At 64.8% G+C, this 57671-nt stretch carries 51 protein-coding genes (1 of these 51 running past the window's edge); 26 read left to right on the top strand and 25 right to left on the bottom strand.

Annotated features, from left to right (window positions below):
• Together QH276_RS16385 and QH276_RS16380 are read right to left on the bottom strand one after the other, a co-directional pair.
• A protein-coding gene (locus QH276_RS16385) for a mycofactocin-coupled SDR family oxidoreductase (protein WP_280399791.1) crosses the window boundary here: on the bottom strand, positions 1-543 show its 5' portion. 279 nt of this gene lie to the left of the window's left edge; 543 of the gene's 822 nt are visible here — the first part of the coding sequence; the start codon lies at positions 541-543; its stop codon lies beyond the left edge, outside the window.
• Between the two features lie 8 nt (positions 544-551).
• On the bottom strand, positions 552-1382 hold the full coding sequence (locus QH276_RS16380; RefSeq protein ID WP_280399790.1) for a mycofactocin-coupled SDR family oxidoreductase: 831 nt from the start codon (positions 1380-1382) through the stop codon (positions 552-554).
• A 182-nt stretch (positions 1383-1564) separates the two neighbouring features.
• Here QH276_RS16380 and QH276_RS16375 point away from each other — a divergent pair, with 182 nt between their 5' ends.
• From QH276_RS16375 to QH276_RS16355, 5 genes are all read left to right on the top strand, one after another.
• Positions 1565-2146 (top strand): TetR family transcriptional regulator, encoded by a 582-nt coding sequence (locus tag QH276_RS16375; protein WP_280399824.1) that lies wholly within the window; start codon positions 1565-1567, stop codon positions 2144-2146.
• A 245-nt stretch (positions 2147-2391) separates the two neighbouring features.
• Positions 2392-2532 carry a hypothetical protein gene (locus QH276_RS16370; RefSeq protein ID WP_280399789.1) on the top strand — a complete coding sequence of 47 codons (141 nt, stop codon included), beginning with the start codon at positions 2392-2394 and terminating at the stop codon, positions 2530-2532.
• Positions 2533-2738: 206 nt separating this feature from the next.
• Positions 2739-4013, top strand: coding sequence for a cytochrome P450 (locus tag QH276_RS16365; protein ID WP_280399788.1), 1275 nt, complete (start codon positions 2739-2741; stop codon positions 4011-4013).
• A 161-nt stretch (positions 4014-4174) separates the two neighbouring features.
• Positions 4175-5248 (top strand): phosphotransferase family protein, encoded by a 1074-nt coding sequence (locus QH276_RS16360; RefSeq protein WP_280399787.1) that lies wholly within the window; start codon positions 4175-4177, stop codon positions 5246-5248.
• A gap of 358 nt (positions 5249-5606) precedes the next feature.
• Positions 5607-6311 (top strand): TetR/AcrR family transcriptional regulator, encoded by a 705-nt coding sequence (locus tag QH276_RS16355; protein WP_432278661.1) that lies wholly within the window; start codon positions 5607-5609, stop codon positions 6309-6311.
• A gap of 95 nt (positions 6312-6406) precedes the next feature.
• Here QH276_RS16355 and QH276_RS16350 read toward each other — a convergent pair whose 3' ends face one another.
• Together QH276_RS16350 and QH276_RS16345 are read right to left on the bottom strand one after the other, a co-directional pair.
• A complete protein-coding gene (locus QH276_RS16350; protein ID WP_280399786.1) occupies positions 6407-8023 on the bottom strand; it encodes an MFS transporter in 1617 nt (538 codons plus the stop codon).
• A 438-nt stretch (positions 8024-8461) separates the two neighbouring features.
• Entirely contained in the window at positions 8462-10348 is a 1887-nt protein-coding gene (locus QH276_RS16345) for a hypothetical protein (protein ID WP_280399785.1), read from the bottom strand.
• Between the two features lie 63 nt (positions 10349-10411).
• On the opposite strand from QH276_RS16345, the gene QH276_RS16340 reads away from it, so the two are divergent.
• Positions 10412-10885, top strand: coding sequence for a helix-turn-helix domain-containing protein (locus QH276_RS16340; protein WP_280399784.1), 474 nt, complete (start codon positions 10412-10414; stop codon positions 10883-10885).
• A 132-nt stretch (positions 10886-11017) separates the two neighbouring features.
• Here QH276_RS16340 and QH276_RS16335 read toward each other — a convergent pair whose 3' ends face one another.
• A complete protein-coding gene (locus tag QH276_RS16335; protein ID WP_280399783.1) occupies positions 11018-11398 on the bottom strand; it encodes a hypothetical protein in 381 nt (126 codons plus the stop codon).
• On the bottom strand, positions 11395-11736 hold the full coding sequence (locus QH276_RS16330; RefSeq protein ID WP_280399782.1) for a transposase: 342 nt from the start codon (positions 11734-11736) through the stop codon (positions 11395-11397). Before QH276_RS16330 ends, QH276_RS16335 begins: the two co-directional genes overlap by 4 nt.
• 28 nt (positions 11737-11764) lie before the next feature.
• Between QH276_RS16330 and QH276_RS16325 the strand changes: the two genes are divergently transcribed.
• Complete coding sequence (locus QH276_RS16325; protein WP_432278663.1) at positions 11765-12034, top strand: IS110 family transposase; 270 nt, start codon at positions 11765-11767, stop codon at positions 12032-12034.
• Entirely contained in the window at positions 12031-12951 is a 921-nt protein-coding gene (locus QH276_RS16320; RefSeq protein WP_280399781.1) for an FAD-binding protein, read from the top strand. Before QH276_RS16325 ends, QH276_RS16320 begins: the two co-directional genes overlap by 4 nt.
• Positions 12952-13427: 476 nt before the next feature.
• Here QH276_RS16320 and QH276_RS16315 read toward each other — a convergent pair whose 3' ends face one another.
• The 4 genes from QH276_RS16315 to QH276_RS16300 all read right to left on the bottom strand — a co-directional run bounded on the left by QH276_RS16315 (position 13428) and on the right by QH276_RS16300 (position 20999).
• Positions 13428-14408 carry a LacI family DNA-binding transcriptional regulator gene (locus tag QH276_RS16315; protein WP_280399780.1) on the bottom strand — a complete coding sequence of 327 codons (981 nt, stop codon included), beginning with the start codon at positions 14406-14408 and terminating at the stop codon, positions 13428-13430.
• Positions 14409-14576: 168 nt separating this feature from the next.
• Positions 14577-17078, bottom strand: a complete 2502-nt coding sequence (locus tag QH276_RS16310) for an alpha-L-rhamnosidase (RefSeq protein ID WP_280399779.1) — start codon at positions 17076-17078, stop codon at positions 14577-14579.
• 25 nt (positions 17079-17103) lie between these two features.
• Positions 17104-18519 (bottom strand): MFS transporter, encoded by a 1416-nt coding sequence (locus QH276_RS16305; protein ID WP_280399778.1) that lies wholly within the window; start codon positions 18517-18519, stop codon positions 17104-17106.
• Between the two features lie 83 nt (positions 18520-18602).
• Complete coding sequence (locus tag QH276_RS16300; protein WP_280399777.1) at positions 18603-20999, bottom strand: glycoside hydrolase family 3 C-terminal domain-containing protein; 2397 nt, start codon at positions 20997-20999, stop codon at positions 18603-18605.
• A gap of 373 nt (positions 21000-21372) precedes the next feature.
• On the opposite strand from QH276_RS16300, the gene QH276_RS16295 reads away from it, so the two are divergent.
• The 6 genes from QH276_RS16295 to QH276_RS16270 all read left to right on the top strand — a co-directional run bounded on the left by QH276_RS16295 (position 21373) and on the right by QH276_RS16270 (position 29091).
• A complete protein-coding gene (locus QH276_RS16295; protein ID WP_280399776.1) occupies positions 21373-22095 on the top strand; it encodes a hypothetical protein in 723 nt (240 codons plus the stop codon).
• Entirely contained in the window at positions 22095-22874 is a 780-nt protein-coding gene (locus QH276_RS16290; RefSeq protein WP_280399775.1) for a hypothetical protein, read from the top strand. The genes QH276_RS16295 and QH276_RS16290 overlap by 1 nt, the downstream gene beginning before the upstream one ends.
• Before the next feature lie 147 nt (positions 22875-23021).
• The gene (locus tag QH276_RS16285; RefSeq protein ID WP_280399774.1) at positions 23022-24536 is read left to right on the top strand and encodes an MFS transporter; all 1515 of its coding nucleotides are present in this window, start codon (positions 23022-23024) and stop codon (positions 24534-24536) included.
• A gap of 416 nt (positions 24537-24952) precedes the next feature.
• Positions 24953-26131, top strand: a complete 1179-nt coding sequence (gene xylA, locus QH276_RS16280) for a xylose isomerase (protein WP_280399773.1) — start codon at positions 24953-24955, stop codon at positions 26129-26131.
• Between the two features lie 196 nt (positions 26132-26327).
• On the top strand, positions 26328-26765 hold the full coding sequence (locus tag QH276_RS16275; protein ID WP_432278660.1) for an FGGY-family carbohydrate kinase: 438 nt from the start codon (positions 26328-26330) through the stop codon (positions 26763-26765).
• On the top strand, positions 26758-29091 hold the full coding sequence (locus QH276_RS16270; protein ID WP_280399771.1) for a glycoside hydrolase family 3 protein: 2334 nt from the start codon (positions 26758-26760) through the stop codon (positions 29089-29091). The genes QH276_RS16275 and QH276_RS16270 overlap by 8 nt, the downstream gene beginning before the upstream one ends.
• A 54-nt stretch (positions 29092-29145) precedes the next feature.
• Here QH276_RS16270 and QH276_RS16265 read toward each other — a convergent pair whose 3' ends face one another.
• From QH276_RS16265 to QH276_RS16255, 3 genes are all read right to left on the bottom strand, one after another.
• Positions 29146-29331 carry a hypothetical protein gene (locus QH276_RS16265; RefSeq protein WP_280399770.1) on the bottom strand — a complete coding sequence of 62 codons (186 nt, stop codon included), beginning with the start codon at positions 29329-29331 and terminating at the stop codon, positions 29146-29148.
• Between the two features lie 373 nt (positions 29332-29704).
• Entirely contained in the window at positions 29705-30352 is a 648-nt protein-coding gene (locus QH276_RS16260; protein ID WP_280399769.1) for a cysteine hydrolase family protein, read from the bottom strand.
• A 5-nt stretch (positions 30353-30357) separates the two neighbouring features.
• A complete protein-coding gene (locus tag QH276_RS16255) occupies positions 30358-31473 on the bottom strand; it encodes an alcohol dehydrogenase catalytic domain-containing protein (RefSeq protein WP_280399768.1) in 1116 nt (371 codons plus the stop codon).
• Positions 31474-31606: 133 nt separating this feature from the next.
• On the opposite strand from QH276_RS16255, the gene QH276_RS16250 reads away from it, so the two are divergent.
• Positions 31607-32416 carry an IclR family transcriptional regulator gene (locus QH276_RS16250; RefSeq protein WP_280399767.1) on the top strand — a complete coding sequence of 270 codons (810 nt, stop codon included), beginning with the start codon at positions 31607-31609 and terminating at the stop codon, positions 32414-32416.
• A 35-nt stretch (positions 32417-32451) separates the two neighbouring features.
• On the opposite strand, the gene QH276_RS16245 is transcribed toward QH276_RS16250, so the two are convergent.
• The 7 genes from QH276_RS16245 to QH276_RS16215 form a co-directional block, all read right to left on the bottom strand.
• Positions 32452-34278 carry an acyl-CoA dehydrogenase gene (locus tag QH276_RS16245; protein WP_280399766.1) on the bottom strand — a complete coding sequence of 609 codons (1827 nt, stop codon included), beginning with the start codon at positions 34276-34278 and terminating at the stop codon, positions 32452-32454.
• Between the two features lie 86 nt (positions 34279-34364).
• Entirely contained in the window at positions 34365-35282 is a 918-nt protein-coding gene (locus tag QH276_RS16240) for an intradiol ring-cleavage dioxygenase (protein ID WP_280399765.1), read from the bottom strand.
• Positions 35279-36352, bottom strand: coding sequence for a maleylacetate reductase (locus QH276_RS16235; protein ID WP_280399764.1), 1074 nt, complete (start codon positions 36350-36352; stop codon positions 35279-35281). Before QH276_RS16235 ends, QH276_RS16240 begins: the two co-directional genes overlap by 4 nt.
• Positions 36346-37572 carry an FAD-dependent monooxygenase gene (locus QH276_RS16230; RefSeq protein ID WP_280399763.1) on the bottom strand — a complete coding sequence of 409 codons (1227 nt, stop codon included), beginning with the start codon at positions 37570-37572 and terminating at the stop codon, positions 36346-36348. Before QH276_RS16230 ends, QH276_RS16235 begins: the two co-directional genes overlap by 7 nt.
• 19 nt (positions 37573-37591) lie before the next feature.
• Entirely contained in the window at positions 37592-39142 is a 1551-nt protein-coding gene (locus QH276_RS16225; RefSeq protein WP_280399762.1) for a class I adenylate-forming enzyme family protein, read from the bottom strand.
• Positions 39143-39156: 14 nt separating this feature from the next.
• Positions 39157-40626 (bottom strand): aldehyde dehydrogenase, encoded by a 1470-nt coding sequence (locus tag QH276_RS16220; protein ID WP_280399761.1) that lies wholly within the window; start codon positions 40624-40626, stop codon positions 39157-39159.
• Complete coding sequence (locus QH276_RS16215; RefSeq protein WP_280399760.1) at positions 40623-41483, bottom strand: p-hydroxycinnamoyl CoA hydratase/lyase; 861 nt, start codon at positions 41481-41483, stop codon at positions 40623-40625. Before QH276_RS16215 ends, QH276_RS16220 begins: the two co-directional genes overlap by 4 nt.
• A gap of 117 nt (positions 41484-41600) precedes the next feature.
• Here QH276_RS16215 and QH276_RS16210 point away from each other — a divergent pair, with 117 nt between their 5' ends.
• On the top strand, positions 41601-42065 hold the full coding sequence (locus QH276_RS16210; RefSeq protein WP_280399759.1) for a MarR family winged helix-turn-helix transcriptional regulator: 465 nt from the start codon (positions 41601-41603) through the stop codon (positions 42063-42065).
• A 125-nt stretch (positions 42066-42190) separates the two neighbouring features.
• On the opposite strand, the gene QH276_RS16205 is transcribed toward QH276_RS16210, so the two are convergent.
• From QH276_RS16205 to QH276_RS16190, 4 genes are all read right to left on the bottom strand, one after another.
• On the bottom strand, positions 42191-42979 hold the full coding sequence (locus tag QH276_RS16205) for an ABC transporter permease (RefSeq protein ID WP_280399758.1): 789 nt from the start codon (positions 42977-42979) through the stop codon (positions 42191-42193).
• A complete protein-coding gene (locus QH276_RS16200; RefSeq protein ID WP_280399757.1) occupies positions 42964-43665 on the bottom strand; it encodes an ABC transporter permease in 702 nt (233 codons plus the stop codon). Before QH276_RS16200 ends, QH276_RS16205 begins: the two co-directional genes overlap by 16 nt.
• Positions 43666-43769: 104 nt before the next feature.
• Positions 43770-44618, bottom strand: coding sequence for an ABC transporter ATP-binding protein (locus QH276_RS16195; RefSeq protein WP_280399756.1), 849 nt, complete (start codon positions 44616-44618; stop codon positions 43770-43772).
• A gap of 24 nt (positions 44619-44642) precedes the next feature.
• Positions 44643-45713 carry an ABC transporter substrate-binding protein gene (locus QH276_RS16190; protein ID WP_280399755.1) on the bottom strand — a complete coding sequence of 357 codons (1071 nt, stop codon included), beginning with the start codon at positions 45711-45713 and terminating at the stop codon, positions 44643-44645.
• Between the two features lie 362 nt (positions 45714-46075).
• On the opposite strand from QH276_RS16190, the gene QH276_RS16185 reads away from it, so the two are divergent.
• From QH276_RS16185 to QH276_RS16160, 6 genes are all read left to right on the top strand, one after another.
• Complete coding sequence (locus tag QH276_RS16185) at positions 46076-46993, top strand: PaaX family transcriptional regulator (protein WP_280399754.1); 918 nt, start codon at positions 46076-46078, stop codon at positions 46991-46993.
• 23 nt (positions 46994-47016) lie between these two features.
• Positions 47017-48180, top strand: coding sequence for a CapA family protein (locus QH276_RS16180; RefSeq protein WP_280399753.1), 1164 nt, complete (start codon positions 47017-47019; stop codon positions 48178-48180).
• Positions 48177-49586 carry an MmgE/PrpD family protein gene (locus QH276_RS16175; RefSeq protein WP_280399752.1) on the top strand — a complete coding sequence of 470 codons (1410 nt, stop codon included), beginning with the start codon at positions 48177-48179 and terminating at the stop codon, positions 49584-49586. Before QH276_RS16180 ends, QH276_RS16175 begins: the two co-directional genes overlap by 4 nt.
• A gap of 181 nt (positions 49587-49767) precedes the next feature.
• Positions 49768-50679: a transporter substrate-binding domain-containing protein gene (locus QH276_RS16170; RefSeq protein ID WP_280399751.1), complete on the top strand. Its 912-nt coding sequence runs from the start codon at positions 49768-49770 to the stop codon at positions 50677-50679.
• A gap of 14 nt (positions 50680-50693) precedes the next feature.
• Complete coding sequence (locus tag QH276_RS16165) at positions 50694-51611, top strand: amino acid ABC transporter permease (protein ID WP_280399750.1); 918 nt, start codon at positions 50694-50696, stop codon at positions 51609-51611.
• On the top strand, positions 51608-52465 hold the full coding sequence (locus QH276_RS16160) for an amino acid ABC transporter ATP-binding protein (RefSeq protein WP_280399749.1): 858 nt from the start codon (positions 51608-51610) through the stop codon (positions 52463-52465). The genes QH276_RS16165 and QH276_RS16160 overlap by 4 nt, the downstream gene beginning before the upstream one ends.
• Before the next feature lie 59 nt (positions 52466-52524).
• Here QH276_RS16160 and QH276_RS16155 read toward each other — a convergent pair whose 3' ends face one another.
• Positions 52525-52932 (bottom strand): PaaI family thioesterase, encoded by a 408-nt coding sequence (locus tag QH276_RS16155; RefSeq protein WP_280399748.1) that lies wholly within the window; start codon positions 52930-52932, stop codon positions 52525-52527.
• Between the two features lie 53 nt (positions 52933-52985).
• Between QH276_RS16155 and QH276_RS16150 the strand changes: the two genes are divergently transcribed.
• The 4 genes from QH276_RS16150 to QH276_RS16135 form a co-directional block, all read left to right on the top strand.
• Positions 52986-54191: a 2-hydroxyacyl-CoA dehydratase subunit D gene (locus QH276_RS16150; RefSeq protein WP_280399747.1), complete on the top strand. Its 1206-nt coding sequence runs from the start codon at positions 52986-52988 to the stop codon at positions 54189-54191.
• Positions 54188-55483 carry a 2-hydroxyacyl-CoA dehydratase family protein gene (locus QH276_RS16145; RefSeq protein WP_280399746.1) on the top strand — a complete coding sequence of 432 codons (1296 nt, stop codon included), beginning with the start codon at positions 54188-54190 and terminating at the stop codon, positions 55481-55483. The genes QH276_RS16150 and QH276_RS16145 overlap by 4 nt, the downstream gene beginning before the upstream one ends.
• A 159-nt stretch (positions 55484-55642) precedes the next feature.
• Positions 55643-56911, top strand: a complete 1269-nt coding sequence (locus QH276_RS16140; protein ID WP_280399745.1) for a CaiB/BaiF CoA transferase family protein — start codon at positions 55643-55645, stop codon at positions 56909-56911.
• Between the two features lie 47 nt (positions 56912-56958).
• On the top strand, positions 56959-57671 hold a 713-nt coding region (locus QH276_RS16135), incomplete at its 3' end, for a GntR family transcriptional regulator (RefSeq protein ID WP_280406797.1).

Raw genomic sequence — 57671 nt, 5'->3', positions numbered from 1 at the left:
GACCACACCGTGTTTGGAGGCCGTGTACGGGAGGTGCAACGGCGTGCCCTTCAGCCCCGCCGCGGAACTGATATTGACAATGCTGCCACCGCGATCGACAAGGTGCGGAAGTGCGGCGGCGCAGGTGTTCCACGTGCCGATCAGATTGATATCGACCACTGTCCGCCACTGCTCGGCGGTGGTCGTATCCCATGTCGCGGCCGTCAGGACGCCGGCATTGGAAACCGCCGCATCCAACCCGCCGAGTCGCGCCACCGCATCGTCCACTGCCGCCGACAGCACCTCCGCGTCGCGTATATCGACCACCGCGGTGATAACGCGGCGACCGTGCTTCTCGACCAGCTGTGCGGTTTCGGCGAGATCTTCCGGCGTCGACAGTGGATACTCGAGTTCGGGCAGTGACCGGCAGATATCGATCAGAACGAGGTCGGCGCCTTCCTCCGCCAGGCGCACCGCATGGCTGCGGCCCATCCCGCGGGCGGCACCGGTGATCAGCACACGCTTACCGGCGACCCTGCCGGGCGATTGTGAGCTCTCGGTCATCGCATCCCTCACAGCTTGTTGCAGAAGCCGGCATCGACGGGCATGGCCACGCCGGTGATGTACTTGGCCTCGTCCGAGGCGAGGAATGCAACGGCCGCGCTGATGTCCTGCGGCTCCAACATCGCCACCGGCATCGGGTTCATCAGATGCGGGCCACCATCAGGATTGTTGGCCGCCCATTCCATCATCTGCGGATTGACCGCCATCATGGTATTGACCGCCGTCGGATGCACTGTATTGACGCGAATACTATGTGCCGCAAGATTATTTGCCAGACATCGCATGATCCCCACGATGCCGTGCTTGGAGGCTGCGTACCCGAGCCCACCACCGTCGAGCCCACCCATACCGACCAGGCCCGCCGTGGAACTGGTGAACACGATGCAGCCACCCCGGCCGCCTGAGATCAGATGCGGAACTGCCGCACGGGCGGTGTGGAACGCGCCGGAAAGATTCACACCGACTACATCGGCCCACTGCTCGAGTTCGGTCTCGATGGGAACCTCTTCCAGCGACAGCGGTGCGATACCCGCGTTTGCGCAGACGATGTCCAGGCGGCCGAACTCGGCAACGCCGGCGTCCAGGGCGCCGCGGAGCTGGGGAAAGTCGCGCACATCGGCCACCGACCCGAGCATCCGGCGACCTTTCGCCTCGACGAGCGCAACCGTTTCCTCGAGCTCGTCCCGGCTCGCCATGGGATAACTGTTGGAAGCGATATCGGCGCAGATATCCACGCCGATGATGTCCGCTCCCTCCGCAGCCAGCCGGACGGCGTGACTTCGGCCCTGTCCCCGCGCCACTCCGGTGATGAAGGCGACTTTGCCATCTAACGAACCCATCGATCCTCGCTTCGGTGCCGAGCAGATCCGCGTCACCTCGGCTGACCCACGAGGAGCGCGACAAACTATGAACGAAAACTACTATTGAACTGTGGTAATGTGATTACCACAAGGCGAGAATAGCAGTTCCGCAATGGAGAGGGAAGGAATCGGACGAATTGACCGAACAGCGCGATGTCACCATGGACTCCGCACTCGGGCAGGGCGAGCAACGCATCCGCGAGGCCGTCGTCTCTATGCTCGAGACCGACGGATACGACGCGATTCAGATGCGCGAGGTGGCCCGGCGTGCCCGGGTATCGCTCACCAAGATCTACAAACTGCACGGCACCCGCGACGAACTGATCCTCGCCGCACTGGACTGCTGGATGCGGGAGAACCGCTACGCCGGACTGTCGAGCTACACAGCCCGCCCGGGCGAGCCACTCCATACCGCCCTGATGCGCGTACTCCGCCCGATCTTCGAACCTTGGGAGCACCATCCCGGCCTGCTGATCGCATACTTCCGCGCACGAGCGGCCGCGGGCGGCGAAACGTTGATCAACCACGGACTCGAGGCCGTGGTTCCCGCCGCGATGACAGCGTTGGCCGATATCGACCCGGAATTCATCCAGGACCTGGATGCGATCCTGACCAGCCTGGTATACGGACTACTGGGACGAGTCGCCGGCGGCGAGATCGAAGTGACAGCCATCGTGCCCGCAGTCGACCGCGCCGTGTATTGGATGACTACCGGATACGAGGCCGCCCGCGGGCATCAGTAACCGCTCGAACGCATCGGACAGACTCGGCGCCGGCCCGCGTGGCCGGTTCCTGGAGCCGGCCGTCGCGGTCATCGCACGAAAACGTGCGCGGCCGAAATAGCGCGATCCGCGGTCCTAGAAAGGCCGGGTTTCGATTGCGCTGCTACACAACGAGCTCGCCGGGCAGTGGCTGATGAACTCGAAAGCTCGCGACGACCGCGTTCGCGATACCTCGACCACCTCGGTCACACTCGCGATGTACACCGATGGAGTCAGACATCGGCCGGGTGCACGGCGTCGATACGAAGGGCGTGGCGTCCCAACTCGATTGCGAAACTCCCCATCGGACCGAGCACTGCCCGCCCGACGGCAACACGATGACCGATGTTCTGCCGCGGCCGTTGTGAAGGCGTCTTCGCCTCGGTCCGCTCACCCACGAAGAATGTCACTCGCCACGGATCGAGTACGTCGATGCCCGACGTTTCATCGATCGGCAGTCACGGACCGATTTCGGGGTTCTCGCCCATTGATGAGAGTGTCATTCTACTCTTAGGGAGAGTGTGACTCTCGCCAATTATGGCTCCATCCATCACCAGGAAAGGCTGATGAGCACATGAGCGACCTGGCATCCGCCGACTACTTCTCCGACCCGGCCATAGCGCAGGACCCCTACGAGTACCTGGAACATCTGCGCAGCCGGAACCCGGTATTCCGCGAGCCGCACTACGGAGTCGTGACGGTCACCGGGTACCGGGAGGCCATCGAGGTCTTCCGCAACCAGGACGACTTCTCGGCCGCCGTCTCGGTCAGCGGGCCGTTTCCGCCGCTGCCGTTCCAGCCGGAAGGTGATGATATCGGCGCCCAGATCGAGGCTCACCGGCATCGATTCCGGATCTCCGAGCACATGGTGACCATGGACCCCCCGGATCACACCCGCACCCGGGGGCTACTGAACCGGCTGCTGACACCCAAGAGGCTGAAGGAGAACGAGGAGTTCATGTGGGCCCAGGCCGACCGCCAACTCGACGAATTCCTCGCCGACGGCCGTTGCGAATTCTTGGGCCGGTACGCCAAGCCGTTCGCCACGCTGGTCATCGCCGACCTGCTGGGCGTACCCGATGGTGACCGCGACGAGTTCCGAGCCAGGCTGGCCGGTCAGACGACACCGGGCAGTATCGAGGGGTCGATGTACCAGGATGCACCCGGCACCAATCCGCTGGAGTGGCTCGACGACACATTCAGCGCCTACATCACCGATCGGCGCGCGAATCCACGGAGCGATATTCTCGGCGTTCTGGCCTCCACGATGTACCCCGACGGGTCCGAACCGTCGGTGATCGAACTGGTGCGCCCGGCCACGTTCTTGTTCGCGGCCGGACAGGAAACGGTCACCAAGTTGCTCAGCGCGGCGGTACGGGTACTGGGCGAGAAGCCCGAGTACCAGCAGATCCTCCGCAAGGACCGCAGCCTCATCGGCCCGTTCATCGAGGAATCACTGCGCACCGAGAGCCCGACCAAGGTCGACTTCCGGCTCGCGCGTAGGCGCACCACCCTCGGCGACGTCGACATTCCCGCAGGCACCGTGGTCATGCTGTGCCTCACCGCGGCCAACCGTGACCCGCGCAAGTTCGAGGACCCCGACGAATTCCGGCTCGACCGTCGTAATGCCCGCGAGCACATCGCCTTCGGCCGCGGCATCCACACTTGCGCAGGTGCGCCCCTGGCACGAATCGAGGGGCAGGTCACGCTGAACCGCCTACTCGACCGCGTCACCGATATCGCCATCGACGACACCGCCCACGGCCCCGCGACCGACCGCAACTATTCCTACGAACCCACCTTCCTGCTCCGCGGACTACGAGAACTCAACATCACCTTCAACTCATAGGCAGACGCTCCCACGACAGAAAGAATGGGTGCACTGTCGGCGGCCTGCCGCACCACGCGTTCACGTGGGCATCCGCGGATGCCGACGATGTTGCCGCACAACTGTGGTCATTCCGGCGGGCCGCATTCGGCGGCCCTTCATCGAAAGGTAACGGGACAGCAATGGAGAATGCGCCCCTGTTTTCCAAAGGCCGAGATCTCGACGCTTTGGTAGCCGCGCTGCGACCCTGGCTGGCCGATCGGCTCGGCGTTGCGTCGGTCGACGTCGACCCGCCCGATTACCCTCGCGGCGCGGGCTTTTCGAATGAAACCATCCTGGTCACGGTCCGCGCCGGACAGCGCGTGGACGACCTCGTCGTTCGTATCGCACCGGCGCCGGAACATCAGGTGTTCTTCGAACCGAAGTTCCACATGCAGTACGACGTCCTCATCGCTCTCGCCCGGCATCCGGAAGTGCGAGTGCCGCAGGCATTGTGGTTCGAGGGCGATGCCGCCGTGCTCGGCCGGCCCTTCTACGTCATGCGGCGTATGTACGGTCGCGTACCGGTGAGCATGCCGCCGTACAATTCCTCCGGCTGGCTCGCCGAGGCAACGCCTGCGGAGCGGAGAACACTGTGGGAGAGCGCGATGCGCCAGCTCACCGCAATCCACCGATTACCGATGGAAACCGTGTCGTTCTTCGACCGGCCCGAGCACGGCGCACCCGGTATCGCACAGCACCTTGTGTATTGGACCCGCTACGCCGACTGGGCCTTCGGCAACGAGATTCCCGAAATCGTGCGAACGCTGCTCGATTGGCTGAACGAGCATCGGCCGCCGATGTCCCCGCCAGGGGTGTCCTGGGGCGACGCTCGTATCGGCAATATGATGTTCGACGACGATTTCCGCGTAGTCGGGGTGATGGACTGGGAGCAGGCGTCGCTGGCCGGACCCGTAGCCGACCTCGCCTGGTGGCTACTGTTCGACGAATCACTGTCGGCCGGCCAGGGTGTGCCCCGGCTCGCCGGACTCGGCACCCGCGCGGAGACGATCGCACTGTGGCAGGAGCACACCGGCCACTCGATCGACCACCTGCATTGGCACGAGGTATTCGCGCGGGTGAAGGCCGGCCTGCTGAGCCTGCGCAGCCGACGCACCATGCAACTGCCCGCCGACTCGGGCGGCGCTCGCCACTTCGGCTATCTGCGTCAGGCGTGTGAACTCGCGGAAATCACAGCCGCACAAGATGTTCGATGAGCGCGAAGAATAGCCGCATCCGCTGACGAGGCAGTAGTACCCCGATCCACCGGCACTCCCCACGCTGGGTGGACGGCATCCGAGTGTCGTCGCAACGGGTACCGCGGTCCACTCCCCCCGTTCGTAGCTGATCTCGACCACATGGGGCAATCACGAGTGAGAAACCATCACTACACTGCCCGCGGTCGACGCCGTATTCAACGTCCAGGCGGCACGGCGCGGCATAGGGCCGACGTCGGACTGCCGTGCGCGCCGGCTGGGCAACGGGAGACAGCACGGGCATGAAACGGGTCGGCCGAGTGTGAACCCGCCACAGTACTACCGTCGTCCTAACAGCCCGACGCGAGAGGACACTGCCGTGCCCACACAGAACCATCCTGCCGGTGAGTCCACCGACGACGCCGCGGCCACCGCGTCCTGGGCGGATCGGGCCGCGGAACGCTCCCGCTCGGTGCAGCGGTCGCGGGCCCGCAGCCGGGAGCAGGCCCGATCGATAGTCGCGGCGGCACGGCGACTGTTACAGACCGAAGGGGCAACACTCACCACGCAGGAGTTGTCCAAGGAAGCAGGTATTGCCCTGCAGACCTTCTACCGGCACTTCTCCGGCAAGGACCAGTTACTGCTGGCCGTGTTCGAGGATGTCGTCGGCCAACGGGCAACCGAGGTAGCGGCCGCCGCACGCGAGCTACCCGATCCGGTGGCACGGCTGCGCTTCTACCTCTTGGAGATACTGCGTTCGCTGCGGGGCGAGGGCGGCGGTCTGGTCGGGTCGCGATTCATCACTGCCGAGCACTGGCGGCTGTACCAACTCTTTCCGATGGAAATAGCGCAGGCCAACCGGCCCTTTGTCGACCTTGTCGAGCAGGAGTTGCGGGCCGCCGCGGAAGCCGGTCTGCTGCGTCCCGCCGATCCGGCGACCGATGCCTGGCTGGCGCTGCAACTGGTCACAGCCGTATTCCACCATTACGCGTTCGCTCCCGCACCCGCCGATATCGACGATATCGCCGAGCAGGTGTGGGCATTCTGCCTGACCGCTTTCGGCGGTCCAGTCCCCGAAAAGTAAGCGGGTGTATCGGCCCGGCGGCTCACGACTTCCGGAGCGGCGACACAGGTGGGTGAGGCGCCGCGGAGGACAGCACCCCACCCACCGTGTCCCTCCTACACAGAGGAGTGCGCACCGCCGGTGGCCGGCTTGCGACCGTGCCGCATGAGGACCGCGATGATCAGCGCGATCACGGTGGTCCCGAGGACAACCCAGAAGCTCTGGGTATAGCCGCTGTCGGCGAACACCTGCGGTACCACCTGCGTCGACGACTCCCCCGCGACCTCGATATGTGCGACAACCGGATTGTGGTTCAGCAGCGCGGTGGTGATCGCCATGGCTACCCCGCTACCGAGGGCCAGCGTCACTCCGAGCATGCCGGAGCTGATGCCCTGCTGCTCGGGCGGGACGGCCTCCACGACAAGATTGGGCAGGGCCGCCCAGAGAAACCCGAAGGCAACGCCCGCAATCACATACAGAACGAGGTATGTCACCCAACTGTAGTCCGCGACGACAAATCCGATACCGGAGACCGCCAGCAGGGTGAGGGCGATGATCGCCGGGATGCGGGCACCGACCCGCCGCGTCAGCACCCCGGCGAACGGACCGACGATCATGCCGATCAGGCTGGCCCAGATGCCGATATGCAAGGCATACTCCAGCAGGCCGAACCCGTCCCCGTAGCTGTAGCCCGGATCGAAGGTGACCTCGACCGCTGTGGGCGGCAGATCCGTACCGTTCGCCTGCGCACGATCGATGACACCGTCGACCATGCCCTGCCGCAGTCCTTCTTCATTCGGCGACTGGGTCATGTACCCGAGCGCCATCGGCTGAACAGCCGTGATGCCGATGCTGAATACCGCCATCAACAAGACGAGACCCAGCTTCGGGTCGAGCAGCAGTTTCATATCGATGATCGGTCTCCGGACACGTGTCTCGACGATGAAAAACAACATCAGCAAGGCCAGGCCCGTTATCAGCCACGCCAAACCGCTCGGGCTGGTCCAGCCCCAATGCTGACCGTTGTTCAGGTAGAGCAGGGTGAGTACCGCGCCGGCCGCCAGCAGCACCACACCGTAGGGATCGACTCGGTCGGGCACCCGTACCGGAGATTCCGGAACCACTACCAGCAGCAGCGGCGTCAGGACGAGCACGAAGACCGCCATGAACCAGAACAACGCCCGCCAGCCGAAGCTGTCGACGAAGACTCCACCCACCAGCGGACCCACGACACCGGTGAAACCGACACCGGTGCCGATCAGGGCGAGACCGATCGGCACATATTTGCGCGGCAGCAGGTCACGGACCAATCCGAAGGCAATGACCTGGGTGGCGAGCGCGAACGCCGACAGTCCGCGCCCGATCAGGAATACGGTCCAGTTGCTGGTGAGCGCACAGATCACACTGCCGAGCAGGAACATCATCCCGCACACCAGCATGATCTTCTTCTTGCCCCAGATATCGCTGGCCTTGCCCAGCAACGGGTTCGCGGCCACACCCACCAGTCCGAGGATGATCAGCGCCCAGGTGATATTCCCGCCGACGTCGTCGAACGTGGCGGTCATCGGTTGCAGTGCCGCGACCACCATCGTGTACTGCAGCGGACCGACCTCGGTGTACAGGATGATCACGGCCAGGACGGCACCGATGCGTAGCCGGGACGCGCCGTCCATGCGGCCGGCGTCGGGTCTACCTGTGTCGTCGCGTGCCGGGTCGGATTCGATGGTTGACATGGGAACTCTCCAATAGCCCGATATGGGTGCCCGGCGGATCCGTCGCATCGCTGCACGACGCCGAGCCACCGGGTCAGGACGGGCCACACGCCATAGCGAGAGTCCCGCTCTAGCTAATAGTAGAGTGGGATTCTCGTTTCAGGATAGGTTATTACCAGGTTCGTCGAGCGATACTTTCGGCAGGTGTGCGCGGCCCCTGCCGACGGCCACGGCCGGGACGCATGCCGGGGTCGTAACGATCGGTGAGCGGGAAGACAGTGTTTACCCACGCCGCCCGACACCACTTCTCGGCGAGTTCACCGAAGAGTTCCGGATATTCGGTCGCCGGATTGTGGATCCGCACAGGCCCAGTAGCTTGGGTAGTGAAGCAGGTCTGCGGTCCGCCGAGTTCGAGCGTGGCGCCGGGGTTGGTTCAGAGTCCGGACTGTTGAACGGGAGTCATTCCCCGGTGCGGGGAGAAGTGTAGGTCCGACCGTCGATAACCGTGATCAACTCGCCGGTAAGGGTGGCGCGCTCACCGGATTTGCTCGGCGGTGTCACCACGAAACCATCCCGCCCGGTGGACCTCGATCCGCTGTGCGTTCCGCTGAGCGTCACGTCGGAATGCCAGGTGTAGGGCGCCGAGGTAGCCGACTCCGTACCGTTTACGACGTTGTCTCCGTCGATCGAGTAGTCGTCGTAGTCGACAACGATTCGTGAAATCGCGGTGCCTTCGGCATTTTCGGTGACCACCACCGTGGCTTTGCCGGATACGTCGCCATCGAGCGTATAGGTGCCCGCAGGTAGGTGCGGGCGGGTGGGTAGCGGCTGCCCGGGTTCCGCCCGGGTTGCCCAGGGGAGGTCCATATCGAACGGCTCGACCGGCGGGGGTTCGTGTGGTTGTCGATCGGTCAGTTCGGCGATCATGAGCCGGGTTGCGCGGCCGCCGGGTTCGGCGGACGTCGGACAGCTGGGTGCGGTGGATTGGCCCGGGCCGCATGCCGGCGGCACTGCCATGGCCTGCCAGTAGACGATAGCCGTTCCATCCGGAGACCAGGCCGGATCAGCGCGACCGTTCCACAGCGGGTCGCACACGCTGCCGCTCCCCGGTGTCGGATCGTCGCACGCGTTGAGCTGTCGAGTGTTGCCCGGGTCATCGATTCGTGCGATATACGGCTGAAAGAAGCGGCGGTGGCCGTTGTTGTAGAAGAACTGGACTGCTCCGGTGTTCACCAGATCGACGATCGGCGGTACACCCGGTAGTGCACCGGCAAAGTGCAGGCGATCACTGACACGGCCGTCCATGTACACGATCCAGTCGTCGTCGGGCGAGGTCTTCGACGGGTCGGTGTAGGCGGGATCCAAGGAAACTCGTCGAGAACCAGCGGTTTTCAGGTCGGTGACGAACAGGTCGAAGTTCCACGAGTCATAGGTTCCGATACCCAGCGCCGACTTCCCGTCGTGGGTGAAGCCGCGGAACTCTCCGATCATCGCCGTGGGCTCGTTCCTGCGCAGCCGGGTGGGTTCCCCGGGGACCGGCTCGATCAATCCCTGGGACTCGGACGCGTTCGGGAGGAGATAGGTGACCTCGGTCAGTTCGTAGCGTGCGGCCGCTCGGTTGAAGGTGAGCCCGCTCACCACCGCGAACTGGTCGACGAAAACCCCGTTGATCAGACTCGGTTCACTGAACCCCAGATGCCTGTCGTCCGGATGCAGCCGGAGTTCACGCATGATCGATCCCGGCCGGTGCGGCGCGATGGGGTAGATCGTGGCCTTGTCCGGCGTACACGTATCCACCAAGCGGTGCGTCCCGCAGTCGAAGACGTTGGTACCGATGAGCATGCGCGTTCCGTCACGGAACGCCTGTGGATGGTCGACGAGGATCTCACCGGCGCCGGAAGATCCGGGCTGCTGCCGGTTGGCGCGGGCGGCATCGGTGACGCCGCACGTGAGGCATCGCCACGCTTCGCCGTTGGCGAACGTGGTCCCATCAGTCTTGATCACGATGACCTGGTCCCCGCTGAAGACGTGGCGAGGGTCCGGAGCGGCGGGCGCACCGGAATAGCGAATCGGCAGCAAGACATGCTCGGCATCCCAGGTGTAGCTGGGCCCTTCCGCGATACCGCGGTCTCCGCCATCGATGCAGCCGGTGGGATGCGCACACGAACCGGCTCGGTCCGACGGGGCGGTGGGTGGCAGCGGCAATTCGCGGATCGAGACCGGTTCACCAACCGACGCCTGCCCAGTCGGTGCGGGATCGGTTGTACCGGCAGAGCAGCCGACCAGCAGGGCTACCGTCAGCAGCAACGCACCGATGCCGGCGCCGGCTGTACGCGTCGATCGCATGCCGATGTCCTCCAAAGCCAAATGCATCCCCATAGATACATCTCTAGTGATAGATTAACAGCCGTGGACCGGCAACGATTGCACCGCCTGGGGCGACGATTGGTCGAGCTTTCCCGGCAGGTGCAACTCGAACCAGAGGACGTACGACCGAGTCCCGCAGAGGGATTGATCATCAGTGACGTGATGTTTTACCCGAACAGCACGGTCGGCGATGTTGTTGCCCGCACCGGTTATGCACAGAGCTATGTGTCCAAATGCATCGCGAGCCTGGTCGAGCGGGGTCTGCTCGTGACAAGTACCGATGAATCGGACCGCAGGCGTACGGTCATCGGCCCATCCCCGATGTTGCAGAGCGCCACTCCGCGCCGCATGCCTTCCTTGGCCGGCATTCTCGCCGACGATCTGGGCAGTGACGAAGCGGCACGTCGGACACTGATGCTCCTGGACGATCTTTTCGACGCACTTCTGGACCGGACGCCAGGCGAGAATTCAGGCAATGCGGGCAGCGGCGCCGGTGAGCAGGGACACTCGCCATAGCACGCGGGCACCTTCAGGGGGTCGGTTGATGTGCGTTACGGCACCGCAAGGATTGTGGTGCGGTCCAGCGTCGTAAGCGTCAGCAGCCATGTCGCTGGCTTCTCTCCCTTGATCATCGAGATCCGCCGCTGATCAGACACTCGCCAGATTCGGCGCCTCTGCGATGAACCTCCGTTCGACGAGGTCGTCGTCCGATCGGCGGTCCTTGGTGTCGTGCTTCTTGCCGAAACTGCTCCACCATTTGTTGGCCGAGCAGATCCGCCACGCGGTCCGCGTGGCCATCGGCTGGCTCGCGTCAGCGGCCTCGTCGGCGAGGAACCGGTACCCGAATTCGGGGTCGTCGCGGTACGCATCGAAAAAGGCGTTTGCCCGGTATGCCTGCTCGAGTTCGGCGTCGGTGATCGGGTCGACGAGCCATCGGTAGTACGGTTGGCGCGCGATTTCGAGGACCCTGCACGTCACCGCGACGCGGATCCCGTCGGCGGCCAGCTCACGGACGAGCGGGTAGATCATTTTCCCGGCAGGTTCGCCTGCGACAAATACGCCGCAGCCCGGCGAAGCACCTCGTTCTCCTGCTCGAGCAATCGGATCCGTTTCCGCGTTTCGCGTAGTTCGGCGTTCTCGGTCGTAGTGGTTCCGGATTTGATGCCGTCCTCGACATCGGCCTGCTTGGTCCAGTTGGCCAGGCAGGACTCGCTGATCCCGAAGTCGGCGGCGATCTGCTTGAGCTGTTGGCCGGGTTCTCGGTTGCGAGCGACCCGGACAACGTCGTCGCGGAACTCTTTCGGGGTGAACACTGCGCGTTCGTCCACCGGCGCGGTCCCGCCGCCCTGCGGTCTGGGCGTGAACATCGGCGAACTTCGCTAGCTCGATAGCCGCATCGACCTGGCGACCGAGTCACTCAACGCCGTCGTCACCGAATCACGCATCCACCTCACCACCATCCATGGCGTCGGCACCGTGGTAGCCGCGAAGATCCTCGCACACACCAGCGACATCCGCCGGTTCCTATCCGCCGCCGCGTTCGTCTCCTATGGCGGTGTCGCCCCGATCGAAGTGTCCTCCGGAGACGCTCGCCGCCACCGGCTCTCCCGCGCCGGCGACCGTCAGCTCAACTACGCTCTACATGTCATCCCACGGGTGCGGTGACCGGCGTGGTCACCGCCGCCGGCCGGCGGATCACGGCACGTGGCGGCGTCGTCCTGGCGACCGGTGGTTTCGAAGGGGATCCGGAACTCGTGCGCACCCATCTCGGGTTACACGACGTACCAGTATGGGGCAGCACCGCCGCGACCGGCGACGGATTGCGCATGGCCGAGCAAGTGGGCGCAGACCTGTGGCATATGGACAATATGATGACGGTCAACGGAATCGCCCGGCCGGGATCGAGACACGGATTCTTCGCCATGTTCGTGTACTCCCGCGGATATATCTGGGTCGACGAGAACGGCCGCCGGTTCGTCGACGAATGTGTCCCCAGCGGTCACGGTCAAGCCCTGATCGACGGCCGCTACGAGTTGCACCCCAAGCAGCCGATGCATGTCGTCTTCGACGAGCGGACGAGGGCCGCCGGCCCGATCAGCCCGAACGCGGAGGTCATGGCCGTCGGCTGGCACGTGCTGATGGACGGGTACCAGTGGAGTGCGGACAACAGTGCGGAGATCGCCGCCGGGTGGATTCATCGCGCCGATACCCTCGCGGAACTGGCCGGCCGTATCGGCGTGGACCCGACCACCCTGACCGCCACGGTCGAACAGTACAACCGCGCCTGCTCTGCAGGACGGGACGATCTCTTCGGCCGTACCCCGGCGACTCTCACCCCGGTCACCGCGCCCCCGTTCTACGCCTATCAGAGTGCACCCGTCCTGGCGTGGACCAATGGCGGCCCGCGCCGCGACCAGCACGCGCGAGTGTTGTCCCGGTCGGGCGCAGCGATCGACGGTCTCTATGCGGCCGGCACCGTGAGCTCGACCTACAGCTGGGCAAAAGACGGCGGTTTCCATATCGCTGATGCGATCGTGTTCGGCCGGATCGCGGGTGCCCACGCAGCGAACCGGGGCCGCTGAGCGCCGCCAGCAGTATCGTCTCCACGTGCAGGATCGGAACGATGGCCGACTTCGCGGAGACATTGAACGATGGATGGATCCAGCTCGTGTATCGCTTCGGTTGCGGCGCGAGCAGAGGTACGGGGTACATGGCATCACCGGTTGGCCGCCCTGATCTCCATCGGCGACCCACGCGCATGCATCTTCCCGATCCCCGGTCAAATGAAGCGCAAGAGCATGATATCGACGATTTCGTCGTTGTCGGTGCCGCAGGAGCCGCTAACCAGGTATGGATATCAGCGTCTTCGGTCGGCACTTCCTAGTAAAAGCCGCCGCGCCAACCTGCTATGAGCGTTTTACATCACCTGTAATCGGTGGACGAGGCGATGTCGAGTCACCGCCACCGCCCGACCGGCTGCCGGGTAGCAACGCCCAACACCCGCGATCGCAGTCGGGGTCGACCGCACTTTGAGGATGATTGCCCGCCGCAACGCGACTCAAGTGGATTCGCGGTGGACAACGGTGAACCCCGGCGTAACGGGCTGTGGAGCCGTTGTCCTGTACCCGGCGCCGTGCAGCGCAAGCTCGGCGACATAGCGGGCAAGCCCACCCATTTCCATGCGCACGCTCGACAGCGCGGGGACGAACACCTCACCGAACCGGGTGTCGTCGTGTCCGATCACTGCCAGTGGGGCCGGCACGCCGATCCCCGCGCGAAAGGCGGCTCCAGCGACCAACGCGGCGGTGTAGTCGTTGTACGCGATCACCCCGGTGATTCCGTTGTCCCGCCAGTGTTCGACCGCATGGGCAGCCGAACCCTCACCCGCTTTACCGACCTGCCGGGCATCCGGAAGCTGCAGGCCGAGGTCACGCGCCGTTTCCCGTGCGGCAGCGAGACGGGTCGCCGCCAAGTCGGCCAGGCGCGGGTCGTCCGGAAGCGCGTAGGCCAGCCGACGATGCCCTCGCTCGTGCAGGTGCCTGACCTGGTGACCGGCTCCGGCGGCAGCCACCGCCGCCGATGCTTCGAGCGGCGCGGTGACAACCGTACGCACCCCACTCTCGTATGCCGAGCGCACTTCGGCCTCGTCGAGCTCCCCGAGCCCGATTATCACGTCGGGATGCAGCGCCTCCCACAGCGGCCGCGCCCGGTCACCCACCCGGCGCGTGTAGGGCACGAGCGTATATCCGGCTCGCTCGAGGTGGTAGGAGACCTCCTCGAAGAACTCGGACATGCTGGTCTCGACCGGCCAGTCCGGTTGCAGCAGCATCACCAGCCGGGTGCTGCCTCGCCGCAGCGCCTGGGCCGCCGCGTTCGGCCGGTAACCGAGTCGTTCGGCCTCGGCGAGCACACGCCGGCGGGTGGCCTCCGGAATGGTCTGTCCCGGCGTGTTGTTCAAAACGAAACCGACGGTGGCACGCGAAAGACCCAACGACCGGGCCACATCGGCGGCGGTCACACGTTTTTTGGTCGTCGGCATTCCGAATACCTCCCGAAGCACCGGATGGTCACACGATCCAGCCTTCCGGACACTAGCACGTGCAGATAGCATCGCCCCTCGGCGTGGCCTGCTGTTACGTCGGCAAATCAGGCTTCTGCCGATTAACGCGGGTTCTTCGGGCGAGAGTTAGCTGTCGGTCTGCGGGTATCACTGGCTCCCGCCGGCACCGGGACCGAGCGCCGCCACGAGATCGGCCTGCAGTTCCGCCGAGGCACCCGGGACATACTCGAGCAACGTGTTCAGGGAGATCGCCGCGGCTTCGGGAGCCTTGCCATCGATCGGCACGCCCGGGAAGTGCTTACCGAACACTGTTGTCAGGGCGGCCCACACTTGCGAGTCGTCGGCCAGAGTCCGCAGCGGGGTATCCATCGTGTATCCGGGTGCATCGGGGGCCTGTGGCAGGCTGTATTCCCACCGATGTTCGCCCCCGTCCACGGTCACGACCCGGCCCTCGGGATCATGTGGCAGCACCACTGTCGCATCGACTCCGTCCGGGATGGTTACCGCTACGGACATCACACCGTCGGAGATCCGCCAGGCGACCCGGAAGCGCCCGTGGGCGGTGTCGTGGGTCAGGGTCGCATGCGTAAGGTCACCGCCGGGCAGTGGTGCGATTCGCACCGCGCGGTATCCGGGTGCGACGGCTACGAGCCCGCCCACGGTCCGGTGCATCCAGTCGGCGACGGCGCCGTAGGCGTAGTGGTTGAGCGAGGTCATCCCGGAGGGGTTCAGGCTGCCATCAGGGCGGATGGCATCCCACCGCTCCCAGATCGTCGTGGCGCCCATGGTCACCGGATACAGGAACGACGGCAGTTCGGTCTGCAGGAAGGTGCGATACGCGTCCTCTGCCCGTCCGGCCGTGGTCAGGGCCGGTAGTACGTGTGGTGTACCTGCGAAGCCGGTGGAGATCCGGTATCCGTTCCGCGCGGAGATCTCGGCGAGCCGGTGGCCGGCGCGGCCGAGCTGATCCGCGTCGAGGAGTTCGAAAGCGACAGCCAGCGCGTAGGCAGTCGCTGTCTCGCCGACAACCCTCCCGGACGTGGTGACGTACTCGCGCCGGAAAGCGGCCCGGACTCGGGCGGCGAGCTCCTCGAACTCCGTGGCGTCGGCATCGAAGCCGAGAATCCGGGCGGTGCGCGCCATTTGCCCGGCGGCCCTGCAGAAGTATGCCTGCGCGACAAGGTGCCGGTCGGTTTTCGCTTCGGAAGGGCGATCCTCCGGGGCGTCTGGGTCGAGCCAGTCACCGAACTGGAATCCCGAACTCCACAGGTCGTTCGCATCCAAGCGTCCCGCCACGTCGCGCACGTACATCGTCATCGAGGGGTACGCGCGCCGCAGGATCTCTACCTCGCCGTACTCCCAATACAGTGCCCAGGGCACCCCGACTGCGGCGTCACCCCACAGTGCCGTCTGCGGCGAACGAGTATCGAGCACGTCCGGAACCACGAACGGGACCTCCCCCTGATGCGCTTGCTCGGCTGCCAGATCCGCGAGCCACGATCCGAGCACGCCGCGCACGTCGTACAGGAAGGCGGCCACCGGCGCGAAAGCGTGGATATCACCGGTCCAGCCGAGCCGTTCGTCACGTTGCGGGCAGTCGGTGGGGACCCCGACGAAGTTGCCCCGCATCGACCACACCACGTTGGAGTACAAGCGGTTCACTTGCTCGTCGGAGGTCTCCAGCCAGCCGGTCCGGATCATCTCGCTGTGCACAACGACCGCCACCAGCGATTCCGGCCCGAGCTCACCGGGCCATCCGTCGACCTCGACGTAGCGGAAACCGTGAAAAGTGAAGCGTGGTTCCCACGTCTCCATGCCCTCCCCCCGCAGAACGTAGCGGTCGGTGGCCCGCGCGGTCCGCAATGTGGCGGTGTCGATTTCGCCGTCGCGCAGCACCTCGGCGTGCCGGAGTGTGACCGTTGTTCCCGTCGCACCCTCTACGGTGAGCCGTGTCCAACCGGTGACGATCCGGCCGAAGTCGACGATGTAGCGGTCGCCTGGACGGGCTGTCACCGATACCGGCGCGAGCTGCTGGATCCGGCGGATCGGCGGACCGATGGGGTCGACCAGTGTGTCGGTACTCCAGTCGAAGACGGTCACCGGATGCCAGCCACTGGCGTCGAATCCGGGTGTGCTCCAACCGCTCGGTTCGAGCCGGGCATCGTGGGTCTCGCCGTCGTAGAGGCTATGGGCTGTCACCGCACCGGTGGCGGCTGTGAATTCCGGACCGGTAGCGATGATCTCGCGGTGCCCACCGTGGTCGAGTTCCAGTTCGAGGAATAGGGCCGGCCGGTCGGCGTAGTGGTGGTTCCGTCCGTCGTATCCGACCCGGCCGACCGCCCAGCCCTCGCCGACGACCGCACCGACCACATTCTTTCCGGGCTCGATGAGGTCCGTGACGTCATAGGTGCAGACCTGCACACGATGGCGATAGGCGGTCCATCCGGGAGCCAGCACCTCATCGCCCACCCGAGCGCCGTTGAGATGCGGTTCGACCAGACCGATGGCCGTCACACGAAGGATCGCACGCTCCGGCCGGTGCGCGACGTCGAACTCGCGGCGGAAGTACGGCGCGGGCCCTGCCTCGCCAAGATCGAAATCCGGCGTCACGAAGACACCCGGCCGGCCCACTGAGGACGCGGTCGTCATTTGATCACCTCGATGTTGGACATATCTACTCACTTTCGTTTCGGTCCGGATGCCGGGCGGCGATCTCGGACTGCTTCTCGGGCAGTCCTTTTTCCACGTTCAGCAAAGCCAGCAGGGCGAGCATGATGACACCGGTGACGATGCCGAGTCCGAGGAACGCGAAGGTGATCATGTCTTGGACCTCCGGAGACTGCCGACTGATCAGCTCCCCCGTTTCGCCGACATGAGGTGCGGAGTATCCGACACCGGCCAGCAGCCCGTTGAACAGACCGGTGCTGAGCCCGACCACACCGATACTGATGGTGCTGAACACCGACATGGCCACCCCGTCGGGCCGGAAGCCGTTGCGCCATTCGAGGTCGTCGAGAGTGTCCGCGAACAGGGCTAGCAGTACATAGGCCATCGGCAGACTACCCACATTCTTCACGAACTGTCCGACGAGCACGGTCGCCATATCGTGTGGATCGATCAGGCATATCGCGCTGCCCAGGAGCGTGAGGACGACGCCGGCGCTGGTGATGTTGCGTTTGCCCAGTCGTTTTGCCAACGGCCACACCACGAAGATCCCGATCCCCATGGGCAGTCCGCCGATCACGGCCAATAATGCTTGGGTAGATCCGTCGTTGTAGGTGCCGAGCACGAAGTTGCTGTAGTAGACCAGCGCGATGTTCTGCACGCCGAGGGTGAAGGTGTTCAGGAGCACGACCGCAAACAGGACAACGAGATAGCGGCTGCCTACGATCGCCCGCCACTGCCGCGCGTACCCGATCGGCTCCTCGCCGGAGTCCTGTTCCTCACTGATTCGTTCTTTGGTGAAGTAGTACTGCAGCAGGGTGAGTGGAAGTGCAAGGATCGCGAACACGCTCATCACCGCGATCCACCGGCCCTGGTCGATGCCGATCACCGGCAAGATCACCGCCGGGAAAACGAGCGCCACGAAGATGCCCGAAACCGCGATTGTGGAAATCTGGACGAAGACCGAGAGCTTGCCGCGTTGCTCCATGTTCCTCGTCGACAATGGCACCATTAGGCCATGGCTCATGCTGAACAGCGTGTATGCCAGTGCATAGAACAGGTTGTAGGAGACGAAGATCCAGATCACCTGCACGGTTTCTCCGGCTCGGGGGACCGTGAAAAGCAGGATCGCCGTGAGCATCAGCAGCGGTGCACTCAACAGTAGGTACGGACGCGCTTTGCCCTGCGGCGTGCGAGTCCGGTCGATGAAATAACCCATCGCGAGGTTGGTCAGCACATCGACCACTCGTGCGAGCACCGGAAGGACAACGAGGAATGTGCCACCCCAGACGGAGGTCAACCCCAGCACGTCGGTGTAGTAGACGTTGAGATAGGTGGCCAGCACAGCGTTGAGAAGCAGCGCCCCGGCCGGTCCCAGCAGGTAGCCGATCCACGCCTCGGAGCGCCCCACGTCCCGAGACCGCACCCGCGAATCCCACAGCGGGGACTGCAAGAACCCGCCCATCGCACCGGACGGAGCGGGTGGCCGCGTACCCGCCGATCGGGAACTCACGCCGGGCCGCCCCGCAGCAGGGACCACAATCCGCGCACTGTGTGTCCGTTCGCACTGTCGACAAAGAATTGGGCGAGGCGTGGTGACATCGTCCCCTGACTCATTCGTGCCATGTTGCGCAGGGGCAGCCCTGCGGCGGAGTGCATCTGCATTCTGAAATGCACATCGTCGTAGTCGACACGGCGGCCGGCGCGCCGGGCGACTGTGCGCTCCACCCCACGGAACAGGATGCGGCATGCAAGACTGGCGTCCTTCAGGTCGAAGAGCGAGCTGCCGAGGTCGAAGGCCCCTCTGCGAGGGGAGGAGACCGGCGGAAACGGCTCGTGCACCGTGAGGAAGTCCGTGAGTGTCGGTGCTCCGGCCGGACGTTGATACCACTCGGCCGCTGTCGACGGCCGCGGCTCCACGCCCGATACTTGCACCACCTCGGTGAGCCGGATATCCCGCGAACTGGCCGCGACGCGCAATTCGTACTCGCCCCGCTCCACAACCCAGTCCTGGCCGGTCGGGTCGAAGTGCGCGAATGCGCGCCGGTCCAGGTGCAGGGAAACTTCCCGGGCCGAACCGGCCGCTACCGCAACCTTGGCGAATGCCCGTAGTTCCTGTGCCGGCCGGTGGACACCGCCGGTACGCGGCGACACGTAGAGCTGGACCACTTCGGCCCCCTCTCGGTCACCGGTGTTGGTCACAGTGAATACGACATCTACGCGGTGGTCGCTGTGGGTCGTCACCCTCAGCCCGGAATACTCGAATGCCGTGTAGGACAGCCCGAACCCGAAGGGATACCGAACCGGTACCTTCGCACTGTCGAAGTACCGATATCCGCAGTACATGCTCTCCAGGTACGGCGACTGCTCAGGGCGCACGCCGAAGTATCCGCTGCTGACGACATCGCGGTAGCGGAGTGGATAGCTCTCCGCGAGCTTGCCGGACGGATTCACCGTGCCGAAGAGCAGATCCGCCGCGCCCGCCGCGCCCGCCTGGCCCGCGAGCTGCATATGCAATATTGCCGCGGCGCTCGCTTCCCACGGCATCTCGACGGGACTGCCTCCCATGAGAACTACGACAACGCGGTCCGAAAGATGAGCCAACGCGTCCAGCAGGGCGCGCTGGCCGGCCGGAATACGCATATGTTCGCGATCGAAACCCTCGCTCTCGGAGATCTCGGTGAGTCCGGCGCAGACGATGACGACTTCCGCGGACTCCGCCAGCTGCACGGCCTCGGCCAGCAACGCCGCGTCGTGTTCCTCCGACAACGCCCGGTAGCCTGCCGCGTATACGACTTCGGCGTGTTCGGCGATACTCTCGCGCATCCGGGTTACCCGAGTCGGCGTGACTCGGGAGGAGCCGGCGCCCTGATACCGGGGTTGCTCGGCAAGTTCGCCCAGCAGTGCCACCCGGATGCCCGGAGCCAGTGGAAGCCGATGATTCTCGTTCTTCAGCAGCACGCCGCACTCGGTGGCTGCCCGGCGAGCCAGAGCGTGGTGCCGTTCGTAGAGGTCGCCGGGTGCGGAACGGCTGCGGCCCACGGTGCGGACCGCAAGCTGGCGCATCCGCTCCACCGACTCGTCGATAAGCTGTTCGTTCAACCGTCCCGCGGTAACCGCATCATGCACTTCGGCATCGGAAACGCCACCGATACCGGGCATCTCCAGGTCGACACCCGCTGCATAGGCGGCCACCCGGTCGTTCATCGCACCCCAATCGGTGACGACCGCCCCGCGAAACCCCCACCGACAACGCAGGATCTCGGTGATGAGCCGCTCATTTTCGCTGCAGTACACGCCTTCCACCCGGTTGTAGGCGCTCATGACCGTAGTGGGCTCGGCCTCTTTCACAGCGATCTCGAAGGCAGGCAAGTAGTACTCGTGCAGTGCACGGTCGTCCACCCGCACGTCGGTCGTCATACGGCCGGTTTCCTGATTGTTCAAGGCGAAATGTTTGAGGGAAGTGCCGGGGCCGGACGACTGCACCCCGCGGATCCACGAGGCCGCCAGCTTGCCCGCTAGTAAAGGATCTTCGCTGAAGTATTCGAAGTTGCGGCCACACAACGGGTTTCGCTTCATGTTTACACCGGGGCCGAGCACGACATCGACATTCTGGTCGACCGCCTCGGCACCGATCGCGGCGCCCACTGCGGCAAGCAGATCGACATCCCACGAGGAGCCGAGAGCACCTGCGGTCGGAAAACATGTCGCCGGCCGGCTCGGCCCGATACCCAGATGATCCTCCTGCTCCCCCTGGGCTCGCAATCCGTGGGGACCATCGGCGAGCATCAGCGAACGGACCCCCGGCACCGAGCGGGTCCGCCAAAACGATGCTCCGGAGCCCACCGCGATCTTCTGCGCGAGGGTCAGGGCTGGCGCGGTGGCCGCCTCTTCGGTCTTGTCCATGAAGGTTCGAATCCTCTCGACTAGCTCGTGCTAGTCACCGTAGCAAACCCCCGCGGCCCGACAGGGCTTTCCACCCGACGGCACAAACATCCTGCAGCAGTAGCCCCGAATGATTCGACATCGCCCGTAACGCTCGAACCGAGCGCACGAGCCACGGGGACCGTGGCGAACACCCACCACGAATTCGAGAGGCCGCAGCCCGCGTCGGCGGAAAGTCCCGCCGCAGCGCCCCGGCGGAAGTACACCCACGAGCGAAGGCCGCGACTAGCACGTGACAGCGTCCGCATTGTGCGATACGGTACTGCCTCGTGCTAGTGACGCACATCTCACTGCTGCCAGGCAGTGATGCGTACCACTTCGATGAGGAAGTTCGATGAGAATTTGCCGTTCGACTTTCACCGCCGCACTGGCGGCCACGGCCGTTGTGGTGGGCATGTCCACCGCATCCGCCGACCCGAATCCCACCCCGCCGGCGGCGGTGGCCTACCAGGCCGCTCTGGTCGACAAATCGGTGGTCACCACCCTCGACCAGGGCACCTTCTCTCTGCAGCACGCCGACGCCTCCGTCGCGGTCCGCAACACCGCCGGTGAGGTCGTGGATACCCTCCCACTGGCCTACTCACTGGACGGACAACGGCTTGCGCTCCGGCAAGAGATCTCCGACGACGGCCGTACGCTGACGATTACGCCCGACACCAGCGGACTGAACCGGGCAGCGCTGCGTCCCGTGGCCTCACCGCTCGAGAACCAGCTGGCGATGAATGACCTCATCAATGCCGTCAGTATCAGCACATCCCTCGGCACGCTGGTCGGCACCGCGATCGGCGCGATCGCGGGAATCGGAGTAGGCATAGTGCTTTCCGGCGCCGCGTGTGTGGCCCTTAGCCTCGGTTGTATCGTCGCAGTGCTGCCCATCATGAGCCTCACCGCTGGGGTCGGCGGAATCGCCGGGCTGATCATCGCCGGCGGCCCCACCGCCGCCGCGGCCGCGTTCGAATACGTCACCACGCTCAACGCTCCGCCCGGAACGAGCAAATATGCCGAGCAGACACAGGGCAAGCCAGGGGGCCCTCCGGCACCGGGAACACCGCAGTGATGGCCACCGGACGCGGCCGACCGGTCCGGCGCACGGCGGTAGCCGCTCTGACGGCGATCGGCGCGCTCACCGTCACGGCGCTTCCCGCACAGTCCCAGCCCCCGTTGCCACCAGAGTTTCGCACCACAGTCGCCGGTAGTTCGGTAGTTACCCAGCTCAATGGGGCGACCTTCGCCGCCGGCCCCGACGGCCGCACCGTGCAGATTCTCGGCGCGCGGGGAGAGATGCTCACGGAACTGCCCTTGACGTTCCACGTGAACAACCAACAGTTCCGGAGCGGGCAGCAGATCTCCGCGGACCAGCGCACGCTGACCCTGAGCCCGGATGTCACGGGGGTGCACCGAGCCGGGTTAGCGCCGGTGGCCTCCCCGATGGAAGATCAGCTGGCGCTCAACCAACTATCCGGTGACCTGGGTCGCAATCTCGGCGTCGGCGGGTTCGCGGGCACTGTGATAGGGGCCGGAATCGGGGCAGTAATCGGGTTGGGTTCGTGCCTGCTCGTGGGGCCCGCCTGCCTGGCCACTGCGCCTGCCACCATCGGCGCCTTCGCCGGAGCAGGTGGCGTCGCGGGCCTGCTGATCGGCGGCGGGGCGGCACTGGCCGACGCCGGCTGGAAATACCTGCTCACCATTCAGGCCCCTCCAGGACAAAGTCCGTACGCCGGTCAGGACGGACTACTCGACGAGAACGGCACCGGGGTGCCCGATGCCAACCTGCGGCTGCCCTCGGGATCGGCCGACGGGTTCAAGAGTGGTTCCTCCGCCGGCTCCGGCGGTTGACCTGCTGGTCTCCGCCGGGTGGCAACTGCCCGGCGGAGACCGGAATTCGAATCCCGGCTCCCCCAGCGCCATCACATCGCGTACCGGTCGCCGCAGGCAGACCTGGCTGCGCGCGCACGGCAGCCGACACCCTCGGATTATGTCGCAATGTCGGCCGACACATCCGTCATTGCCACGCTCGAACCATCGAAAGGCAAGTCGGTGACCACAACCGCAACGCAACCGCACGGAAGTCGCGGCACCGGCCGCAACGCCCGCTATGCCCTGTTGCTGATCTCTCTCATCTGGCCCGCCCAACTGCTCTCGGTCATCGGACTACTCGCCGGGAACGCCCAAGCGCAGATAGCCATCCATTTCCAGACAACACAAATCGCGTGGTTCAGCCTGAGCGCGGCCTTGGTCGGTACATTCCTGATGCCGTTCGTCGTCAAGGCGGCCGACCTGTTCGGCAAGCGCAGAGTGATGATCATTGTGACGGCCACCGGGCTGGTGGGCGATCTTCTGGCCGCGCTGGCCCCGAACTATGCACTCCTGTTGACCGGAAAAGCCCTGAGCGGAATCTACCTGAGCATGGGAGCGCTGGTCTTCGCCATCGCACGCGATGTCTTCCCACGTGGCCTGGTCGGCCCCGCCAGCGGCATGATCGGCGGCGCGGTCGGGCTCGTGGCACTCGGTGGTCCGTTCCTGTCGGGCTGGCTGCTCGACCACCATGGCTTCCGCGGCGTGCTGTGGTTCCTGGTCGCGGCAACGGCCGTCAGCCTGCTGATGCTCGCGTTGTTCGTGCCGGAAAGCCCAGTGCGCAATCCGAACCGAACCTTCGACTGGTCGGGCGGCCTACTGCTCGGAGGCGGGCTGACCGCCGTTCTCTATGGAGTCGGAAAAGGGTCCTCCTGGGGCTGGACCGACCCGGCGACGCTGGCGTTCCTCTTCGGTGGTGTGCTGGCTTTGGTGGCCTTCCTCATCGTGGAAGTGACCGTATCCGAACCGATGTTCCAGCCGTCCCTATTACGGCGGCGCGAGGTATGGTCGGTTATCGCCGTCACTGCGCTGCTCTCGGGCACCGTACTCACCGCGGGAACCATTACACAGCTGCTCGCCCTGATGCCGCCCATACCCACTGCCTCCGACGGTCTCGGCTACACCGCCACGAGAATGGCCGTCATCGGGGCGCCGGCCAGCGTGATCATTCTCGTCGCCGCCGCGCTAACCGGGTTTCTCGCACGTCGGATCGACACCCGACTCCTCCTGGCAGTGGCCGCGTCCGCGACCGTCGCAGGCTACCTGTTGATGGCGCAGTATCACTACACGCCGAGCCAATTGGCAGTAACCGGCACAGTCGTCGCGGTCGGTATCGGTATCGCCGCGGCCCTCGCGCCGATCATGATCATCGAAGCGGTACGCCCGCACGAACAGGCCCTGGCAAATGGTATGCAGGGCATGGTCCAGGGCATCGTGACCGCCGTGGTCACACAGGTCATCTTCCTTGTGATGGCTCGCGGCGGCACGGTGCTGCAGGGCACCCAGTTCTATCGCGACGCGGGCTACCGCAACGCCTTTTACTTTGTAGCCGGACTCGCGGTGGTGGTGTTGATCTCCATAGTGCTGATCCCCCGGATCAAACGTCTGGACGAAGCCGAAGTCGGCGAGGCCGCCATCGCGTAGGGGAACCACCCTGGGCTGTCGCCCGCCGGGCTATGCCGAAATTGGACGACCCGAAACCGGACAGACTGTGGTCGCGTTTCCGGGGAACTGGTCGGGCTGACAAGTGGATTGGACCGTCCGGTGCCGAGGCCGGCAGTCTGATCGGTGGGCTTGCCCGGTCGTTGTGAAGATCCTGTGCCGAGCGCTGAAGCCGATGTCAAAGTTTGGTGGCGGTGTATCCTTGCGCGGCAGCGACTCCGGCCGACAGCAACTCTCCGTCGTGGGTGCTCAGTCCCGCGGCGAGACCGGGCCAGCCCAACAGCGGCCCGGCGCACACCCATCCAGTCCGATGCCCGTTTGGAACAGGTCCTGATCTGCTACTATCTCGTGCTAGTTCACTGGAGCGTGAGCACCCGGACCTTACGAAGGGAATCCCCGTGACCCGTCAACCCACGCCAGAGGACAAGTTCTCGTTCGGCCTGTGGACTGTCGGATGGACCGGAGCCGATCCGTTCGGCACCGCGACCCGGCCGGCGCTCGCACCATGGGATTATGCGCAACGGCTGGCCGAGTTGGGAGCCTGGGGAATCACGTTCCACGACAACGATGTATTCCCCTTCGACGCCGATGACGCCACGAAGGAACGGATCGTGCGACGCCTCCGGCAGGCGACCGATCGCGCGGGCCTGACAATCGAGATGGTCACCACCAACACGTTCAGCCATCCGGTCTTCAAGGAAGGCGTGCTGACCGCAAACGATCGCGCTATTCGCCGATTCGGACTCCGGAAAATTCTTCGTGCTGTGGATCTGGCTGCCCAGGCCGGAGCAAGCACCTTCGTCATGTGGGGTGGCCGCGAAGGCAGCGAGTACGACGGATCGAAAGACCTCTACGCCGCCCTCGAGCGGTATCGAGAGGGCGTGGACACCGTTGCCGCGTATATCAAGGAACAGGCCTACGACCTGAGAATCGCGTTGGAGCCCAAGCCCAACGAGCCACGCGGAGACATCTTGCTACCCACGGTGGGGCACACGCTCGCGTTCATCGCCGAGCTCGAGCACGACGACATCGTCGGCCTGAATCCCGAGACAGGCCACGAACAGATGGCCAACCTCAACTACACACACGCACTCGCGCAGGCGCTGTGGAGTGGAAAACTGTTCCACATCGACCTCAACGGCCAACGCGGCCTCAAATACGACCAAGACCTGGTTTTCGGCCACGGCGACCTGATTTCGGCGTTCTTCACCGTCGACCTGCTCGAGAACGGTTTTCCCGCACATCCCGACGGACCTCGGTACACCGGCCCACGGCATTTCGACTACAAACCCTCCCGCACCGAACACATGACCGGTGTATGGGAATCAGCGAAAGCTTGCATCTCGACGTATTTGACGCTCGCGGAGAAGGCGCGCGACTTCCGCGACGACCCGCGAGTGCAGGAGGCAATGACCTACTCCGGACTCCTCGAACTCGCGCAACCGACACTCGGCAATGACGAGTCGATCACCGAGTTCCTCACGACCGACGAAGATTTCGACCCGAACAAGGCCGCAGAACGCGATTTCGGATTCGTGCGGTTGCAGCAATTGGCCATCGACCACCTGCTCGGCTGATGAACCCCACTCCGATGCTGGTCGCTGGGGTCGACTCCTCCACCCAGTCATGCAAAGTCGTCGTGCGTGAAGCAGAGTCGGGCCTACTGGTGCGCCACGGCAGCGCGCCGCATCCACCCGGCACCGAGATCGACCCCGAACACTGGTGGGGCGCACCTATGCGACAGGTTCGTTGTCCGGGATGACCACGTCCACGATGACACGAACGAATTATGCCCGCGCGGCTGTCGAGGGCTTGGTCTGTCACATGGCCGACGCGGCCGAATCCCTGCGCCGCCGATCGGTGCCCGTCGACCGCGTCGCCCTCATCAGAGGAGGCGCACGATCGGCCGCGGTCCGTGAGATCGCTCCCTCGGTACGCGAGGTGCCCGTCGATGTACCGCCGCCGGGCGAGTACGTGGCCGACGGCGCGGCCCGCCAAGCCGCGTGGACGCTGCTGGGCGGCGCCCGCCCACCGAATTGGGCACTGTCGGAGGTCCAGATTTTCACCACACCGCCGGCACCGGAAGTGCTCCGCCGCTACCGGAGCATTGCCACGCAGTACGCCTCATACAGCCGAGACCGGCAGCCACATCAATCGACAGGTACCGACTCCCCGTTACATCCAGTGAAGGAATTGAGGACCGATGACTGACCACAACAAGCCCGGCGACTACCGCAGCGATGACCTATCCGACCGTGTGAACGACCTCGTCGATCGAATGACGTTGCGCGAGAAGCTGAGTCAACTCGTCGGCTTCTGGCAGACCGTCGGCCCCCCGGTCGCACCCGGGCAGGATCTCCTGCACACCGAGAGGGCGGCTTTCGAAGACTTCGCCCGGCACGGTCTGGGTCAGATCACCCGCCCTTACGGTTCCCGCCCGGTCGAGCCGGATGAAGCTCGTGAGGTGTTGATTGCCCGACAGCGTTGGCTTCGCGAGAATACGCGCTTCGGCATCCCCGCCATCGTCCACGAGGAATGCCTCACCGGCCTGACCGCGTGGAAGGCAACGATGTTCCCGGTACCCCCCGCTTGGGGTGCGTCCTTCGACCCTGACCTGATCGAGGAGATGTCACGCGGCATCGGCAACACCATGGCCACGCTCGGCATACATCAGGGCCTCGCACCCGTTCTCGACGTCATCCGCGACCAGCGCTGGGGACGGGTGGAGGAGTGCATTTCCGAGGATCCCCATGTTGTCGCCACCATCGGTGCGGCCTATATTCGCGGTTTACAGTCCGCCGGCGTGATCGCTACCCTCAAACATTTTGTCGGCTATTCGAACTCGCGCGGTGGACGCAACACCGCACCGGTACACGCTGGGCCGCGCGAGATGGCAGACGTACATCTACCTCCGTTCGAAGTCGCGATCAAGGACGCGTGTGCCAGGTCGGTGATGAATTCCTACGCCGAGATCGACGGGGTCCCTGTCACGGCCGACCCGTTCTACCTGACCGAAATCCTGCGCGAAGATTGGGGTTTCACAGGCACGGTGGTCGCGGACTACTTCAGCGTCGTTTTCCTTCAGGCCTACCACGGCGTCGCCGCGGGCCTGGAGGATGCGGCGGCGCAAGCGCTTGCCGCCGGTATCGACGTCGAATTGCCACAAGGCGTCGCATATCTCGATCCAGTGGTCCGCATGATCGAAAGCGGGGGCCTGGACGAGAAGCTGGTCGACCGTGCTCTTCGCCGCGTGCTGCGGCAAAAGGCGGAATTGGGCATGTTGGACGATGATTACGATCCAGATCCTCGCCGGCCGATCGAAACCGACAACCGCGCCACGCAGACAATCGCGCGGCGCATAGCTGAAGAATCCATTGTTCTGTTGAGCAATGACGGAGTTCTCCCCCTCGATCCCGCCAGTTCGCAGCATATCGCGGTCATCGGACCGAACGCCGATACAACTACAGCCCTCTTCGGCGGGTATACCTTCGCCAATCACCTGCTACAGAAGTATCCCGAGGTTCCGCTGGGCGTAGATGCCAAAACGGTCCTCGAGGCGATAACAAGCGAATTCCCTTGTGCTGTGATCGACTATGCGCACGGTACCGGCGTAAACGACGACGACCGTACCGGCATTGCCGAGGCGGCGGCATTGGCAGCGGATTCAGACCTGACAGTACTCGTCCTCGGCGACAGGGCGGAGATGTTCGGTGGTGGCACCTCGGGCGAGGGTTCCGACTCGATCACCCTCGACCTTCCCGGTGCACAGCAGGAACTCGCCGGTGCGGTCCTAGCGGCGGGCACCCCCACCATCGTTGTATTGATGACCGGACGCGGCTATCAAATCTCGCAGATTCTCGACAACGCCTCCGCCGTTCTGCAAGCATTTTTCCCTGGGCAGGAAGGCGCGGGCGCGATCGCCGGCGTGCTCGGCGGCGCGGTGAACCCGTCGGGCCACCTGCCCATGAGCTTGCCGGGACCGGGCACCGTCCAGCCTTATAGCTACCTCCACCCGATCCTCGGAGGGAAGCCCGCCTACAGTCAGATCAGCTCTGTCGACCCTACCCCCGCCCTGCCATTCGGACACGGGCTCAGCTACACCGAGTTCCAGTACGGACAACTGAAATTCACCAGCAACGAGGTTGACACGACACAGCCGATCCGGTGCTCGATCGATCTGACCAACAGCGGCGAGCGCACGGGGGCGGATGTCGTCCAGCTGTACGTCCACGATCCAGTCGCCTCTGTCACCCGGCCGCTCGCCCAGCTTGTGGGTTACGCGCGCGTAGCGCTCGAACCAGGCGAGACGGCGACAGTCGGTTTCGATGTGCCTCCTCGCCAGTTCTCCTTCACCGGTCGGGATGGACGGCGCATCGTCGAACCGGGTGAACTGCGGGTCAGCGTCCGACGATCACTGACCGAAGTGGTCCAGGAGGTATCGGTGACCGTGACCGGCCCAGCACGGGAGGTACCCGGCACCGAACGGCGTCTGACCGACGTCGAAATGGTCGCGGCACAATCGACTTCATCCGGGTAGCGCACACGCCTTCTCGGGTTCGGCCCGAACCCGAGAAGGCGTCTTCGCCATCCGTCAAGCGTACGCCGCGGCACCTTCGACGTGGAACGATCCGAGGCCGGGTACTTCCGCAATCTGGAGCGGCGCATCGCGCAGCTCGGTGAACTGGGCATACAGGCGGACCTGATCCTGTTTCACGCATATGACCGGTGGGGTTTCGCTGACCTGGGACCATCGATCGATGAGTGCTACCTCCGCCATGTCGTGAGACCAACACCATATGCACTTGCGACACACAGGGAATCGCGGCAAGCGCCGCAGCCTTCAGGCTCATTTCGGCGGCGCCGCCGTCGATTGAAACAGCGCCAGGCCAACAGAGTTCCCGCGAGCAAGGCTATCCCGCCCGCTTGATCACCGACCGGCTGAATCCATCCCCGGCGTCCGCACGTACCTCGTCTGCGCTCTCGAAGCCAGTATTGCGTACTACAAACAGTTCGGTTTCCGGCGCGCCGAGCTATTTTCGCTACCGATCGGTCAGAGACCTACCGTATGGCCGATGACCATCAACTGCCCGGGAGACACAACAGGTTCAGACGGTGAGTCGGCCTGCCCGAGCAGTCGACGACGGGACTGTTCAGCGCAACGTTCCCACAGGGACACATTCCCCATTGTCGGTGAGTGCCTCGATGATCCGGCCCGTGGTCGCGACGCGTCCGAGTAGTTCGAAGGTAGCGAGCGTAGCATCGTGCGCCTCGTCGGTGGCGGCGGCACACGCGTCGGAGGCGATCACAACCTGATAGCCGAGATCGGTCGCGCTGCGGGCGGTGCCTTCGACGGTGACGTTGGTGGCGACGCCGGTGAAGACGAGGGTGTCGACCCCTGCGCGGCGGAGGATCGAGTCCAAGGGCGTTGTGGCGAAGGCCGAGGTCCCGGGATGGCTGACGATGGGTTCGTCGGTCAGTGGGGTCAGCTCTGGGATGATCTGTGCGCCGGGTGAGCCTTCGACGAGGGCGCCCAGATCCACGATGGCGTGGTTGAGGCCGGTGTTGAGGATCAGTTCGGGGTAACCGGGGGCGAAGGCAGCGCGGGCGAAAACTACGGGCGCCGAGGCCGCGCGGAAGTTGTCGAGCAGCCTGCGGGTGGTGGCGACGACGTCGTGGCGTTGCACGGACTCGGCGAAGAAAGGCGCGAAGGCGCCGGTGGCTGTGACGATATCGTGCTGCCAGTGAACGTTGACCATGGCCGTGCGGGACGGAGCGAGGGTCAGGTGTGATTCGGTCATGGTCGTCACCGCTGCGCCGGGGTGATGAGGAAATTGCTGAATCCGCCGTTGCGAGCGGCGACGCCGCCGATGGCTTCGTTGACCTTCGTCAGGGGGTAGGTGATGTGTTCGAAGATCGAGAGATCGAGCAGTCCCGCGTCGGCCATCGCGGCCATGGCTTGGCCTTCGCCGGCGGAGAACCAGCAGGAGCCCAGTAGTTGTAGTTGCTGGTCCATGATGTGGTGGACGTCTATCGGTACCTCGCCGGCGGTGGCGCCGATGTTGACGGCGCGGCCGCCGCGGCGCAGCGACTTCAGCCCCTGCTGGAACGGCTCGTGCGGTGCACCGGGGCCCAGCGCGTCGATGTGGACGTCGACTCCACCGCCGAGGGTTCGGTGCACCCAGGAATCGATGGCGCCGTCGAGAGTGGAGAAGGTCCGGATGCGTCCGGGCGACAGCGCCTCGACTCGGGCAAGTAGGTCTCGGTCACGGCCGGTGCCCAGGACCGTGGTCGCGCCCATCGCCAAGGACAGCAGCGCAACGCCCAGTCCGAGTGTGCCGCTGATGCCGTTGATCAGGACGGTGGTGTCGGTGCCGACCCGGGCTTTGCGCAGTGCGGCGTATCCGGTTCCCAGATAACCGAATCGGGCCGCTTGTTCGAACGAGATGCTGTCGGGCAGTTTCACCAAGGAGTACTGGGGGGCAATCATGTATTCGGCGAGACCGCCGTAGGGGTAGCGGTCGAGCAGGCGCGGAGCAGTGGCGGTGAAGCCGAAGTAGCCGGAGAACGCGTAGCTGGTGCAGTCGTTGTGTTCGCCGCGGCGGCACGACAGGCAGTCACCGCAGTAACGTCCGGGGTTGACGTACACGCGGTCGCCGGGGGCGAACCCGTGCACATCCGATCCGACCGAGTCGACGACACCTGCGGGGTCGAGTCCGAAGATCGCCGGCAGCGCGGGCAGCGGATTCTGCGGGAACCAGGTGGTCCAGTTCTGCAGAATGTTGGCCAGGTTGGGCACGATGTTGCAGGCGCGGACCGAGACCCGTACGTCGTGGGGACCGGGCTCGGGCACAGGCACCTCGTCGAGACTCATCGGTTCCCCGACGTGATGCATCCGCGCGGCCAGCATGGTTCCTGCCATGGTGTTTACTCCTTGGAATACGTGAGCCGGCGTCGCTGCCGACTTGATCTATGTAAGTCTCTCTGATGTGATCGCAACCACAGGTTTTCAATCCAGTGGGAAACTGAGTTGTGACGGGCTGTGAAGGAGGAGAATGTCGGGCCGCAACACAGTGCCGGGGCGGTCGGTGACCAGCAAGATGTTCGCCATCCTGGAGGTTTTCACCGGCGAACGGACCGAATGGTCGCTGTCGGAGATCGCCCGCGCCAGCGGGCTCCCGACCAGTACGGTGCACCGGCTCACTCAGGAGTTGGTCGATTGGGGCGGCCTCGAGCGGACCGGTCGGGGCAACTACTGCGTGGGTGTGCGGCTGTGGGAGGTCGCTGCTCGCAGTACCCGTACCTACGGAATGCGGGAAACGGCGTTGCCGTTTCTTCAGGGACTATGGGAGATGACCCACGCTCACGTCCTGCTCGCAGTGCTCGATGGTAGCCAGGCGATTCTGGTCGAGAAGATCAGTGGAACGCGAGATGTTCCGCCCGTAGGCCGGGCCGGTGGACGCTTGCCGTTGCATGCCAGCGCGGTGGGCAAGGTTCTCCTCGCGTATTCGGGGCCGGACCTGGAGCGGGAGATCCTCAGCAAGCCGCTCAAGGCTTACACCGCCGAGACGATCACCGACCCGAACGATTTGCGGTACGAAATCGCGCGAGTGCGCCGCAGCGGTAGCGCGACCTCAGTCGACGAGCTGACTCCGGGATCGGCATCGTGCGCTGCCATCGTCACGGGCCCACCGGAGGTCGGGCCGGCGGCGGTATCGATTCTGGGCACCCCGGGCACCCGGGATCTACGCGAAATGACGCTCTTGGTTCAGTCGGCAGCTCGGGGGCTGACGTATGCCTTGAACAACACCGCACCGGCGAACCCGATTACTCCGCGACTGCCCAGGCCATGGGCCGACAGTTGAGTCCCTGCGCGTTCAGGACCCGGCTTGGCAAGGTTTCAGAATGCCCCGGCAGGTAGTTCACGAAGGCCGCCGGTGGTGTTCTGCATCGCTTGGAAGGTGGTCGGCAGGCCGATGAGCACTGTCCGGGCGAACCAGGTGCCCGCTTCGACCTTGCCTTGGTAGAACGGGCGATCGTCGTCTTCGACGTCGCCGAGCCTGCGGTGAGCGATCTGCGCACTGCGCAGCAGCAGCCAGCCACACAGCAGGTCGCCCAGCGCGAGCAGAAGGCGGGTGGTGTCCTGTGCCGCGAGTTCGCGTTCGGTGTCGTCGCGGTCGTCACCCCAGCGGGTGGTGAGCAGTGCGACCATGCCGCGCACCGATTCGATGGCGGCGAAGAGAATGGCTCGTTCGTGAATGAAGCGAGTATCGGCTGCGTTGGTGGTCTCGACCATCTCCCCGAGTATGCGTTCCAGGGTGGCACCGTTGTCGCGCAGGATCTTCCGGGAGAACAGGTCCAGGCCTTGGATTCCGGTCGTGCCTTCGTAGAGGGAGTCGACCTTGGTATCGCGAACGTATTGTTCGAGCGGATAGTCCGTGAGGAATCCTGAACCACCGAACACCTGCAAGCACTCCTGCCCGAGGACCCGCCAAGCCGTCTCGGCGCAGTAACCCTTGATCACCGGAAGCAGGAGTTGGTGGCATGCGTCGGCGTCGCGATCCACTTCGCCGGCCGCGCGCGCGCCCTCCACCCGGTCCTGCTGAGAGCCGGTGTAGAGGATCAGCGCTCGCATACCTTCGGCGTATGCCTTCTGGGTGATCAGGGACCGGCGTACATCGGGGTGTTCGATGATGGGCACGGGGGCGTCTGTGTTGCCGACGAGGCGGCGTCCTTGTACCCGGGTGGTGGCGTATTCGCGGGCGTTGAGATAGCCGGTCGACAGCGCGGCGGCCGATTTGACGCCGACCAGCATGCGCAGATGCTTGATCAGCTCGAACATCTGCCGAAGCCCGGCATGCGTGTCACCGAGCAACCACCCGGCCGCCGGTGCGTCGGCACCGAACTCGATCTCACACGTCGGGCTGCCGTTGAGGCCCATCTTGTGTTCCAACCCGGTGACCACGGCACCGTTGCGGTCACCGAGTTCTCCGGTGGCCGGGTCGAAATGAAACTTCGGGACCACGAACAGAGACAGTCCGCGGGTGCCGGGCCCACCAGCCCCTTCGACGCCAACCGGCCGCGCCAGCACCAGGTGGATGATGTTGTCGGTCAGGTCGTGATCGCCGTAGGTGATGAATCGTTTTGTGCCTTCGATATGCCAGCTCCCGTCCGGCTGCGGTACGGCGCAGGTGCGCCCGGCACCGACGTCGGAGCCCGCGTCGGGTTCGGTGAGCATCATGGTGACCATCCAGCGCCGTTCGAGGATCAGCTCGGCGAGCCGCCGCTGGGATTTGTTGCCCTGCTGCCACAGCAACCGGACGACCTGAGGAATGACGTTGAGGCCCTGCGGGATTGCCGGATTAGCGCCGAGCATCAGCTCCGTCACACACCACCGCAGAGTAGGCGGAGCGTTCTGTCCGCTGATCTCCGCGGGCAAATCCAGATCGAGCCAGCCGGAGTCGAGATACTCGGCGGCCGCGGCGCGGTAGGCCGACGGCAATCGCACGCTGTGGGTTGCCGGTTCGAATGCGACCGGGTCCCGGTCGGTATCGGAGAAGGACTGGGCGAGCCGGTCGGTGGCATAACGTGCCGCTTCGGTGAGAACCGCCGTGGCCGCGGAAGGGTCGACGTCGGTGAAGGGTGCGTGGCCGTAGCGGGACCGGCCATCGAGCAGATCGAACAGCACGAACTGCATATCCCGGATATTGCTGTGGTAGTGACTCATCGGCCTTCTCTTTCGTCCACCGAGCCGGACGAGCGCTCGGGCTTTGCGAGACTTGTGCAGGGAGGAGCGGGCCGGCGCCGCCGGCGTCAGCGAGGGGTGTCGATCGCCGTGGGGGCAGCCCTGTCCGGCGCCAAGCGGATATCGAAGCGCACCCGCGTCCAGGGAACTCCGGCCACATCGCGTCCATCCGGAGTCGGGGTGCCTGCGGGCACGGACTCGAAATCCGTGACCAGTGAGTCCCGTACACCGAAGACCGTGTCCGAGTCGAGGAGCGCGTCGGTGCGGTCGAAGATGTGCGTGACGAGGGTGCGGTAGCCGTCGGCGCTGACCATGAAGTGCAGGTGGCCGGCTCGCATCGGGGAACGCCCCGTCGCTTCGAGCATCCGTCCCACGGGGCCGTCGTGGGGAATCGGGTACGGGGTGGGCCGCAGCCCCCAGAACGCGTACCGGCCTTCGGCGTCGGTGTGCAGATGCGCGCGGGCGGTGACCCGGCCGTCGTCGTACTGGACATCGTAGAACCCGTCCTCGTCGGCCTCCCATACCTCGATGCGGGCACCGGCGACGGGATTACCCTCGGTGTCGGTCACCGTGCCCTCCGCCCAGCATGGTTCTCCTGGAGCGCCGGCGGAGATATCGCCGCCGATGGGTATCCCGGGCGCGTTCTCGACGAAGAAAGGCCCGAATACGGTGGCTTCGGTGGCGTCGCCGTATGCCTCGTTGTTGACTGTCACGGTCTGCATCGAGGCGCCGAGGACATCGGACAGAAGGATGAATTCCTGGCGTTTGTCGTCGGTGATGTGCCCGGCCGCGGTGAGGAACTCGATCGCGGTCTGCCACTCCTGTTCGCTGAGGCGAACCTCGCGGATGAAGGCGTGCATGTGGTGTACCAGCGACTGCATGACCAGCCGCAGACGCGGGTCGGTGCACGAGTCGAAGCTCGCCACCACCCGGTCGGTGAGCTCTTGTTCCCGCCGGGTCTGCTCGGCGCCGGAATCGGTCGTCATGGCTTCACCTCCGAGGTCGGTGTGTCGCCTGCCCAGGCGGCACGCAGCAACTGCGCGAGATCGGCGGCGCCGACGTCACGTGGCGTGTTCTCGGGTACGACGGGAAGGATCAGCTGCGCGGCCTCGTCGATCACGGTTTCGTCGAACCCGTAGTCCGCGAGAGCGATCGGAGCATCGAGCGCTTCTCGCAACCGGTTCAACCCGGCGACGGCGTCGCTGCTGCCGAATGCGGCGGCTATTCGTTTTGTCGCGGCCGGGGCCGCGGGTGCCAGGTATGCCAGCACATGGGGCAGAATCACCGCGTGAGTCTGCGCGTGTGGCAGGTTGTAGGCGCCGCCGAGCACGTGGCAGATCTTGTGGTGCAGACCGGAGCCGGCAGAAGAGAACGCCACCGCCGACAGGTACGCCCCGTACAGTGTCTGTTCACGTCCCGCGCGATCGTGTGGATCCGTTTTCACTGCCGGGAGCCCGGCACTCAGCGCCCTGATGCCTTCGATGGCCATGGCCTGATCGATCGGGTCGGTGCGTGGTGCCCACATGGAATCGACACAGTGGGCCAGGGCGTTGAGGCCGGATGCCACCGATAGTTCCACCGGTAATGTGTAGGTCAGCGCCACATCGTAGATCACGGTCGTGGGCAGGACTCGATCGTCGACGCCGGTGGTTTTGCGAGCGTTCTCCGTGAGGCCCCAGACGTTCGTGGCTTCGGAGCCCGCGTAGGTGGTGGGAATCGCCACGATCGGGATACCGGTGCTCAGCGCGACTGCCTTGGCCAGTCCCGTCGCCGACCCGCCACCGATACTGACCAAGAGGTCGATTCCGTGCTCGACGGCGAAGCCCTGGGCGTGTTCGGCTGTCTCCCGCGGAACGTGTGGGGCGACGCGGTCGTAGATCAGTGCCTGTGGCAGGCGAGCAGCCAGTTGTGTTGCCCGCGCGCGACCGGAGGCCTCGGCGATGAGCATGATCGCCTGGGCGTCGAGCCTGTTCACTTCGGCGAGGAGGTGGTCGGCTAGCTGTCCCTCGCCGAAGAGCACGCGTTGGCCGAGGGTGCGGTGGGTGAACGTCAGCATTGTGCCAGTGCCTCCCGGGCTGCGGCTTCGGCGTCGTATCCGTAGATCCATCCGCTGCGGGCGAGGGCATCTCCCGCACCGAGTTCGGCATCTCGCTGCTGCTGATCGGGACCGTCGGACAGATGGTTGATGTCTTTGCGTTCGTGGCTGAGTTGTTGCAGTCGGCCCGCCCGGGGAATCCTCAGCTGTTCATAGATCGAGAGGGCTTTTTCAGGGTTGTCCGGTTCGCCGGCCAGGCACTGAGCGAGCGCGGCGGCATCCTCGATGGCCTGCACTGCGCCCTGGGCGAAGAAGGGAAACATGGGGTGGGCGGCGTCGCCGAGCAAGGCCACTCGACCGCTGGTCCACCGCGACAGAGGGGCTCGATCGAGGAGGGCCCAGCGGCCGGGAGTACCCGCGTTCTCGATCAGTTTCTGAAGGCGCGGGTCCCAGCCGTCGAACTCGGCCAGCAATTCCTCGACGGTGCCCTGGCTGCTCCAGGACTCGTCGGTGAAGTCCCCGGCGGGCGCGAACGCCACAATGTTGATCTTGCGTCCCGCCGAGACCGGGTAGTGAACCAGGTGATGATCGGGCCCGATCCACAAGGTCTGCACGGGGCGGCGGCTGAACTCGGGGGCGGCTTCGGCCGGAACAAGGGCTCGGAAGGCGCACATACCGGAGTAGGTCGCGGGAGCGGGTGTGGTGATGTGCCCGCGGATCTGCGAGTGCACCCCATCGGCACCGATCACCACATCGGCCTCGACGGAGGTGCCGTCATCGAAATGGACCCCGACCTTGTCGGGGTGCGCATCGATTCCGGTGCACCGCTTGCCCAGGTGCAGCAGTTCCGGCGGTACCGCAGCGCGGATGGCTTCGAGCAAGTCGGCACGATGGCTGACATACGCGTTTTCACCGTAGAGATCGGCACAGCGCCCACTCATCTGCTCGGCCGACAGCACCGAACCGTCCTGCCAGCGCCGGAACTCCCAGGCGACTTCGAGTTCGACGGCGGAGTCGAGGAATCGGTCGAGATGACCCAGCCGGCGCAGCAGCCGCACCGCGTTCGGGGAAACGACCAAGCCGGCTCCCACCTCACCGAGCTGCTGTGCCTGCTCGTACACGGCGACATCAATTCCGGCTCGGTGCAAGAATGCGGCAGCCGCCAGGCCGCCGATGCCGCCGCCCACGATGACGACGCGTAGTGCGCCGCCGGTTCCTGTATCCGTTGTGGAAATGCTCATCGGGTGTGCGCTTTCTCGGTCAAGGTGTGTACTCGGTCGACTCGGCCAGTGCGCGCCGCAGCAATTTGCCCACCGCGCTGCGTGGCAGCTCCGATCGTGTCTCGATCGCGCGCGGGATTTTGAACTTCGCTAAATGCGGCTGCAGAAAATGCCGCAGATCCTCGACGGTGACCTCGACGTCTGTAACGAGCACGGCCGTGATCACCTCTCCCCACACCGGGTGAGGTCTTCCCACCACGGCCGCCTCCCGGATCCCGGGATACTGGGCGATCAGGTGCTCGACCTCTGCGGGATCGACGTTCTCACCGCCGGTGATGATGGTGTCCTTGGACCGTCCGGTCACCCACAGGTCACCGTCCTCGTCGAGGTATCCACGATCCCCCGTGATCAGCCACTCCCCCACGAAGGCAGCCGCGGTGGCCTCGATGTTGCGCCAGTATCCGGACGCCAGATGCGGGCCGCGAACCCAGATATCCCCGACCGCGCCGGTAGCACAGTCGATACCTTGCGGCGAGACGATGCGCAGATCGGTCAATAGCGCCGCTGGTCCCGAGGATCCTGACTTCGACGAGCCCTCGTCGCGCCTGCGGAAACTGACCGACGGGCCTGCCTCGGTCATGCCGAAGCTCGGCAGTACCGGCACCCCTCGACCGGACCACGTCGCCACCAGCGCCGGAGGCATCGGCGCCCCACCGCCGAGGACCCACCGCAAGCTCGACAGGTCGGCGAGGTCGAACCCCTCCGACCGAGCCATCAGCGCCAGCATCGACGGCACCGCGAACATGGTGGTCACCCGATGCCGGCAGATCTGGTCGAGACACCGGAGCGCATCGAAACCTCGATCGATAACCACCGTCCCGCCCTTGTACAGCGTGCTGACTGCCAACGTGTTCAGTGCGGCGGTGTGGGACAGGGGCGTGTTCACCAGCGTGACATCGTCGGAAACGATATCGAGACCCAGGAGCGTGTTGAGGCTGTTGAACCACAGCGCCCGATGGCTGAGGATCACCCCCTTTGGACGGCCCGAGGTACCCGAGGTGTAGACGATCAGGGCGGGATCTTCGGGATCGGACCGATGGACGTCCACCACCGTGTCGGCACCCGCCGGAATCACGTCCAGCGAGGTGCCGCTAGTGGGTGCGAGCAGATACAGCGCAATGTGGGGACCGATATCGCCGGCGAGGCGATCGGCCGTCTCTGCGGACACCAGCACCACCCGCGCGTCGAGGTCGTCGACGATATGGGTGAGTTCCTCGACGGTGGAGGCGACCCCCACCGGGGCGAACACGGCTCCGATGCGGGAGCAGGCGTAGAGCGCTACCAGCATTTCGGGACGGTTCTCCGAGAAGCACACCACGCGGTCGCCCGGAACGACTCCGCGCCGGCTCAGGAACTGCGCCGCCGCGTGAATGCGATCTCGCAGATGGCCGTAGCTCCAGCACCGGTCCTCGTGCACAATGGCCACCCGCTCGGGCTGACGTTCGGCACGACGCTCGACCAGTTCCCCGTACCGGGGCACCATCGCTGCGAACGGGTTGTCGCCCGGCGCGGGGGCAGTGCTGTGTGTCATCGCAAGGTCTCCACTCAGATCGGGTAATGACGATGCTCGGACGAGACGGTGACCCAATGCAGTTCGGTGAACTCCTCGAGCGAGGCCTGCGAACCGAACCGGCCGTACCCGCTGGCCTTGACACCGCCGAACGGCATCTGTGCCTCGTCGTGCACCGTCGCTCCGTTGATATGGCAGATACCGGATTCGATCCGGCGGGCCACCCGCAGCCCGAGGTCCGTATCGGCGGTGAACACCGCAGCGGACAACCCATACTCCGAATCATTGGCCACGTGCACCGCTTCGTCTACACCGTCGACAACGATGATCGGCGCCACAGGGCCGAAGGATTCCTCACGGTAGATCCGCGCATCGGATCCGACTCCGTTCAGCACCGTGGGCGGGTAGAACAATCCATCGGGTTCACCACCGGTGAGCACCGTCGCGCCGTGCGCGACTGCGTCCTGGACCAAGGCATGCACGTGGGCGACCGCGGTCTCGTGGACGAGCGGACCGAGCTGGGTCCCGGGATCCTGCGGATCGCCGACAACCAGTGCCCGGGCGCGTGCGGCGAGCTTCTCGGCGAAGGGTTCGGCCACCGCGCGATCGACGATGATCCGCTCGGTGGACATACAGATCTGGCCCTGGTTCATGAACGCCCCGAACGATGCGGCCGCGACGGCCTCGTCGAGGTCGGCGTCGGCCAAGACCAGAAACGGTGCTTTGCCACCGAGTTCGAGCACCGAGCGAGTCAAGTGCCGGCCCGCCAGCTCACCGATTCTGCGTCCGACGCGGGTCGAGCCGGTGAAGTTGACGCACCGCACAGCCGGGTGCGCGATCAGTGCTTCGACGACTTCGGGGGCGTCCTCGGCGGCGTTGGTGATCAAGTTGACCACTCCGGCCGGGGCGCCGGCGTCGACGAGGCACTGCACGATGGCCGCGTGGGTGGCCGGAGTTTCCTCCGACGCTTTCAGCACGACGGTGTTACCCAGCGCCAGCGGCATCGCGATCGCCCGGACTCCGAGGATGATCGGGGCATTCCACGGCGCGATCCCCACCACGACACCCAGCGGCTTCCGCTCGGCCAGTGCGGTCATCCCCGGCACATCCGACGGAATCACCTGCCCGACAGTGGAATAGACCTGAGCTGCGGCCTCGCGCAGCATGCCGGCGCCGAGCTTGACATTGAAACCGCACCACGCGGCCGCCGCGCCCATCTCCCGCCCCATCGTCGCGGCGATCTCCGCGCTCCGGTGCTCGAGCAGTTCGGCGGCGCGTTCGAGGATCGTCCGGCGGGCGGCCGGGGCCAGCCCGGCCCAGGAGGGTGCGGCCTCGGCGGCTGCGGTTGCGGCACGGACGGCGTCGGAAGCTGCAGCGGCTGCTACCCGGGCGATTTCCTGCCCGGTCAGGCGCTGAGACTTGACGAAGAAGCGTCCCTTTTCCGGGGCGGTCGCGGCGCCACCGATATGCAAATTCACCGTGGCGACGTGAGCTGGACTGGTCATCGGCGTGCTTCCTGATCCGAGTTCGAGTAGGTCTCCAGGCCGGGCCGGTAGGTCTTGGTATCGAGGAACTCTGTCATACCCTGTTCCCGGGCATCGGCATCGAACAGGATCGCCTGGTCGTGCTTGGCATACAGGAAGTCTTCTGCCGCCTCCCACGACATCAAGCGCGAGTGCCGGAAACCGATCTTGGTGCAGCGCACCACCCACTGGCTCAGCGACGTCAGCTTCAGTGCCAGTTCGATGGTGCGTTCGCGCAACTGCTCGGCTGGCACGGCCTCGTTGACCAGCCGCATCTCTGCGGCGCGGCGGCCGTCGAACGGTTCACCGGTCATGATGTGGTACATCGCGTCGCGAGTGGGGATGGTCTCGGCGAGGGCCCGGGTCACGAGATTACCCGGGGTGACACCCCAATTGACTTCCGAGAGACCGAAGGTCGCGTCCTCGGCGGCGATCGCCAGATCACAGGACACCAACGGGACAAAGGCACCACCGAAACACCAGCCGTTGACCATCGCGATGGTCGGCTTGGTGAAGTTGTACAGCTTACGGAACTGCCAGTTCGTGCCCTCGCCACGTACCCGGTGCTGTACCGCGCGCGGTTTACCGTCGGTTTCCCGGAAGTACTCCTTGAGATCCATGCCCGCGGAGAACGCTTCACCAGCACCGGTGAGAACCACCACGGCGCACCGGTCGTCGTCCTCGAGCCGATCCAGTGTGGCGAACATTTCCCGGTTCAGCGCCGGGTTCATCGCGTTGCGCTTATCGGGCCGATTGAGGCTCACCCACGCGATGCGGTGTTCGTCGAATTCGACCGTGACCGTGTTACCCCACGGCTCGTTGTCGGTGTCGATGGTCATCAGATCTCCCTGGGGAACTCGGAACGGTCGCCGGCCGGGTGCTCGATACGAGGACCACCCCGGCATGTAAGAATCTCTGATATCGAAGGTATCAGAGACTCTGATAACCTGTCAATCGTGAACGGAGACTCGGATGACGAGGAGCTCGGCGCTCACCCTGCCACGGGGCCGCGCGTGACCTACCTGGTGAAACGCCTCGAATCCGCCGTGCGTCGCGACCTCGACGACGGACTGCGCAACCACGGGCTCACCACACCCCAATACGCCGCACTCAGCATTCTGGGCGTGCATCCGGGCATGTCCTCGGCGCAGCTCGCCCGGCGGGCCTTCGTCACTGCGCAGTCGATGCAGGTCATGGTGGCGGGGTTCGTCCGGTCCGGCTACGTCGAGCGCCGGCCACAGCCGGGCAATCAGCGCATCCTGTGCAACTACCTGACCGACGCAGGGCACGACGCCCTCCGCAAGTGCGAACAAGCAGCCGACACCGTCGAAAAGAAGATGCTCGACGGGCTCGACACCGCGGCGGTTGCCGACCTGCGGGAGGCCCTCGGACGTTGCGTCCGCAATCTCGCCGGCAGTTGACTCCGCAGCCCACCACCAGGATGAATGCCAGGGCAAGCTGAGCTCATGGCCGGCACAAGAATGCCCCGCGTCACCCCCTCATCGGGTTACGCGGGGCATTCCCATGGGCCGCGGCCGGTGCTACGTCACGTCACCTGCCATCGCGAGAACCGCTCCTGGACCAGCCGCAGGAGTTGGTCCACCACCACCGCGACGACAATGGCTGCCACGGTCGCCGCCCAGACCATATTCACGTTGAAACTGTTCTGGCCGCGCACCATGAGATACCCGAGCCCTGAACTCGCCCCGGTGAATTCGGCAACGATGGCAGCCTGGATTGCGAAACCGAAGGTGATACGCGCGGATGTGCCTACCCACATCACCGCTGCGGGCAGCCGCGTATCTCTGATGACCTGCCAGCGATTCGCGCCGAGAATCCGGGCATGGTGCCGCACATCGATATCGACATCGGCCACACCCGCGGCCGTGCTGACGATGATGACGAAGACGATCACGAAGGCGACATGGACCATGCGGGAACCAACCGAGTATCCCAGTGCCACCGCGAAGAAAGGGTAGAACACCAGCCGAGGGAAGCCCTGCCAGAAGGAAACGAACGGCGTGATGACCTTGTTCACCGCGTCGAAAGTGCCTGCGATCGTGCCGATGACGATTCCCGTTATCAGGGCCGCGAGGTACCCGGCGACGGTAACGAACACGGTCACGAACGTATTGCTGACAAGAGTGCCGTCTGTGAGCCACCCGGTGAGCGTGTCGAGGATCTTCGATGGTGTCCCGACCACGAACGAGTCGATGACACCGGCTCGCACCGACCACTCCCAGCCCAGCAGTACTGCAACCACGAAACCGATCTGGGAAGCGACGAGGGCCGCGGTCCGAATTCCCCTGCGGTTCTCGGTCAGAACAGCCGCCATTGGGTGTACCTCCGTTCCAGGACGGACAATCCCTTGTCCGCTGCGAGCGAGATGAGCGCGATCACCACGGCAGCTGAAACCAGCAGTTCGGGCATACCGAGAATGTTGCCTCGGGACAGATAGGACCCGAGCCCGACCGACCCGGCGAGGTACTCGGCGACCGCTGCCCCGAGGACGGCCCAGATGGCAGCCAATCGCAGGCTGGTCATCAGCCATCCGGTCACCGCCGGGATGTACACCGAGGTCGCCAAGGCGGAGCCGCCGGCACCGAGGATCCGCGCGTTCTCGGCGTAGACAGGGTCGATCGTCGACAGACCGTTGAACACGTTGAGGTACACGATCAGGAAGATGAGGGATGCGACGAACAGCGCGGCCGACGTCGTCCCGATTCCGAACCACAGGATGAACAGCGGCGCGAGCGCGATCCGCGGAATCGCGTTGGCTACGACGAGAAATGGCGAAAGGAAACGGCGCACCAGCGCGAACGGCCACGACAGCGCGACGCACAGGCACGCGGCCGAAACACCGACCACGAAACCGATCGCCGCATTCGTCAGCGTCACCACTACATCGCTCCAGAATTGCGCGTCGGCAACCCAGGACAAGATCTGTTCCGCGACCATGGCCGGCGACCCGATCAGGGGTTCGGCAGCAGGTGACAGGCTCACGACCGCCTGCCAACCCACGAGGAGTACCACCCAGAGGAGCACCCGAGCGGTCGGGATCCATAAGGACCTCCGGGTCGCCTTCAAGGCTTCCCCGGAATCAACAACTGTGGCGGTGGTTACGGTCACGACCGACCGCCCGTACGGGGAAGGACGACCTGTTCTCGCAGGTCATCCCAGAGCTGGGAGTGTATTGCGGTGAACGCGCTGTCGAACCGCAGTTCGAGCAGGTTGCGCGGGCGGTCGATCGGCACTGTGCGATCTGTCAGCACTGTGCCGGGCCCGCGTGTCATCGTGACGACTCGGTCGGCGAGGCCGACTGCCTCCTCGAGATCGTGCGTGACGAAAACGACGGTCTGGCGTGTTTCCTCCCAAAGCGCCAAGAGGTCGTTCTCCATGAGGTTGCGGGTCTGCGCATCGAGCGCGCTGAACGGCTCGTCCATGAGGAGAACTCGCGGTCGCAGCACGAGACTGGCAGCAATCGCAACACGCTTGCGCATTCCGCCCGACAACTGGTGCGGGTAGGAGTTTTCCGACCCTTCGAGACCGACTCGGCTGAGCCATCCACGCGCTTCGTCGTTGGCTTCCTTCTTCGGCGTGCCACGATAACGGAGGCCGAGCGCAACATTCTGCACGGCGGTCCGCCAAGGCAGTAGTGCATCACGCTGGAACACGAAGCCGACGTCGGGATGTGGGCCCTGGCGCGCGTCGACCGGGGTTCCGAGCACCTGCACCTCACCTGAGTGCGGTGGACGCAGTCCGGCGATCATGTACAGGATGGTCGACTTGCCGCATCCCGATGGACCGACAATGGTGACAAACTCACCATCTTCGATGGACAGGTTGACATCTTGGACCGCGGTCCGGACTCCGTTCTTTGTGGCGTACGCCTGCGTGAGATTGCGCAGTTCGATCGCAGCAGTGCTGCTCGCCTCGCTCCGCTCAGCAACGCTCGATTCGCGGGTGGAGAACATGGTTTACCTTTCGTATCGCGAAAACTACGCAAGTCCTGCAGGCGTTTGCACGCCGAGCCGGCCGTATGCCTCTAGTACGTATTTGTTGTCGAAGGTGCCCGGTTCGGGCTCGTAGCTGTCCGGCACGACATCGACCAATTTCGCGCCGGTAACCGTCTGCTCGATCTCCTCCGCCGAGAAGCCCCCCGTGGCCCGGGTGAAGCCTGACTGCGAATATTCCCACTGCCGGTCCCAGGTCGACCCGACGGCCTCCTTGAACCCTGCGGGCATATCGTTCAGTACCTCGTCGGCGGACGTCGAGGCACTGATCTCGGCCAGCTCGGAGACGATCGATGTCACGACTTCCTGGGTGAGGTCCGGATGGCGCTGCAGGAAGCGTGGTGATGCGGTGAGTACCGAGTTGAGCTGGTGCGCGATCGGCAGCGAATCGTCTGCTTGCGGGTTGGACACCAAGTAGGCCGTGCCCGATTCGACCGCTTCCGCGGAGTTCGCCGGCGAGGTGGACAGGATATCGGCACGATCGGAGGCAAGCATCGCCTGGGTTTCCGACCCACTTCCCAGCGGCATGCGTTGTTGGTCCTCCCATACCAAACCCGCATCCTCGGCGGTCAAGCGAGCGCTGATCTCGGAGATCGAGCCGACGCGGGTGAACGCCCAGCGCTGGCGATCGAACTTTGCCACGTCGGTGTTGTTCTCCCGTTGGAGAGCGCTGCGGGCGATGACCTGCTGAGAAGGGCCGTCGAACATGTTCATCAACGGCACCAGCGCACCACCCTGCGCGTTCACTCCGAGAACCGAGCTGCCGGGCAGGATAGCGATGTCGACGGAGCCACCCGCCAGCGCGGCCACCAGGTTGGAACCCGAGGGAATCGTCTCGATGGAAAGTTCGATCCCGCGCCGCTCGAGGACCTCGGACAGCGCGCCCGCCTCACCCGTCCCGGCGTAGAAAGCAGCGAAGGTTACGTCGCTGGAGAACAAACCGACCCTCAGTTCGTCGGGGTCCTCCCCCGCGTTCGTGCTCGCGCAGCCGGTCAGTGCTACCGCAACCGCAGCAGCAACGCCGGCGATGGCGAAGCGGGTTCTCGAATTCGGCATGGGTACTCCTGAATGGGGATGTGACGTGGATTACGCCGAGATGAGCATATATTCGCAGTCTCCCTAACGGTCGTCAAGTGTCATGACAAATATTATTGTGTAAACCGCAGTTCACCAGGGAAGACACCACGTCGCGGCGGCCGCAATGAACCTTAAATATCACCTTGCTTGACGTTCGACACTTCAGGTGCGATTCTTTTTCCGGGTGCTGAGAGCTGCGTCACCTACCCATCCGCCAGCCGCACCATCCGTGCCACCTACGTCCGCACCCCTCCGTCCCATCTTGTCCACTACACCTCCACCAAGCAGGAACGAAGCGCCGGCATCGACCGGCACGGCGTGACATCAGAGAGGAATCGACCGTGGCAGAACACGCGGGCTCGCAGGACCTCCTGGTGACTCTGCTGGGCACCTACTTCTTCGGGCAGCGCAAGCCGATCCCGTCGGCATTTCTCGTTCGCCTCCTGGAGGAGTTCGACGTCACCGAGATCGGGGCCCGCAACGGATTGAGCCGGGTGACCAAACGCGGACTACTCGAGGTGAGCAAGCCCGGCCGCTCGACCTATTACCGGCTCTCCGACAGCGCACACGAGCACCACGCCGAGAGACTCAGTGAAATCGTCGACTTCGGCGGTCGGGCCACAACCTGGGACGGCACTTGGTCGATCGTGATGTTCTCCGTCGCGGAGAAGAATCGCTCGCAGCGCCACCTGATCCGGCACAGGCTCGACGCGATGAGGTTCGCGACTCTGTACGACGGCGTCTGGGTCAGGCCCGGGCCACCGCCTACGCCGCTGAAGGCCACTCTGGAGTCCTTGGAACTGCAGAAGGCCACGGTGATCGCCGGCGCCCGCATCGAAGAACACTTCGGGCTCGGTGACCCCATCCGCGCCTACTCGTTCGAGCACCTGGAAGAACGCTACAAGAGCTTCATCACCACCTTCGCCCCCCTGCTGGAGCGAGTCGACGTCGGCACGGTCGGTGCCGCAGAAGCACTAGTCCAGCGGGCACGGGTGATGCAACAGTGGCGGTTCTTCCCCGATCACGACCCACTCCTACCCCCAGAGATCCAGCCACCCCAGTGGCCGCTACGACAGGCCCGCGACATCTTCGTGGGCATCTACGACGGCTTGGCCGAACTCGCCGACCTCCGGTTCCGGCAGCTCCTCGACGAATACGAACCAGCTCTTTCCACCGACGTCCGCTCCCTCAGGAGCGCAGAAATCCGCCTCATGGCGATACCGGCAAAGGAAATGGGCCCGCTGACCGGCATGCCCTGACCAATCGAAACGAAGGACATCAGATGACCCGATCAGAAGAACAACAGCACCACGGCACTGCGGTCGTGCTCGCGGTGGGCGATATCGGCCCGGACCGCGACGATGCGGGAGAACTGTTCGAGCCGACCCGAGAACTGCTTCGCTCCGCGGACATCACCTTCGGCCAGTTGGAGTTCGTGCTGGCCGAGAGCGGCGAACGGTTGCCTCAGGTGCGTCACACGGTCAAAGGTGATCCAGCGGCGGCTCGAGCACTGGCCGACAACGGATTCGACGTGATCTCCTTCGCCGGGAACCACTGCATGGACTTCGGAGCCCGAGCAATGCTCGAGACGATCACGAACCTGCGTGCGGCGCACCTGCACCCTGTCGGGGTGGGGGCGAACATCGACGAAGCACGACAACCTGCTGTCCTCCCCGCCTCCGGCGGCGAGGTGTCAGTGCTCTCGTACAGTTCGATCCTTCCCCACAGTTTCTGGGCGACCGAGAACCGGCCCGGCTGCGCTCCGATGCGAGCTTTCACTTTCTACGAGCAGGTCGAGCACGATCAGCCCGGTACGCCGGCGCGCATCCACACCTTCGCCCACCGTGACGATCTCGCGGCGCTGCGCGCCGATATCACCCAGCAGAAGTCCGCAGGCCGGTTCGTCATCGCCTCGTTCCACTGGGGCATCCATTTCATCCCCGCCGAGATCGCGGACTACCAGCGGGACGTGGCTCGAGCCGCCGTGGATGCCGGCGCGGACGTTGTCATCGGCCACCACTCACACATCCTGAAAGGTATCGAGATCTACAAGGGTGTCCCGATCTTCTACAGCCTTGCCAACTTCGCGATGGACACGAGGATCACTCCGGAGCATGTCGCGTCGAAATCGTTTCAGGAGATTCTGGCCCTCAACCCCGAGTGGGTGCCCAACTACGAGTCGACCTTCAACTTTCCCCCGGACTCCCGCAAGACGATCATCGCGAAATTCGTCATCACGGATGGCCGCCTCACCGACTACGGGTTCTTCCCGGGGTGGATCAACGACAACTCCCAGACCGAACAGCTGACACCGTCCGATACCCGTTTCGCGGATGTCGTGGACTACATGACATCCGTGACCCGGCAGGCCGGACTGAGCACAGAGTTCCGGACGGACGGAGATTTCGTACGTCCGGAAGTCGTCACCGCCGAGGCTCAGCCGTGACCTGGTCGTCAACGGCCGCAGTCACGGCCGAGCTTGCCGATTTCATCGCCGGCACAACATGGTCGGATGTGCCCGCGGAGGTGATCGACAAAGTGACCCTGCACGCCGCCGACGGCATTGCGGCGATGATGGCGGCCAGCGCACGGCCGTGGACCGAAGCCGCCCGCTCGCTCGCCCGGCGAGAGAGCGCGGCCGGGCACAGCGCGATCATCGGCCACACCGCTCGGCTGCGCCCGGGACCGGCAGCCTTCGTCAATGCCACCGCGCTGCATGGACTGGAGCTCGACGACTACCACGTCCCGGCCGCCGTCCACGCCGGCTGTGTCGTCGTACCCGCCGGAATCTCGGTGGCCGAGGAGATCGACGCGCGCGGACGGGACCTGCTGACCGCCTTGGCGGTCGGATACGAGGTGACCATTCGGCTGGGGCTGGCGATGTCCCCTGAAATCACCCAGGACCGCGGCTTCCACGTCACCAGCAGCTTCGGCCCGCTCGGCGCAGCAGCTGCAGCTGCCAGCCTGTGGCAGCTGGACCCCACTCGGACGCAGCATGCCCTCGGCCTCGCTGTTGCGCAGGCAGGGGGAACGACCGAGTTCACCCGGTCAGGCGGAGAGGTCAAGCGACTGCATGCCGGCTTCGCTGCTGCCGCGGGTATCCGCAGTGCGGAACTCGCTCAGCATGGTGCTACCGGCCCCGATCATCCCATCGAAGGTGACCGAGGGTTCGCGAGGTCATTCGGCGGGCGGCGGGTCGAGCTCGACCGTCTCACCGACGGCCTCGGCGAAACTTGGCACTGCGACGGATTGGGCATCAAAGCCTGGAGCACCTGCACAGGCAACCACGCCGCCCTCGCAGCGCTGGGCACGCTACAGGCCCAAGGCTTGCGCACCGAGGAAGTCGAAAGCGTCCGCATCTATACCGATCGCACCACCGCCGCCCATTGTGGGCACCTGGGGCCTCGAGTTCGAAGTCTGACAGAGGCGCAATTCAGCCTGCACGTCACCGCCGCCATGGCCATCGCACTTGGCGGCAACGATCCTTCGCACTACGACCTACTGGAACGCTCCGCGTTCGAGATTCCCGAGGTGACCCGGGTTGCCACCAACACGAACGTTCTCGTCGGAGAAGAACAGGACCGTGCATTCGCCCACGGCTTGTCCGCCCGCGTCGAGGTAACTCTGCGAAACGGAGCGCAGGTCGAGGCGTCCGCATCACCACCGGGGTCCCCCGAGAACCCATTCGACTGGCCCGAACTGTTGGAGAAGATGTACCGATCCGCTGCCGGGTATGCGGGAAAGGCAGCCATCGACGACATGGTTACCGGCGTCAGAAAGTGGCAGCTGCCGGCTTCACGAGTGCGCGGGGCTCTGCCGAGACCAGCCCCCGGCAGTCCAGGTTCTGTGTAGCCACAGCGGAGTCCCGAGGAAGGCTCTTGTCACAAACATACTAACATGTTAGCATCTTTGTGATGCACGACACATGATGTCCATCACTCATCAGGTTCTTGCGCACCCTGTTGCGTCCCGGCCATCGGGCGCCATGACTCGGACGCGCACATCGAAGGGCCTCAGCACAGGAAGAATCAGTATGGGAAATGCCCTGTCTCGATTGGTCCGCACCGGACTGTCGCTGACCGCAGCCGTCGCGGTGCTAGGCGCCTGCGCAACCACCGCGCAGGACAGTGCTGCGCCGCCGATCGGCGGAAGCGACACCCTCTTCGCCAAGCTCCCGCAGGAGATTCGGGACGCCGGCGAGCTTCGGGTGGCGGCAGACGCCCATCCCCCGTACCGAATCGTCGAACCGAACGGAAAGATCACCGGGATTGATGCGGACGTATGGGATGCGCTCAGCGGCGAACTCGGGATCCCCGTCAAGTTCGAGTCCGCGGCTTCTTTGCCCGCCATTCTCAGCGGGCTGGGCTCCGGCCGCTACGACGCATACAACGGCCCACTCGCGGTGTCACCACAGCGTGAAGAGGCTCTGGACATGGTGACCTGGCTCCAGGAGAGCATCAGCTATCTCTACGAGACCGGCGGCAGTACCGGAGTCTCGACGATTGCCGACGTATGCGGCAAACGGGTCGGGCACGGTGTAGGCAACATTGTGGAGGACATGCTGCCCAAACTCGGTGACTGGTGTGTCGACCAGGGACGCGCAGCACCGACGGCAATGCCTCTCAAAGACACCAGCACAACCGTGCTCGCGCTCTCCTCCGGTCAGATCGATATCGCGGCGATGACGGAATCGGCCGCGCTCGACCTGATCCGGGCCCAGGAAGACAAGTACGACTATGTGACCCAAGGGCCGGAGCAAGGCGCCCAGATATTCCTGGACGCCGTCGTCAGTCCGAAGGGAAGCGGCCTCGCCCCAGTCCTGCTCGAGGCATGGCAGCGGCTGTTTGCAAACGGCGGCTACGAAGAGATCATCCAGAAGTGGGGCCTGGAGAACGAGCGGATCGATGCCCCGCAGCTGAATCCCATGTCAGGGCAGACGGAATGAAGAGCGCGAGCGCAGTGACCACCCGGATCGCCGGGGCGGGCGCGGCAGCGGCCCTGCCTGTGGATATCGCCGATGCCAAACGCCGCATCCATCCCTGGCGGATCGCCACCTCCATCCTCGTCGTCGTCGCCGCGCTACTCCTGATGCGTTTCGCCGCGACGAACCCGAAGTTCGAATGGCCCACGGTGGCCGAGTATTTGTTCGACCCTTCCGTACTCCGCGGGCTGTGGATGACACTCGCGCTGACGGCCATCTGCATGACCGCCGGCTGCCTGCTCGGTGTCCTCGTCGCCGCCGGCCAGCTCAGCGAGGTCACAGTTGCCCGCGCAGTGTCGAAGCTGTTCGTCACTGTGTTCAGGGGTGTGCCACCGCTGGTACAACTCATCTTCTGGTTCAATCTCGCCTACCTTGTGCCCTCCGTAGAACTGAGCATCCCCGGGATCGGGGTCGTCTTCTCCGGCGCCACCAATACGTTCATGACGCCTTTCGTCGCCGCGATCATCGGTCTGTCGCTGCACGAGGCGGCCTATATGGCCGAGATCATTCGGGCGGGCATCCTGTCGGTGGATCAGGGCCAGACGGACGCCGGCAAGGCAATGGGTTTCACGAGCGGACGAGCGTTCCGGAGGATCGTTCTGCCACAGGCCATGCGCGTAATCATCCCTCCGACCGGTAGCCAGCTCATAGGACTCCTGAAGGGAACATCCCTGGTGAGCGTGATCGGCATGACCGATCTATTGCTTTCGGTTCAACTCATCTACAACCGCAACTACGAAGTGGTGCCGCTGCTCGTCGTCTCCGTCTTCTGGTACCTCGCGGTCGTGACCCTGTTGTCCGCGGTCCAGCGGCGGATAGAGATCCGGTTCGGACAGGGACACGCGAACACCCCGTCCCGCAGCGTACGTCGTCTGATGAAAGGACAAGCACGTTGACCGAATCCGAAACCGGCTCCGCCGCTTCCCCGTTGGACGGCCCGACTACGCGCCCGGTGCTGCAGGTGCGCAACCTGAGGAAGTCGTTCGGCGCCGTTGCCGTGCTCGACGGCGTCGATATCGATCTTCACGACGGCGAAGTACTCGCGGTCCTCGGTCCGTCCGGTTCGGGTAAGTCGACCCTGGTCAAGTGCATCCACATGCTGGAGAGTCTGGATGGCGGCAGCGTCACCCTGGACGGCGAGCTCCTGGGCTACGAGGAACACCGAGGGCGGCTGCGCCCGATGAGCGAGCGTGCCATCGCACAACAGCGGTCGCGCATAGGGATGGTGTTCCAGCACTTCAACCTGGTGCCCAACTGGACCGCGCTGCGCAACATCACCGAGCCCGCGATACGAGTACACAAGCACCCCCGGGCCGAGGCGGAAGAGCGTGCCCACCATCTCCTGCGCGAGATGGGCTTGTCCGGCAAAGAACGTTCATATCCGCGGCAGCTCTCCGGCGGCCAGCAGCAGCGAGTGGCCATCGCCCGAGCCATCGCCACCCAGCCACGCGTCCTGCTGTTCGACGAACCCACGAGTGCACTCGATCCCGAGTTGGTCGGAGATGTGCTCGCTGTCATCAGACGGCTCGCGGACCGCGGCCGAACCATGGTCGTAGTCACCCACGAGATGGGTTTCGCCCGCGAGGTTGCCGATCGCTGTGTGTTCATGGCGGACGGCCGGGTTGTCGAGACCGGCCGGCCGGGCGAGTTCTTCGGCAATCCACGCAGCGACCGCCTCCGAGCCTTCCTCGCCCGGCACCGGAGCGACCAGCACGAGCGGCCGGAACCCGCTGCGCAGGCCCCGGCGTGAAGCACCCGGACGAGGGCCGTCCTCGAAGCGCAACCCCATCTCCGCGGACGGCACTTCGACTACGACGGGTTCAGGTAGGTGGTTTGGACGGACGCCAGATCGACATCGCCGGCTGTGACCATTGTGTCGGTCCGGATCACCGTGCGGCCCGCCTTGATGAGTCGAGCGGTCGCAAGCGCTGTCCCGCTGCGCGTGTTTCCGAGAAGATGCACCGACGAGGTGATCGCCAAGGGAAACCCCTCTCGCACGTAACGCATGGCCAGGAAAGTCCCCGCGATATCAGCCAACCCGAACAGCGACGCGGCAGAGAACACCCCTGTGGGCTGAGCGAGTTCGGGACGCCACTCCATACTCAGCACCACCTCGTGGTCGTCGCCCCGCACCGGAGCGAGGCCGAGTGTGACCGCCATATCGGGCCGACCGCCGAGTAACCGGCGGAACGAGTCTTCGAACGAAGGTTCGGACATACCTGCATTTCCTAACTGTAATGTTAGAATGTTAGCGGAAGGATCAAAGTCCAATGACTGAACGGGTCGAACCCCCCACGGACGCCTTGGCGACAGCGTGGACCGTGCCCGAACTCGCCGCCCGACGTCACCACGACTCCGGTGGTATGGTGGTGGGTTACGTATCGAACAACGTTCCCCGCGAACTGATCGCCGCAGCCGGCGCATTCGCATTCGAAGTCCGCGGTGCACCTGATCGGTCACCCGAAGCCGGCGATACCTATATGGAAGACTTCCACGACGGTCACGTCCGAAGCATCTTCTCGAGAATCCTCGAAGGCGACTTCGATTTCGTGGACCTGCTGGTGATACCGCGAAGCACGGAGGCGTACCTCCAGCTCTACTACTACCTACTCGAAGCGCGGAAATGGGAACCGGACCGCCGGTTTCCGGCCATCCACCTCTTCGACGTTCTCCAGACTCCGTTCTGGCACAGCGGTCGTTACGTACGCGCACAGGTCGAAGCGCTCCGGCAACGGATCGGGGAGCTCAGCGGCCGCCCGATCGGCGAGAACGATCTCCGCAGCGGAATCGAAACCGTGAATCGCAGCCGCCGGTCATTGCGCGAACTGAACGACATGCGCCGCAACCGCCCGGACGTCGTCAGCGGCAGCGACCTGCTCCGCACGGCGCGAGCCGTCGGCGGCATGGATCCGCGCGAGCATGCGGACGCCGTCGATGCGCTCGTTCGCGAACGCGGCGCCGCCCCCGCGAATGGGCGGACCCACGGGCCGCGCGTCATGGTAAAAGGCACCCAGCACGACTCGCTTGAGGTCTACACCGTCCTGGAGGAACTGGGAGCGTCCATCGTCGCCGACGACCATCCGACCGGCGAGCGCGCATTCGATCACACCATCGAGGTAGGCGATGGCGGACCGATCGAGGCCCTGACCCATCACTACCAGTTCGACAGCCTGAGCGCTCGCAGTTACCCCCAGAGCCGCCAGGACGAAATCTTCATGCGCATGGTGGCCGATGCCGGAGTCGACGGTGTCGTGTTCTTCCTCGAAGAGAATGACGACACCCTCGGCTGGGACTACCCGGCGCAGAAGAAGCTGCTCGACGAGGCAGGCGTTCCCTCCTGCTATCTCCCGTATCAGCCCTACTTCCAGCCCGATACCCAGCGCCTGCGGACGGCACTCGCGCCGTTCGTCGAAAGCCTGGCCGCGGGTACGGCCGGGACTACCACCGCGTTCGACCCCGAGGAGATGACCGCATGACCTCCGATACCTTGTCTCCGCGCCAGGTGCCCGGCCGCCTCGACAGCTCCCTGCTTGCGGCCGAGAAACAGAAGGCGTGGTTTGCCGACTTCCGCCGGCGCTCGATGGAGAACGGCGAGCCATACATCATCGCCGATGGTGCCGCACCACTGGAGATCGCCCACGTGATGGATATACCGGCGGTGTCGACTGTCTGGTATTCCAGCATCATCGCGGCGAAGAAGCTCTCGCCGCGCTATTTCGAGCTGGCCAACCGGATGGGATATCACCAACGCCTCGCCCGATATGTCAGCCTTCCCCTCTTCAGCACGCTCGACGACGATCCGTCAGCTGCACCGTACGGCGGCCTGCCCACTCCACTGCTCCTGCTGTCCCGGTTTCGTGGCGACTTCAGTCAGCGCATCTTCGAGCAGTGGGCAAATGCGTTCGGTGTCCCCCACTACGCCATCGACTGCACCTCCGTAGCCGAGCTCGGCGGCAACTGGTGGAACGCGAATCAGCACGACTGGGAACAGTTTTTCGGCTCCGACCGGCTCGACCACCAGGTAGACCAGCTGGAGAGCCTGGTCCGGGTGCTGGAGACGCTGAGCGGCAAGACCTTCGACTACACCGAGCTGCGGCACCAGATGCACCTGACGAATGAACTGGGCGAAATCGTCCGGGAGACAGCCGACCTGATCGCCACCGCCGAGCGTCTGCCGGTCTCGCTGAAAGACCAGCTCCCGAATGTCATGACCCCGACGTGGCACCGCGGATCCCAGTGGTCGATCGACCACGCCCGCACCTATCAGGCCGAGGTGCGGGCCCGGATCGACGACGGCGTGGCCATCTGCCCCGGTGAGAAGCTGCGCCTGATGTGGCTGAACAACGGCCTCTGGTTCAATACCGACTTCTATCGCGCGTTCGAGGAGAAGTACGGAGCAGTATTCGTCTGGTCGATGTACACGGACTTCGTCGCGGACGGCTACCGCCGCTACTTCGACGATGATCCGTTCCGTGCACTCGCCGCCCGGCACCTCAGCGTGAACGAACAATTACACCTACCGGGTTGGATGAACGAGTACGTGGTTCAGAAGGCCCAGGATTTCCGCATCGACGGTGCCGTACTTCTGATTTCGGAAGGAGACCGCGCCCAGGCTACGGCGGCCAACTTCTCCAGGCTGGCTCTGGAACGGGCGGGTGTGCCTGTCCATGTCATTCACGCCAACACGGTCGACGAACGCCTCTGGGACGCCGACGCACAGCACCAGGCGATGGAGGAGTTCATCGAAAACAGACTGTTGACGCGCTGACACCGTTCGACCACCCACTGCGGCCGCCGAGCTCATACCCTCGCAGGAGCTCGGCGGCCACAGACACCCGGAAACGGCCCGTCGCCTCGACGGTCGCTGCTCGTACCCATTCACTTACGGGACCCACGTCCCGTTCCAGCCCGAGAGAACGGAATACGCATGGCTCATCCAACCGACACGGGCGCCCGACCTCAGTCCGCGCCCAGACCGCTGGAAGGAGTTGTCGTCCTGGACGTGACACTCGCCCTGTCCGGGCCCTACGCCACCCTGCTACTGGCCGGCCTCGGCGCCCGGGTGATCAAGGTGGAGAACCCCCGAGGCGGTGACGCCGCCCGGGAGAACTCGCCGTACTGCGGCAGGGACGGCGTCGCGCTCAGTCGGAAACACCCCGACGATATGTCCCTGGCAGCCATGAGCCGTATGCGCAACAAGGAATCGGTGACCATCGATCTGAAGTCCGCCGAAGGCAAAGGGCTACTGCTCGGTCTCGCCGAGAAGGCGGACATACTCGTCCAGAACTTCAGCGCCGGCACCATGGAGAAGCTCGGACTGCATTACGACGCGGTGCGCGCGGTCAATCCTGCTCTGGTCTACTGCTCGATCAGCGGTTTCGGATCAGATGCGCCCTCGAGTGCCAAGGCGATGGACTCCATCATCCAGGCGATGAGCGGTGCGATGCTCACCTCGGGCACGCCGGAGGACGATCCGGTTCGGGTCGGATTTCCCATTGCCGACCTCGCGGCGCCACTGTTCGGGGTGATCGGTGTGCTCGCTGCTCTGCATCAAGCGCGCAGGACAGGTGTCGGACAGCACCTGGATGTGTCGATGCTCGGCGCGCTGACATCTCTGGTGTCGGTCGAGCCGTGGGCGGCAATGGAGCATCTCGGAATCCCGCTCCGGACCGGGGCCAGCATGCCGAGGCTGGCCCCGTTCGGCAACTACCGGACCAAGGACGGACACGTAGTGATCTGCGCGCCACTCGATGCCTTCGCTCGCGGGCTGTTCGCCGCGATGGGGCAGGCCGACCTCGTCGAGGACCCTCGTTTCGCCACTCGTGACGCCCGTGTCGAGAACTCCACGGCGCTCGATGCCGCGATCGAAGAGTGGACGTCCGGACTCACCACCGCCGAAGCAGTGGCCGAGTTGCACACCTTCGGTGTGCCGGCCGGTGACGTGCGCGAGCCCCAGACTGCGGTAGCGGACGCAGCGGCGGTCCGGCGGGGCGACACCACACGCCTCGACCATCCGGCGTATCCGCAGGAGATCGCGCTGCACGGTCCGGGCATCCCGATCTCCTTCTCCGGCGCCACAATCGGCTTGGATCGCACGCCGCCGGCGCTTGGTGAGCACACCGACTCCGTGTTGACCGAACTGCTCGGTCTGGATGCGGGCAGGCTGCGTGAGCTGCGCGAAGCCGGCGCGGTGTAAAATTGCTCGTCCGGACAAAACGCGATCACGGCGGTAGGTAGGTGTCGATGCCCACGGAGTTCGTCTCCACTGCCGGCCGGTTGTCCGGTCGTGTCTATGCGCAGGTGAAACAGCGTATCCTCGATGGTCACTACAAACCCGGTGACAGGATTCCGATCGACGAGCTCGCCGTCGAGTTCAGGTCGAGCAAACAGCCCGTGCGCGAAGCAGTCCGGACCCTTGCCGCGGATGGATTGCTCGATATCCAGCCTCAGATCGGGACCATCGTCGCCGAGTACTCGCGCGCGGAGTTCGTGATGTTCTATCGCGTCCTGGCGGGATACGAAGGTGCAGCCGCCGAAGCAGCCGCCCAGAATTGCAGGCCGGAAGATGCCCGGGCCATCCGTGCGCTTCTCGACCGGGAGGTCGAGGGGGCGCAGCTGCGTCGAGCCAATCGCGAGTTCCACACCCGCGTCCACCAGCTCGCGAACTCCCGGCTCATATCCATCCAGAGTCAGCGTATGTGGGATCTGAGTGATTTCCTGCTCGGATCGCTTCCCGAGATGAACCAGGTCCGGGAAGGCGCCGTCCGGCAGCACAAGGACCACGGTGCGATCGTGGACGCGCTGGAAGCGCAGGACAGTGCCCGGGCCGGGAAGCTGATGACCGCGCATGTTCGCGCGCTAGCGGGACGCATAGGGGGGGGCCCGCGAGCGGGGCGTGGGCGCCCCGCCCCCGCCCCGGGCGCCGGGGGTCATAGCGGCCCGGGCGGCGCCCGGGG

The organism is Nocardia carnea (assembly GCF_029869215.1).
Classification (GTDB): Bacteria; Actinomycetota; Actinomycetes; order Mycobacteriales; family Mycobacteriaceae; genus Nocardia; species Nocardia carnea_B.
Note: the sequence above shows the minus strand (reverse complement) of the source record. Positions and strands in the feature narration are given on the sequence as shown.

Bases quoted from the DNA above. Each gene is read 5' to 3' on its own strand.
- QH276_RS16380 (WP_280399790.1), bottom strand. From the start codon at position 1,382: ATGGGTTCGTTAGATGGCAAAGTCGCCTTCATCACCGGAGTGGCGCGG.
- QH276_RS16375 (WP_280399824.1), top strand. From the start codon at position 1,565: ATGGACTCCGCACTCGGGCAGGGCGAGCAACGCATCCGCGAGGCCGTC.
- QH276_RS16370 (WP_280399789.1), top strand. From the start codon at position 2,392: ATGGAGTCAGACATCGGCCGGGTGCACGGCGTCGATACGAAGGGCGTG.
- QH276_RS16365 (WP_280399788.1), top strand. From the start codon at position 2,739: ATGAGCGACCTGGCATCCGCCGACTACTTCTCCGACCCGGCCATAGCG.
- QH276_RS16360 (WP_280399787.1), top strand. From the start codon at position 4,175: ATGGAGAATGCGCCCCTGTTTTCCAAAGGCCGAGATCTCGACGCTTTG.
- QH276_RS16350 (WP_280399786.1), bottom strand. From the start codon at position 8,023: ATGTCAACCATCGAATCCGACCCGGCACGCGACGACACAGGTAGACCC.
- QH276_RS16345 (WP_280399785.1), bottom strand. From the start codon at position 10,348: ATGCGATCGACGCGTACAGCCGGCGCCGGCATCGGTGCGTTGCTGCTG.
- QH276_RS16335 (WP_280399783.1), bottom strand. From the start codon at position 11,398: ATGATCTACCCGCTCGTCCGTGAGCTGGCCGCCGACGGGATCCGCGTC.
- QH276_RS16330 (WP_280399782.1), bottom strand. From the start codon at position 11,736: ATGTTCACGCCCAGACCGCAGGGCGGCGGGACCGCGCCGGTGGACGAA.
- QH276_RS16315 (WP_280399780.1), bottom strand. From the start codon at position 14,408: ATGCCGACGACCAAAAAACGTGTGACCGCCGCCGATGTGGCCCGGTCG.
- QH276_RS16310 (WP_280399779.1), bottom strand. From the start codon at position 17,078: ATGACGACCGCGTCCTCAGTGGGCCGGCCGGGTGTCTTCGTGACGCCG.
- QH276_RS16300 (WP_280399777.1), bottom strand. From the start codon at position 20,999: ATGGACAAGACCGAAGAGGCGGCCACCGCGCCAGCCCTGACCCTCGCG.
- QH276_RS16295 (WP_280399776.1), top strand. From the start codon at position 21,373: ATGAGAATTTGCCGTTCGACTTTCACCGCCGCACTGGCGGCCACGGCC.
- QH276_RS16290 (WP_280399775.1), top strand. From the start codon at position 22,095: ATGGCCACCGGACGCGGCCGACCGGTCCGGCGCACGGCGGTAGCCGCT.
- QH276_RS16285 (WP_280399774.1), top strand. From the start codon at position 23,022: ATGTCGGCCGACACATCCGTCATTGCCACGCTCGAACCATCGAAAGGC.
- QH276_RS16275 (WP_432278660.1), top strand. From the start codon at position 26,328: ATGACACGAACGAATTATGCCCGCGCGGCTGTCGAGGGCTTGGTCTGT.
- QH276_RS16270 (WP_280399771.1), top strand. From the start codon at position 26,758: ATGACTGACCACAACAAGCCCGGCGACTACCGCAGCGATGACCTATCC.
- QH276_RS16265 (WP_280399770.1), bottom strand. From the start codon at position 29,331: ATGGCGGAGGTAGCACTCATCGATCGATGGTCCCAGGTCAGCGAAACC.
- QH276_RS16260 (WP_280399769.1), bottom strand. From the start codon at position 30,352: ATGACCGAATCACACCTGACCCTCGCTCCGTCCCGCACGGCCATGGTC.
- QH276_RS16255 (WP_280399768.1), bottom strand. From the start codon at position 31,473: ATGGCAGGAACCATGCTGGCCGCGCGGATGCATCACGTCGGGGAACCG.
- QH276_RS16250 (WP_280399767.1), top strand. From the start codon at position 31,607: ATGTCGGGCCGCAACACAGTGCCGGGGCGGTCGGTGACCAGCAAGATG.
- QH276_RS16245 (WP_280399766.1), bottom strand. From the start codon at position 34,278: ATGAGTCACTACCACAGCAATATCCGGGATATGCAGTTCGTGCTGTTC.
- QH276_RS16240 (WP_280399765.1), bottom strand. From the start codon at position 35,282: ATGACGACCGATTCCGGCGCCGAGCAGACCCGGCGGGAACAAGAGCTC.
- QH276_RS16235 (WP_280399764.1), bottom strand. From the start codon at position 36,352: ATGCTGACGTTCACCCACCGCACCCTCGGCCAACGCGTGCTCTTCGGC.
- QH276_RS16230 (WP_280399763.1), bottom strand. From the start codon at position 37,572: ATGAGCATTTCCACAACGGATACAGGAACCGGCGGCGCACTACGCGTC.
- QH276_RS16225 (WP_280399762.1), bottom strand. From the start codon at position 39,142: ATGACACACAGCACTGCCCCCGCGCCGGGCGACAACCCGTTCGCAGCG.
- QH276_RS16220 (WP_280399761.1), bottom strand. From the start codon at position 40,626: ATGACCAGTCCAGCTCACGTCGCCACGGTGAATTTGCATATCGGTGGC.
- QH276_RS16215 (WP_280399760.1), bottom strand. From the start codon at position 41,483: ATGACCATCGACACCGACAACGAGCCGTGGGGTAACACGGTCACGGTC.
- QH276_RS16205 (WP_280399758.1), bottom strand. From the start codon at position 42,979: ATGGCGGCTGTTCTGACCGAGAACCGCAGGGGAATTCGGACCGCGGCC.
- QH276_RS16195 (WP_280399756.1), bottom strand. From the start codon at position 44,618: ATGTTCTCCACCCGCGAATCGAGCGTTGCTGAGCGGAGCGAGGCGAGC.
- QH276_RS16190 (WP_280399755.1), bottom strand. From the start codon at position 45,713: ATGCCGAATTCGAGAACCCGCTTCGCCATCGCCGGCGTTGCTGCTGCG.
- QH276_RS16180 (WP_280399753.1), top strand. From the start codon at position 47,017: ATGACCCGATCAGAAGAACAACAGCACCACGGCACTGCGGTCGTGCTC.
- QH276_RS16170 (WP_280399751.1), top strand. From the start codon at position 49,768: ATGGGAAATGCCCTGTCTCGATTGGTCCGCACCGGACTGTCGCTGACC.
- QH276_RS16155 (WP_280399748.1), bottom strand. From the start codon at position 52,932: ATGTCCGAACCTTCGTTCGAAGACTCGTTCCGCCGGTTACTCGGCGGT.
- QH276_RS16150 (WP_280399747.1), top strand. From the start codon at position 52,986: ATGACTGAACGGGTCGAACCCCCCACGGACGCCTTGGCGACAGCGTGG.
- QH276_RS16145 (WP_280399746.1), top strand. From the start codon at position 54,188: ATGACCTCCGATACCTTGTCTCCGCGCCAGGTGCCCGGCCGCCTCGAC.
- QH276_RS16140 (WP_280399745.1), top strand. From the start codon at position 55,643: ATGGCTCATCCAACCGACACGGGCGCCCGACCTCAGTCCGCGCCCAGA.